The organism is Phenylobacterium sp., from assembly GCF_022402485.1.
GTDB lineage: Bacteria > Pseudomonadota > Alphaproteobacteria > Caulobacterales > Caulobacteraceae > Phenylobacterium.
The window spans coordinates 1-57671 of record NZ_JAKRSA010000018.1; the positions used below are offsets into that span (position 1 = coordinate 1).

The following is a 57671-nucleotide window of genomic DNA, read 5'->3' on the forward strand; positions in this document are numbered from 1 at the left end:
TCGTCAGGCTCATAACCTGAAGGTCACAGGTTCAAATCCTGTCCCCGCACCCAAACATCCAAAAAGCCGCCGTACGCGCCACGTCCGGCGGCTTTGCTGCGTCTGATACGCAGGTCCCCGCCCGCCAGTTAAGCATCAGCCTGGGCAGGGCGCTCGGCGCAACTGGGCTTCACCTATGTGATGTTTGAGGGGGTCTTGCCGGATCGGTTGAGGGCGTGGGGCAGGGCGCTCAGGGTCAAGGACCCGCCCCACGTCTGATCATACCGTTGAGTGCCCCATGTCCGTCGTCCCGCGTTCCCCCGGTCCCGTCCAGGCCTCCGACGCCATCGTCATCGGGGCGGGGTTTGGCGGCATGTACGCCGTCCACCGACTGCGGCAGGCCGGGTTCAGCGTGACCGGACTGGAGGCCGGGGGCGATGTCGGCGGCACCTGGTACTGGAACCGCTATCCCGGCGCCCGCTGTGACGTGATCAGCCTGGATTACAGCTACGCCTTCTCAGCAGATCTTGAACAGGCCTGGACTTGGACCGAAACCTTTGCCACCGGTTCGGAGATCCTGGCCTATGCCAATTTTGTGGCCGATCAGCTGGATCTGCGGCGGTCCTACAGGTTCGAGGCCCAGGTCTGTGCCATCGCCTATGATGACGCCCACAGGATCTGGTCGCTGGAGACCGCCTGCGGGCAGCGCTATACGGCGCGCTACCTGGTGATGGCCACCGGGCCGCTCTCCCTCCCCAAGCCCGTGGATATCCCAGGCGCGTCGCAGTTCAAGGGCGAGCTCTACCGTTCCTCGAAGTGGCCCCACGGTCCTGTCGTGCTGGCGGGCAAGCGGGTCGGACTGGTCGGGACAGGCTCGACGGGGATTCAGATCACCCCCGTGGTCGCAGCCGAAGCTGCCGAACTGCATGTGTTCCAGCGCACGCCCAGTTTCACCCTGCCCATGCGCAACACCGCGCTCAGCCCGGACTTTGTCGCCCAGCTCAAGGCCCACATGCCGGGCCTGCGGGCTGCGGCGCGGACCACCTTCGCTGGCGGCGTCCGGCCGGTCTCCACCCGTCCCCTGTTCAGCGTCAGTGTGGAGGAGCGGACCGCCCTGATGGAGGACGCCTGGCGCCACGGTGCCCTGGCCTTCCTGGGTCTGTTTTCCGACCTGCTGGTCAATCAGGCGGCCAATGACGTGGTGGCGGACTTTGTCCGGGACAAGATCAGCCAGGTGGTGCGTGACCCGGCCACCGCAGAGGCGCTGAAGCCCCGGGGCTATCCGATCTTCACCCGGCGCCCTTGCCTGGACACCCAGTACTATGAGGCCTTTAACCGGCCAAATGTCAGCCTGGTGGACTGTCTGGCCGACCCCATCACGGCCATCACCGAGACGGGCATTCAGACCCGCGAGCGGCACATTGACCTGGACGTGATCATCCTGGCCACCGGCTATGACGCCCTGACCGGGCCGATGCTGGCCATCGATATCCGCGGCCGCGAAGGGCTGCGGCTCAGCGACAAGTGGGCCGAGGGGCCCAAGTCCTATCTCGCCCTGCTGATGGCCGGATTCCCGAACCTGTTCGTGATCGGCGGCCCCAACGGCCCCTCGATCCTGGCCAATTACATCCGGCTGGATGAGCTGAATGTAGACTGGATGATGGACTGCATCGCCCATATGCAGGCCCAGGGGCTGGAGACCATCGAGGCGACGCCTGCGGCAGAGGACGGCTGGGTTCAGACCGTCAGGGACCTGGCTGAGCGCACCCTCTATGTGCAGGCCGACACCTGGTACACCGGCACCAACATCCCGGGCAAACCCCGGGGCTTCAATGTCTATGCCGGCGGTCTCAATCGCTATGCGGAGATCTGCGCCACGGAGGCGGCGTCCGGCTATGCCGGCTGCAGCTTCGAGCCCGCCCGAACGCCCGTCGCAGGCTAGGGGCCGCAAACCCCACCTGACGGAGCCCGCCAGGTGGGCAAGTCCGCTAGCGTTTCAGGTGCGCATAGATGAGGTCGTCGGGATAGCGGCCGCCCACCGGCTGCCGGGCACCGAAGCGTTCCGGATGGGGCCCTGGGGTCGGCGCATTCTCCTCCACCCAGTCATAGATCACGGTGCGATCGGCGATCCGCCATTCCCCATTGCGCTTCTCGAACCAGTCCAGATAGCGGCCGCACATGTGCAGGGCGACCAGCTCACCCTGCGCATTGGGTTGCCGATGCAGGGCGGTGAAGGACGACTCCACCGCCGCCCCGCCGGCCTGGAAGGCGATCATGATATTGTGCACCTGATGGACACTGCGTTCGATGCCAGGCAGCACCTTCAGCGCCCAGTCCACGAACTCCGACGCCGTACCTTCGAAGGCGCCATGCCGGTCTCGGCCCTCGGGCCAGGCCACCGACCGCAGGGCCGCCTCATCCATGCGGTCGATCCCCCGGCAATAGCGATAGAGGCATTCGCGGATCATCTCGCGGTCCCAGAGTTCCTGGAGCGAAGGGGTGTCATTCATGGCTGTGGTTCCTCTTGGCAATTGGTCTTCAGGCCCAGGTCAGCTGGCGTCGCCGGCGTCGCCAAAGGCGCTCCAGCCCCCATCGATGCTCAAGGTCGCCCCTGTGACATAGCTGGCCTCAGGTGAGGCCAGAAACAGGATCGCGCGAGCCACCTCCTCAGGGGTTCCCAGCCGTCCCATGGGGGTCCGACGGATGACCGCCTCGAACGATGCCCGTCCGGCGTCTCGCAGGGCGAGCACGGCGGGGGTCTCGATATAACCCGGGGCGACGGTGTTGACCCGCAGGCCCGCCGACGCCCACTCACAGGCAAGGTTCCGCGTCATCATCATCAGCGCAGCCTTGGCCGCGCCATAGGCGTTGCGCCGGGGTTGTCCGGCGAGGCCCGCGATGGAGCCCAGATTCACGATGGCGCCGCCGGGTGCCATGACCCGAGCTGCGGCCTGGGCGACGATCAGGGCGCTCAGGAAGTTGGCCTCGAACACCTGGTCGAAGGCCTCGGCGTCCTGCTCCAGGGTCGGCTTGAAGACATCGGCCGAGCCCGCATTGTTGACCAGCACATCCAGCCGGCCCCAGCGGGCGAGCGCCGCAGCAAACGCCCGGTCCACCGCCGGCGGATCGGTGACATCCACCTCAGCCACCAGGTGATCGGCCCCCAGCACTTTGCCCAGGTCGCGCACGGCTTCGGGATCGCGGTCCAGGACCAGCAGATGATCGCCCCCTTGGCGCAGCTGATCCACGACGGCCCTGCCAATACCCCGACCCCCGCCGGTGACCGCGATCACCCTGGCCCCGGTCGAGGCTGGCGCGGTTGGGGCTGGCGCGGCCGGGGCAGGATGGCGGGAGGCTGGCCCCAGGCCGCCATAGACCGCATAGCCCCCGTCCACCACCAGGTTCGCCCCGGTGATATAGCCCTCGTCCAGGGCCATGAAGGCGATCGCCGCAGCGATCTCCTCGGCTTCCCCAAGCCGCCCCCACGGAATCCGCGCCTCAATATGGGTCGGATCCAGGCGGCCGAGATCGATCTGGCGCTGGACCATGTCGGTGCGGGTATAGCCGGGCGAGACGGCGTTCACCCGTACCCCGTGACGGGCCCACTCACAGGCCAGGGTGCGGGTCAGGGACAGGACCGCAGCCTTGCTCGCCCCATAGGCGGTGCGCAGGGGCAGGGCCACCAGCCCGGCCCCTGAGGCCAGGTTGACGATCGTCCCCGACCCTTGCGCCTGCATCACCCGAAAGGCCTCACGGGACGCCAGGAAAACGCCGCGGACATTGACCGCCATCAGCGCCCGGACGGCCTCGATCGGCTGGTCCAGGGTGGGCCGGGCTTCGGCGTCAGTGATCCCGGCATTGTTGATCAGAATGTCCAGGCCGCCGAACTGTGCCACCGCCTGGGCCACCGCCGCCCGCAGGTCAGCTTCCTGGGAGACATCGGTGCGCAGGGCACCGTGGTCGGGGCCAAGGCTCCTGTGCCGCTCGGCCAGCAGCTCGGCATTTCGGTCGGTCAGCAGCACCCGATGCCCAGCTGCGGCAAGGTGCTGCGCCGTGGCCCAGCCGATACCATCGGCCGCGCCGGTCACCATGACGGCCCGGGGTTCAGAGGTCTGCAGCTGGGACATGAGGGGCTCGCGCGAGACGGGCGAGGCGCCCAAGGGCCTGCCCAGTCTCATCAGGCTAGGCCGCCATGGGCCGGGCCAGGAGGCCCAGGGACGTTCTCCGGAAATATCTCCTATGTGATTCCGCCGGCTGGCTCGGGCCGGGCGCGCAGGCCCTGCGTCGCACAGGCTACTTCGACGGCAATGGGACGGATGTCCGCTGGTCAGGGAGCTTGGTGATGTCGAGTTTGAAGGTTGAGGTCGAGGACTTCGTGGCAACGGTCACCCTCGACAGCCCGCCGGTGAATTCGGCTAGCGTCGAGATGATGCTGGAAATCACCAGCCTGTTTGATTCCTTCAATGAGCGCACCGATGTGCGTGCCGTCCTGCTGACTGGCGCGGGTAAGGTGTTCTGTGCCGGGGCCGATCTGAAGAACCGTCCTGGCCCCGACGCGCCGGCTGGAACCACCTTTGCCCGCCAGCGCATGGCGCGCGAGATGAGCTGGTCGATGATCGAGTGCAGCAAGCCGATCGTCGCGGCCATCAATGGCGCGGCCCTGGGGGCTGGCCTGGGCATTGCCGCCAGCGCCGACATCATTGTCGCCTCCGAGCGGGCGGTCTTCGGCCTGCCGGAGATCGATGTGGGGCTGGCCGGCGGGGCCAAGCACACCCTGCGTTTCATTCCCTATTCCCTGGCCCGGCGGATGGTTCTGACCGGCTATCGCGCTACCGCCGAGGAGCTCTATCGTCGCGGTGCTATCGAGGCCGCTCTGCCCCACGAGGAGTTCCTCGACTATGCCCGCAACATCGCCCGTGAGATCGCCAGCAAGAGCCCCATGGCCATTGCCGCCGCCAAGGACAGCCTGACGGTCATCGACAATCTCAGCCTCCGCGACGGCTACCGCTACGAGCAGGGCAATACGATCAAGCTGTCCAGGAGCGAGGACGCCAAGGAGGCCGTTCAGGCCTTTATCGAAAAGCGTCCGCCCGTGTTCAAAGGGCGATAGGGGCGATGCCCCACGCCCGGCACGGGGAGGTCGAGCTTTACTACACGACGGTGGGACGCCGGGGCGACCCGTTGATCCTGCTGATCAGCGGAGCTGGTCGCCAGTCCATCGACTTTGGGGAGACCTTCTGCGGTCCCTTGGTCCAGGCCGGTTACCGTCTGATCCGTTTCGACTCCCGGGACACCGGTCGCTCGACGGGCTTTGCCGGCCCTTCGCACCTGACCGCGGTCTATGATGCGGTGACGGCCGGCGAGCCGCCGCCCCTGGTCTATGGCCTTGCGGACCTGGCGGCCGACGCTCTGGCGGTGCTTCGGGCTGAAGGGGTCGACCAGTTTCACATCATCGGCCGCTCCCTGGGGACCAGCGTCGCCCAGGCCCTGGCCCTCTCCGAAGGCGCGCGGGTGCTGTCCCTCTCACTGATCATGGCCTTCAGCCGCAGCATCGCCAGCGCGGTCACCCGGGAACGGATGCAAGCCCTGGAGGGCGAGGTCATCGCCGACGAAGCTGCCTATGTGGCTCGCCAGGTGCGCGCCGCAACCCTGACCGGCAGCCCGGCCTATCTGGACACTTAGCGGGTCGCACTGGAGGCCACCGAGGCGTTTCTCCGCGGCATCCACCCTGGTGGCGTGGCCCGACATTATGCGGTTGGATTGGCTATGCCTGACCTCAGGCCGGCGCTAAGCGCCTGCTCAGCGCCAACACTTGTGATCCACGGGGCCCTCGACCAGGTGATTCCCCGCGCCTTTGCCGAGGAGACGGCGGAGGCCATTCCTGGTGCCCGGCTGGTGATCCTGGAGGACATGGCGCACGATGGCCCGCCCGAGCTTGAGCGCCAATGGACCGGGTTGATCCTCGATCATCTGGGACAGGGCGCGGCCTAGGGTGCGCCCCATCAGCGGGCCTGACGCCACGGCAAAATCGTCTGATCAGCCGCTCTGGGTCTGCTGAACGGCCAAGCGGCGCAGGAGGTCGGACGGGGCCCCCGCCGTGATGCGTTGTCTGGCCCAGGCATTCAAGGTGGCGACAGCATGTCCCCCGTCGGTGCGGGCCATGAACAGGGGGCCGCCCCGCCAACGGGGGAACCCCAAGTCCCGTAGCCAGATGGCGTCCAGCACTTCGGGGCTAAGATCGGGGCGGGCTTCCAAAAGATGAGCTGCGCCGTTCATGGCGGCATAGAGGCAGCGTTCGGTGACCAGATCATCGGACAACTGACGACGCTGCAACCGCTGGAAGGTCGCTGAGGCCTGCAAGAGATCCTCGACCTCCGGCTCAAAGCCCTTGCGCCCGTCTGGACCACAACGGAACCAGCCCGGCGTGCCCACCCCTCCGGTCCGACCAGCGTCAGCCAGGAGGTCCAGGGTCGGTGAGTAGCTGCACCAATCCTCGCTCGTGGCCAGGGCACCATGACGGCTGAATACGACGCCCAGTCCCCGGCGATCAGAGGCGGTGAAGGGCCCTTCGCGGAAGCCAAAGCGGAGGAACACCCGGTCCAGCTGGGCTGGAGTCGCGCCCTCGTCCAGCAGGTGGATGGCTTCCCGCATCAGCGGCCAGAGCAGCTCGCTGGCCACCTCCAACCCCGGCGATCGGCGTCGGAGCAGAACCTCACCTCGGGCGGCGTAGACCAGAGCCTTGGCCTCCAGGGACTGTCCATAGGTCGCCTGCAGCTGTTCCAGCTCCACCACCGCGCGGCGGGGAGGCATTTGCATGGCGCATTCCAGCGCCCGCAGGCGGATCAGCGGGGCATCCCGTTGAGGGGCTTCGCGGCGCAGACGCACCCGGAGTCCATAGAGCTGGGCGGCGATGACCTCAGGCTCCACAGACCGGGCCCGCCGCAGGCGCGCGGCCTCGCCGACCTTGTCGATCATGGCCGGGATGTTCCGTGGGCTCAGGGCGTCAATGAGACCAAAGGCCTTGGCCTGTTCGGCGTCCCAGGTGGCGTCAAACACGCAGAGCTCTGCGGCCTGTTCCAGGTCCACAAGGGCGGTCAGCCGCATCAGGGAATGATAGCTCGGCAGGCGCCCGCAGCCTGCCGCCAGGTCGCCAAAAGTGGCCGCCGGCGCGGCGAAGCGGGCGGCGCAGGCCAGGGCCAGATCGAGGCCCGAGCCGGTGCAGGGTCCGCTGATCACGGCGATCACCGGCACGCCTGCCTCGGCGACAGCGGCGTAAACCTCCGCCAGATCTTTCGGGGACAACAGGGGCGGGACGCCCGCCGGGTCAGAAAACAACCGGCGGCCCTTCAGGACGATGGCGCGCACCGTCGGATCTGCAGCCCGCTCTTGAATGGCGTTGATGAAAGCGTCCCGATGCTCGGCGTCCCAGCGGCTTGGCGCGGGGCAATCGAGCCTGAGATCCACGACCGGGGCGTTCAGGGACGCGCGCGGTCGCAGGCGACCGATCACAGATGGGACAGTATCAGCGCGAGCGCTGAACTCACTCATTGGCTTCCTCCCCACCGGTTTGCTTGATGCAGGCCGCGCGGGGGCGGCTCTCCGGTTGTTCTCACAAACTGTGCGCACCCCATACTCGCACGGGTACAAATTGATGAAAGACCCTGCATTCACCCTCGCTTGAGTATCGCGTACGTGAAAAAGCCGCGCCGTGGGGCGGCCGTTGGGCACCTCCCGCCCCCCCGCCCTAAGGTCGGTTCGCTTCAATCAGCGAGTACCACCACCATGCAGGGCCTTATGCAGGACGCGCCTCTGACGCTGTCCTCCCTCCTCGATCACGCCGCACGTTTCCATGGGGACCGGGAGATCGTCTCAAAGTCCGCTGAGGCAACCCTCCGGACAAACTACCGGGACGTGAATGGACGGGCGCGCCAGTTGGCGGGTGCCCTGCGTCGGCTGGAGGTGAAAACAGGAGATTGCGTGGCCAGTCTGGCCATGAACACCAGTCGCCATATCGAGCTTTATTATGGGGTCACAGGGGCGGGTGCAGTGCTCAACACCGTCAACCCCAAGCTGTTTCCAGAGCAGATCAAGTTCATCGTCAGCCATGCCGAGAACACCTACGTCTTCTTCGATCCGGCGTTCGGCCCCTTGCTGGAGGCGCTGGCACTCGAGCTGACCGGGGTTCGAGGCTATGTCTGCCTGGCCGACGCAGCGGGAACACCGGCGTTCAATCTGCCCAACCTGACCAATTATGAGGACCTCATCGGATCCGAGGACGTCGCCAGTCCCTGGACCGAGGTCGCTGAGTCGGCCGGGGCCATCCTCTGCTACACCTCAGGCACCACAGGCGATCCCAAGGGCGTTCTTTACAGCCATCGCTCCCTGGTCCTGCATGCCTTCACGGTCCTGTCGGCGGACGGCATGGCGCTGTCGACCCGCGATGGCGTCCTCCTGGTCACGCCGCTCTTTCATGTCAACGCCTGGGGCATTCCGTTTGCAGCGGCCATGTGTGGGGCACGGTTGATTCTGCCTGGCGCGGCTCTGGACGGCGAGAGCATCTTCAACCTGATGCGGGCAGAAAGATGCACCTTCAGCCTCGGCGTGCCGACGGTCTGGCTGGGCTTTCTGGACTTCATCGCCGCCCACAGGGAACGGCTTGATCTATCTGGGCTGGCTCTGGAGCGGGTGCTCGTCGGCGGCTCGGCGGCGCCGCGTAGCCTGATTGAGCGGTTCGACTACATGCTCGGCGTCTATGTGATCCACGCCTGGGGCATGACCGAGACCAGTCCGCTGGCCACCATTGGAACGCCCTTGCCCGAACACGCCCAACTGGATGCCCAGAGTCGTTACGATATCCAGATGCTACAGGGGCGCGCCATCTATGGAGTCGATCTGCGGATCGTCGACGGGGAGGGCACCGTGCTGGCCCATGACGGGATCGCCGCCGGCGACCTGCAGGTGCGGGGGCCTTGGGTGGTCCAGCGCTACTTCAAGGCACCTGCACCGGCCTGCGACGCCGACGGCTGGTTTCCCACCGGCGACGTGGCCAAGATCCATCCCAATGGCTATCTGCAACTGACCGACCGCTCCAAGGACATCATCAAGTCCGGCGGGGAGTGGATTTCTTCCGTCGATCTGGAGAACGCCGCCATTGCGCACCCCGATGTGCGCGAGGCGGCCGTGATCGGGGTTCCCCACCCCAAGTGGCAGGAGCGACCGATCCTGCTGGTGGTGGCGGCACCGGCGGCGACCCCGCAGCGGGACGACATTCTGGCGTTCCTGGCCGCACGCGTGGCCAGGTGGCAGGTGCCTGATGATGTGATCGTCGTGCCTGCTCTGCCGCATACGGCCACGGGCAAGCTGCTCAAGAGCGCCTTACGGGAAACCTACCGGGATCATCTCTCGAAGGACGACGGCGAGTCCTGACCCTGTCTGACCCCACGTCGGAGGGTCTCAATGATGGTCTTCGGCCTCTGACCAGGTCTCGGTGTTCAAGGCCTGCAGGCCACGCTCGTACGCCGCCACCCCGGCCCGCATCATTTCCAGGATCTCGGTCTTTTTGCGGGCGATGCGGCTGTTGAGGCCGCCCACGCCCAAGGTGAGCTGCACCCCCCGAGGGGTGGTGGGGAGGGGCATGGCTATGGCGGCGGCATTGGGGAAGGGGAAGGCCGCCAGCAGGCTGTAGCCTTCACGCCGGATCCAATCGAGCTGGGTCTGAAGCTGGGGGATATCAATCCGGTCGCTCGCGCCGCCCAGGTAGGCGTTGATATGGCGGCACAGCTTATCCACCGCCTTGGGCGGCATCTGGCTCATCAGAACCAGTCCAGCTGGGGAGTGGGGAAGCACCCGCATCGTGCCTTCGGTGATGGCAATCTTGTGCGGATGACTCGGCTGCAGGATCCGCAGGTGCTGGATGAAGATGTCATTCTGCGAGGAGATGACCACCGTCTCATTGGTCTGCTCAAAGATGGTGTTGAGCAGGCGGTCGATGTCCCCGGCACCAAACAGGTGGTGATTGACCCAGTCCCCCAGGGCGGCCACACGGGGGGTCGGAAAATAGGTTCGGCTGGCGCGGTCATAGTTGAGGTAGCCCAGCACCACCATGCTCTTGAGCAGGGTCGTGGTGCTGGACTGCGGATAGCCGAGCTTCTCAAAGATATAGGTCAGCCGTAGCGGCCGGCGCTGTTCTTGAAACAGTTCCAGGACTTCAAGGGTCCGGGCAGACGATTTGATTGGGTCTCGGCGCATCGCAGTTCCTGTCACAGGGCTGGCGGACTCTCTACGACAACCTGACCTAAGGCTGATTACAGACCCCTGTCGAGAGCGCCGGTCCACTGGGCTGGCAGCTTCCAGAGCTGAAAATGCCCGTCCTTGCCGCCCGCAGGAAGGCTCCACGTCCCTGCCTTGGCCCAACCTTTGTCTGTCGATGGAGGGAGGACCTGCCTTGCGTCCCACGGGCGGGGTTTATTCCAATTGAGATATTCGAGGTCGAGCGTGAGCTTGAGTGGGAGGTGGAGTGCAGATCGGCGAGTTGAGGAGTGCGGACGTCAATCTGGGCGCTCGCCTGAACCGCAAAACAGTCGCCGCTAAGAAGCCTCTGAGGGGGAAACATCATGTACACCGCGCCTAAGCTGCGCCGGGTCGCTCTCGCCGCCAGCGCCTCTACTCTAACGTTGCTCCTCGCCGTGCCTGCTGTGGCCCAGACGGCTGCGGCGAGTCCTGAGCCCGCCTTCCTCGAGGAACTGGTGGTCACCGCCCAGCGGCGTGAAGAACGCCTGCAGGATGTCCCGATCTCGGTCTCGGCCTTCTCGCAGGACACCCTGCAGGCCCAGGGGATCGTCGGTGGTCCGAGCCTGCAACTGGCCGTGCCCAACGTCACCTTCGCCAAGAGCTATTACAGCGGCTACAACTTCCAGATCCGCGGGATCGGCACCAAGCAGACCTCGGTGACCGGCGACAGCTCCACTGGCGTGCACTTCAATGGCGCACCGCTCACCGCCAACCGGCTGTTCGAAGCCGAGTTCTTCGACGTGGAACGGGTCGAAGTGTTGCGCGGTCCGCAGGGCACCCTTTACGGACGCAATGCCACGGGCGGTGTGGTCAATGTCATCAGCGCCCGTCCTACCGGCGAATTCGAGGGCATGCTTCGGGCCGAGGTGACCAACTTTGACGGTCGCAAGCTGGTCGGCATGGTCAATATCCCCCTGACCGAGCAGCTGGGTCTGCGCCTGGCAGGCACCACCCTCAACCGCGATGGCTTCGTCAAGAACCTCGGCACCAACCGCATGGTTGACGACCGTGATCTCTATTCCATCCGCGCCAGCCTGCGCTGGCAGCCGACCTCGACTCTGGATGTGAACCTGGCCTGGCAGCACTTCGAGGAAGAAGACAGCCGCCTGCGGACCGGCAAGGCCCTCTGCACCCGTGACAATGGCCCCAGCCGGGTTGGTGCCACCGCCGTCACAAACGCCGTGGTCCGCGGCTTCCTGAGCCAGGGCTGCGCTGATGCTTCGGTCTATACCGACGCGGCCTATGGCACCCCCAACTCCCTGGCCTCGCTCTATGGCATCATCGCCTTCGCCCGTGGCCTGACCACCGGCGATCTGTACGGCAATGTGCAGCCTCGGGATCTCAGCGTTATCGACTCCGCCGTCGACCCGACCTATCGGGCGCGGGAGGATGTCTTCACCCTCAACGCCGACTGGCAGCTGAACGACAATCTGCAGTTCAGCTCGCTGACCGCCTATTCCGAAGGCCGGCTCTATGCCGGTCAGGAAGAAAACCGTTTCAGCGCCGCCATTCCGTTCAACAGCACGCCGCTGGCGCCGGGCGGGGTGATCAATGACCCGCAGCTGGGTTCCACCAACCGTCTGATCATCGCCGACGAAATCCAGACCCCCTCGCGCCAGTGGAGCCAGGAATTCCGGCTTCAGTCGAGCTTCGAAGGGCCGCTGAACTTCAGCCTCGGTGCCCTGGCCCTGCGTTATGACGTGGTGCAGAACTTCTACATCTTCTCCAACGCCTTCACCTATGCGGCCCTGGCCGCCAACGGCGGCGCGCCCTGCGCCCTGAACAGCAGCTGCGTCTACATCAATCCCTCGCGGGAGCTGAACCTCGACGGGCGGGGCAACTATCTGAGCCATCAGCCCTACCACCTGGACTCCAATGCGGTGTTCGGTGAGGTCTATTATGAGCTCAGCCCCGACCTGAAGCTGACCGGGGGTCTGCGCTACACCGAGGACAAAAAGACCCTCGACAACTATCCCGTCCGGTTCCTGACGCCCGGCAGCGGCTTCCCCCGGGGGACGCCGCCGTCGATCACGGCGGAATTCAAGGAGATGACCGGGCGCGTGGGCTTCGACTGGAAGCCGCAGCTGGGCTTCACCAACGACACCCTGCTCTATGCCTTCTATTCCCGCGGCTATAAGGGCGGTGGTCCGAACAATATCGGCCAGGTCGCCACCCTGCGGGCCACCTACGACCCGGAGTTCGTCAACGCCTGGGAAGTCGGCACCAAGAACACCCTGCTGGATGGTCGAATGACCTTCAACGCGGCGGCGTTCTACTATGATTACAAGGGCTATCAGGTCTCGAAGTTCGTGAACCGCATCTCCGTGACGGAGAACATCGACGCCGAGATCTTCGGGGCCGAGTTCGAGGTGATGTGGGAGCCCATCGATAACCTCCGCCTGAATGGCTCCCTGGGTCTGCTTGAGACCAAGATCCTCAACGGCGAGTCCATCGATCCCTTCAACCGGACAAGCCGGAACCCCAATCTCACCTTCGTGAAGACCTCCGGGGCGGCCGGCTGCACCGTGCCGACCACGGCCCTGGCCAATCTGGTCAACGTCATCCAGCAGGGGCCAGGTGCCCCCACGGTGGCCGGGGTCTCAGGCAATGCCGCGGCCATGCTGGGCGTCTGCTCGGGGGCCTTCGCCACCTCGTTCGGGGTCACCCCCACCGATGGCATTCCAGCCCAGCTGGCGGGCAACGAACTCCCGGGCTCGCCGCCCTGGACTGTCTCCCTCGGCGCTCAGTACACCATGGCGCTGCCCGGCGGCTGGGAAGCCACTGCGCGCGGGGACTACTTCCGCCAGGGCGACTCTCATTCGCGGGTGTTCAACACGCCTCTGGATGAACTGCGCGGCTGGGAAAACGCCAACATCTCCTTGCGTGTGGTGAGCGAAGACCGCGGCCTGGAGTTCGAGGCCTTTGTCCGCAACGTCTTCAACGACCGCTCGATCACCGATGTGTTCCCCGTGGACGAGGCCCTGGCCTTGATGCCCAACGCGGTGTTCACCGAGCCCCGCATCATCGGGGTGGCGATCCAGCAAGCCTTCTGACCGACCTCCCTTGGTCTTCCCACTTCGCGCGGCGATCCCTGATCGCCGCGCTTTTCTTTGGGCGGTATGCCGGAGGCCCCACGGACCATCACATCGGTGATGTTGGCGGGGCGACCATGCCCAATCGGCGCCCGCTGACCAGCCTCGGTACGATCACCGCCATCAGCATTCGCAAGGGGGAGACAATCATGGTCGGTCGACTGCAAGGGCGCTCAGCCGTCATCACGGGGGCCTCCCGGGGGCTTGGCAAGGCTGCGGCCGATCTCCTGGCGTCCGAGGGCTGCGCGGTGGCGCTGATCGACCTCAAGGCCCATTGGGCCCAGGCCGCTGCCGACGAGATCACCGCGGCGGGCGGTCGCGCCATCGGCCTCGGCTGCGATGTCTCTGACCGCGACGCCTTCAAAGGCGCGGTGGATGAAGCCGTGCAGGCCTTCGGGCGCCTGGACGTGCTGGTCAACAACGCCATGTGGAACCTCTATGAGGCCGTGCCGGACATCAAACCGGAGACTGTGGACCGCATGGTCTCCGTGGGCTTCTCAGGGGTGATCTGGGGCATCCAGGCCGCCGCCGAGCACATGAAGGCTGGCGGCGGTGGCTCCATCGTCAACATTGCCTCGGTCAGCGCCCTGCTCGGCATGCCCAATGGCCTGGTCTATTGCGGGGTCAAGGCAGGCGTCACCGGCATCACCCGCGCCGCCGCCGCCGAGCTTGGGCCCCACAAGATCCGCGTCAATGCGGTGGCACCTTCTACGGTCGACACCGAGGGCGTCCGCCGGGTGGTCTCGGCCGAGCGCATCCAGGACCGCATTCTGCAGACCCCCCTGGGCCGCCTCGGCTCCACAGAGGATATCGCCAAGGCCGTGCGCTACCTGGCCTGTGATGACAGCGATTTCGTCACCGGCCAATTGCTCACCGTCGACGGCGGTCTGGCCAATTCCCTCTCATAGGGAAAGCCGCAGCAGGGCGTCAGGCGGGGCCCAGGTCGTGGCCCCGCCTGCCCCTCACGCTTGCGCTCAGGCCGCCTGGCGGCTCAGCTCGGCCAGGCGCGTGCGGTGGTGGTCGGCATTGCCAAAGGCCATGTCGATCATGATCAGGCGTTTCAGGTAGTGGCCGATGGCCAGTTCCTCGGTAAAGCCCACCCCCCCGTGCAACTGGATGGCCTGGCGGCCGACGAACAGGCTGGTCTGGCTGACCCGGGCCTTGGCCGCAGCGATGGTCCGGCTGCGTGCGGGCTCCGCCCCCGATAGGGACAGGGTGGCCAGATAGGTCATCGAGCGGGCTTCCTCGCAGGCGATGGCCATGTCGACGATACGGTGCTGCAGCGCCTGGAAGGCACCGATCGGCTGGCCAAACTGCGAGCGGGTGCGCAGGTAGGACAGCGTCATGTCATAGGCCGCCTCCATGGCCCCCAGGGCCTCGGCCAACCGGGCCACGACGCCCGCATCAATGGCCTGGGCCAGTCTCGCTGACCCCTGGCCGATCTCGCCCAGCAGGGCGTCCTGCCCCAGGGTGACGCCCTCCAGCCGCAGGCGGGCATTGACCCGGTTGTCCATGGCGCGGCTGGGCTCCACCACCAGACCGGGCGTGTCGGCCGAGGCCAGGAACAGGCTCACCCCATCGGCGTCTCCCACGGCGCCCGAGGTGCGGGCCGGGATGACGAACCCGTCGGCCACGCCCCCGTCGAGGACATGGCTCTTGACGCCGTCCAGACGGAAGCCGCCAGGGGTGGCCTCGGCCCGGGTGGCCACATGGTTGAGGTTGAAGCGGCCGTCCGGCTCGGCGTCGGCCACCGAGACCATGGCCTCGCCGGCCCCGATCGCTGCCAGGAGCTCTGACGCCCGAGGACCAGCCTCTCGCAGCAGCTGCGGGGCGATGACACAGCTGGAGACAAAGGGCTCCAGCATCAGATGACGGCCCAGGGCCTCGCAGATCACCATGGTCTCCACCGGGGTGGCGTCCAGTCCGCCCAGATCCTCCGGCACATTGAGCGCCAGCCAGCCGAGCTCGGCCATATTGGCCCAGCTCTTTCGCTCGAAGGCCTCCCCCCGGGCGATTCTGGCGCGCCAGGCGGTGAAGACGTGGTGTTCGGCCCCATAGCGACGGGCGCTGTCCTGCAGCATCTGCTGCTCAACGGTGAGATTGAAGTCCATGTTTGGCCTCAGAGTCCCAGGGCGCGCCGGGCGATGATGTTGCGTTGAATCTCGTTGGAGCCGCCGTAGATGCTGGTGACCCGTGAATAGAGCATGCCCTTGGCCGCCCAGGGGTCCGGACCCGGCAGGGGGGCGTTGTTCACCGCGCCGAAATGCATGGCGTCATAGCCCTGCAACTCGGTCCAGAACTCGGTGACCTCCTGCAAAAGCTCAGACCAGCGGACCTTGATCATCGAGGCGCGGGGGCCTGAATCCTGACCCGAGGCGGCTTCAGCCATGGTGCGCATGACCATGCCTTCCAGGGCCATGACCTCAAGCTCCAGCTGGGCCAGCCGGTCGGCGATGCGGGGATCGTCCAGCAGGCAGCCTTCGCCGACCCTGGCGGTGGCCGCCGCAGCCCTCGCACCGCGCAGCTGTTGGGCCAGCCGGGTGGTGGTGGCCGCTGTGACCCCGCGCTCGCGGTCCAGCAGGACCTTGCCATAGCCCCAGCCCTTGCCCTCTTCCCCCAGCAGGGCTGTCACCGGCAGGCGGACCGCGTCGAGGAAGACCTCGTTGGTGTGGTGGATCTCGTCCATGGTCACCACCGGGCGGACGGTGATGCCCGGGGTGTCCATGTCCACCAGAAACAGGGAGATTCCCGCCTGTTTGCGGGCGTCCGGATCGGTGCGCGCCAGCAGGAACATCCGGTTGGCCACATGGGCGTAGCTGGTCCAGGCCTTCTGGCCGGAAATGACATAGTGATCCCCGTCGCGGACGGCCCGGGTCGACAGGGAGGCGAGGTCCGAGCCAGCGCCGGGCTCGGAATAGCCCTGACACCACCAGTCGTCCCCGGTGATGATGGCCGGCAGGTACTTGGCCTTCTGAGCCTCGCTGCCGAAGGTGAAGATGATCGGGCCGATCAGCTCCAGCCCCTGGTGGAACTGCACCGGGGCATCGGCCTTGGAGGCCTCGGTCTCGAAGATATAGAGCTGGGTCGGATCCCAGCCGGTGCCGCCATACATCTTCGGCCAGGATGGGGCCCCCCAGCCCCGCGCATGGAGCAGCTTCTGCCAGGTCACAAACTCGGCCGGCTCCAGGCGCATGCCGGCCCGCACCCGGGCCTTGAATGACTGTGGGGTGTTTTCCACGAAGAAGGCGCGAACCTCGTCGCGGAACGCCTGCTGCTCGGGGGTCAGATCTAGGTTCATGATGTCCAGGGGGTCAAAGATGGCAGCGGGTTTCAGCAATCCCGCCTACCCCAAGGCCGGAATAGGCCATGAGGCGTCCGGCCCCGTCGTCGGCGCTTACGAGCCGTCCGCCGCTGTCGGAGATGGAGGTCACAAAGAGCGTCTTGAGGTCCTCGCCGCCGAAGGCCGGGCAGGAGGGAAAGGGGACGGGGGAGTCCAGAATCTGGTCCAGCTGTCCGTCGGGGGCAAAGCGGGCGATCTTCTGTGCCTGGACCAGGGCGACCCATAGGAAGCCCTCGGCGTCGACCGTGGCCCCGTCTGGGGCACTTCCCAGGCCGCTGGTGTCGATCAGGTCGCGGCGGGTGCCCAAGGCACCGGTCTCTTGGTCATATTCATAGGACCAGACCAGGTTGCGCAGGCTGTCGGCGAAATAGAGCACATCGCCGGCCGGGCTGAAGCAGATGCTGTTGGAGATCGCCACAGGGTCGGTGGGCAGAACCTGATAGGTCTCGCCGCCGCTGAAGCTGAACAGCTTTCCAATCGGGTTATCGTGGCCCATCACCAGGGACCCGGTGATGTAGCGGCCCCGGCGGTCGGTCTTGCCGTCGTTCAGCCGCTCTCCGTCCACCAGTTCGACGGGCCTGACGATCACCTGGCAGGTGCCGGTGGCGAGGTTCAGCCGGTAGACGCCGTCGGCCAGCCCCGCCAATAGCTCGCCCGGCTGACCCAGGACAATGCTGCCCACCCGGTCAGGCATCGGGATGGCCCGCTGGTCTCCCGTGGCGGGGTCATAGCGCCAGACACAAGGGGCGACGGAATCGACCCAATAGAGGAGCTTGGCCTGGGGGTCCCAAAGGGGGGACTCCCCCAGCTTGCATCGGCTGTGGCCGATGATGGTCGCGGTGGGGCTCATTGGGCCACCTCCTTTGGCGTCCGGTTGCGGGCTTCGCGCGGCCGCAGGCTGGCCCCCCGGTTGGCCAGGAAAAGCTCACCGCTGACAGCACCCGCAGCGGGCGAAAGCAGGAACAGGGTCAGGTCGGCCACCTGAGCCAGATGGATTTCAGGCGGGATGCGGCTCTGGTCATCGGCAAGGTCTGTGGCCACCACATTGGCCCGCAGGCCTCGCCCCATGGTCTCCAGGGCCAGGGCGCGCATCAGGCCGGCGACTGCCCCGGAGAAGGCCGCCTCATGGGTGCCGCCCCAGGTCCCCAGGTGTCCGCGATGGCCCACATAGACCACCGCCCCGCCGTCGATTACCGCGGGCGACAGGACCCCCAGGGCATCGAACAGGTCGAGGAATGGCCCAAGGCCAGCTTCCAGATCGGCGTCATCAATCTGCAGGAAATCTGCCCTCGCCTGCGGCGGGGGGGCCACCACCACCAGGCCCGCCAGGGGCGACTGGGCGACCTGCGCCACGGCCTCAGGATCAGCAAGGCTGATCTGGGCGCTAACCTGGCCAGAGGCCGCCAGGGCCTGCAGGATCGCCAAGGCTACGGGGCCTTCGCCGGCCACGATGATCTGCGGCTGATCCGGGGTCATAGGGGGGGAACTCCCAGGGCCTTGCCCCCGTCGGCGAGCAGCACCTGGCCATTCAGAAAGGCGGTGTCTGGCCCCACCAGGGCGGCGACCAGCGCGGCAATGTCTGTTGGGCTGGCCGCATCTCCGGTGGGCTCCAGGCGCTTCAGCGCTCCGAGCATGTCGCCGAAGTCTTCGATCATCCGGGTGCCCACCAGCCCCGGCGCGACCGCATTGACCCGGATGCCCCGCCAGCGAAGCTCCACCGCCATGGCCCGGGTCATGGCCACCACCCCGGCCTTTGAGGCGACATAGTGCGCCGCGCCAGCTCCCCCCAGATAGCCCCGCGAGGCCAGGTTCACGACCCGGCCGCCGGCCGTCATCTTACGCACCGCCTCCTGGGCAACCTTGAAGGCGCCCAGCAGATTGATCTCCATCACCCGGGCGCACTCGGCGCGGTCCACCTCAGGAATGGGATCTAGGACCCCGCTGACGCCGGCATTGTTGACCAGCACGTCCAGGGCATCGACGCCGTCGAGCACGGCGCGGATGGCTGTCCGGTCCCGGCAGTCGAGCACTTTTGCGTCCACCGGCAGTCCCGCCGCGCGCCAGGCCTGCGCGGTCTGCGCCAGGGTGGCGGCGTCGGCGTCGACGGCCAGCACATAGAACCCGTCAGCGGCCAGCCGCTCGACGATGGCGCGGCCGATGCCCTGGGCCGCACCGGTGACAAATGCGAGTTCTGGAGCGAGTTCGGGGGCGAGTTCGGGCAAGTCCCGGTCCTCTTCTGTGGTCGTCCCACAAGAGCGGGAATCCCCATCCCTGCGGACTCTCCCCTGGCTCAGGGCACGCTAATCACAGTTGTGATGTGGCTTATGAAAGGGTCTGCAGGGCTGCCCGGGAAAAGCCCACCAGCTGGTCATTCTGGCCGTTCTGCACCTTGGCCACCCATTGCGGATCAGCCAGCAGCGCCCGGCCGATGCCCACCAGATCAAAGTCTCCCCGGGCCAGCAGGGTTTCCAGCCGGTCCAGGGCGCTGGCTTCGGAAATGTCCTGACCCTCCCGCAGGGAGGCGACCACGTCCGAGCCCAGACCCACAGAGCCCACGGTCATCACCGGGCGTCCGCCGAGCTTTCGGGTCCAGCCGGCCAGGTTCAGGTCAGAGCCCCCGAACTCCGCATCCCAGAACCGCCGCTGAGAGCAGTCAAAGATATCAACCCCGGCATCCACCAGCGGCTCCAGGAACGCGGCCAGATCCTCCGGCGTGGCAAACAGCCGGGCGCTGTAGTCCACCTGCTTGAACTGAGAGAACCGGAACAGGATCGGGAAGCTCGCGGTGGTGGCCCTCCGACAGGCCCGCACCACCTCGGTGGCGAAGGTCAGCCTGCGCTGGAAGTCGCCCCCATACCGGTCGGTCCGGGCATTGGTCGGTGCCCAAAGGAACTGGTCGATCAGATAACCGTGGGCGCCGTGGATCTCGATCCCGTCAGCGCCGATCTCCAGGGCGGCCCGGGCTGAGCGGGCATAGGCGGCGATGATGTCGGCGATCTGGCGCTCGGTGGCCGGCTCACCGAACGGGGCACCGGGCTGGTAAATTCCGGACGGCGAGACCGAGGGCAGATCCGGCGAAGGCGGAGTCTCCGTCAGGCTGCGATGGCCGCCCACATGCCAGAGTTGCGGAATAAACGCGGCCCCGGCGGCCTTTACCTGGGCGGCGATGTCCCGCCAGACGGGCAAGGCGTCCCCGTAGAAGATCGGGATATCGGCATGGTCCACCGCCACCGGATGGTCGATGGCCACGCCCTCGGTGATGATGGCGCCGACCCCGGCCTCTGCCCGGCGGACATAATAGGCCGCGACTTCGGCTGTGGGGATGCCCCCTGGCGAGAAGCGCCGGGTCATGGGCGACATCACGGTCCGGTTGCGCAGCGCCAGGCCAGCGACGGTGACGGGATCAAAGAGGGTCGCGGCCACAGGCATTCCTTTCGTTGCGGACGCGCCACCTTGGCGCCCCCGCCCTGGCCGTGGCCCTGCCCCAGACGGGGCCCCGGCAAAATCATGTGCGTGATGACGCTGCGCCTATCACCCACGTGATTTCTCGTTGCTGCGGAGGTGGTGGGCCGGGGGCGCCCGAGGGGTCCGGTAGAACGGACTGACGATCCTCGGAGCCTGATATGGACTGGAATTACGGAGACATCCTGGACGCCGTCGCACGGGTTGTGCCGCCGGACCGTCCCGCCCTGATCTGGGGCGATGACATCGTCACCTGGGCGGACTTCGACCGGCGCACCAATAATGTCGCCGCCAAGCTGGTCGACCTGGACTTCAAGCCAGACGATCGCATTGCGATCCTCTGCCGCAACCACCCGGCCTATATGGAATTCCTGGTGGCCGGGGTGAAGGCGCGGCTGCTGACGGTCAATCTGAACTACCGCTACACCGCCGAGGAGATCGCCTACGTCCTCAAGGATTGCGGGGCCACCGGCCTTTTCTACCAGGACTCCTATGAGCCGCTGCTGCCGGCCCTGCGCGCGTTGCTGCCCTCGGTGGCGACCTGGGTGCGTATCGAGTCTGACCGCAAGTCCGCTCCGGCGGGTGACGGGGTGTTGAGCTATGAGGCCATGGCCACGGCCGGTGAGGGTGCCCCTCTGACGATCAAGCGCTCCTGGCAGGACGGCTACCTGCTCTACACGGGGGGCACCACGGGCAAGCCCAAGGGGGTGCACTGGCCCCTGGGCCAGGCCCGCCGGGTTCAGCTGGAATCCCCGCTGATCCTCAAGGTGCCGACCTCCATGGAGGAGCACGCCGAGATGGTGCGCGCCAATCCTGCGCCCAGCCGGATCATTCCGGCCTGTCCGCTGATGCATGGCTCCGGCAGCAATGCGGCCATGGGCGATCTTCTCAATGGCGGCACGGCCATCATCCTCACCCAGGATCGTTTCGATGCCGATGAGCTCTGGCGGGCTGCCGAGCGCCATGGTGCCACCCGGGTGGCCATTGTCGGCGACGTGTTTGCCAAGCCGATGCTGAAAGCCCTGGAGGACAATCCCGGCGGCTATGATCTGTCGACCATGAAGGCGATCAGTTCCGCCGGCCTGACCTGGACCAAGGAGGTCAAGGAAGGCCTGGTGCGCCAGCTGCCCCAACTGAGCCTCGTGGACATCCTGGGCGCCTCGGAAGCCTCTGGCCTGGGCTACTCGGTGGCCAAGGCCGGTCATGTGCCCGAGACCGGTATCTTTGACGCCGCCCCCAGCACTGTCCTGATCGACGCCGACAGCGGAACCGTTTTGCCCAAGGACCAGCCGGTGGAGGGCTTCCTGGCGCGCAGCGGTCCCATGGCCCTGGGCTATTATGGGGATCCCGACAAGACGGCGGCCACCTATCGGGTGATTGATGGCGTCCGTTACGCCGTGCCCGGGGACTTCGCCCGCTGGCTGCCGCCCAATCAGTTCATGCTCATCGGGCGGGGCAACCTCTCCATCAACACCGGCGGCGAGAAGGTCTTCCCTGAGGAGGTCGAAGAGGCGCTGAAGCTGCAGCCCGGAGTCATCGACGCCCTGGTGGTGGGTCGGCCTGACGAGAAGTGGGGCAAGATCGTCGTGGCCATCGTCAAGGCCGATGCCGCCTTCAACGAGGCCGAGGTCCGGCGGGGCCTGTCCCAGTCGCTCTCCAGCTACAAGCATCCCAAGACGTTCATCTTCGTCGACGAGGTGCCCCGGCACGAGAGCGGCAAGGCCGACTACCGATCCGCCAACGCTCTGGCGGTGGTCTGACCCTGGAGAGGGGCAGGGCCAGGCGCCGGTCGCCTGGCCCGGTTCCTCACATGCGTGATGTTTGGTCTGGCCGGCCTGCTGGCTTGGACCCCTGGGGACCCACCCCGGAAACTGCCTGGGAACCACTTCGCGGAGACCCCCGATGACCACGGCCACCCCTTCCAGCATCCTTGATCAAAAGCGCTACGACGTGATCGTGGTCGGCGCCGGATTTGGCGGGATGTACGCCGTTCACCGCTTCCGGGAGATGGGACTCTCCGTCCTGGGGGTTGAGGCTGGCGGCGATGTGGGCGGGGTCTGGTACTGGAACCGCTATCCGGGCGCCCGCTGCGACCTCATGAGCCTGGACTATTCCTATTCCTTCTCGCCGGAGATCGAGCAGGCCTGGACCTGGACAGAACAGTTCGCCGCCCAGCCGGAAATCCTGGCCTATGCCAACTTTGTGGCCGACCGTCTGGCCCTGCGCGATCTCTATGCCTTCAATACCCGGGTGGTCCGCGCCGACTTCATTAAAGCGCGCAATCTCTGGCGCCTGGAACTGGACCAGGGTCAGGTTCTGGAGACGACCTACTGCGTGATGGCCACCGGCCCCCTGTCCATCCCCAAGGGTGTGCCCTTTGAAGGTGCCGCGGATTTCCAGGGCGAGATCTATCTGGCCGCCAAGTGGCCCCAAGAGGAGGTCAGCTTCGCCGGCAAGCGGGTCGGTCTGGTGGGCACCGGCTCCACTGGCATCCAGATCGTCCCAGAGGTCGCCAAGACCGCCGCCGAACTGGTGGTCTTCCAGCGCACCCCCAGCTTCACCATGCCCATGCGCAATGTGCCCATCGATCCGGACTACGCCGCCGAGATCAAGCGCAACTATGCCGGCATGCGCCAGGGCGCGCGCAACAGCGCCATTGGTGGGGTGCGTCCCCAGTCCACGCGGCCGTTCTTCAGCGTGGCCCCGGCCCAGCGTCTGGCCTTGATGGAAGACGCCTGGAAGCAGGGTGGGCTGGCCTTCCTCGGTACCTTCGCCGATCTGCTGACCAATGCTGAGGCCAATGAACAGGTAGCTGAGTTTGTGCGCGGCAAGATCAGCGAGGTGGTCAAGGACCCCGAGACCGCCGAGAAGCTCAAGCCCCGCGGCTACCCGATCTTCGCCCGCCGGCCGTGCCTGGACACCGGCTATTACGAGGCCTTCAACGCCCCCCATGTGCGGCTGCACGACTGCCTGAGCGATCCCATTGATCGCCTGTCGCCAGCGGGGATCAAGACGGCGGCCGGGGAGGTGGAACTGGACGTGCTGATCTTCGCCACCGGCTATGACGGGCTGACCGGCGCTCTTCTGAACCTGGAGGTCACCGGCCGCGAGGGGCTGAGGTTGCGCGATGTCTGGCAGGACGGTCCGGTTTCGCACCTGGGCCTGATGGTCGCGGGCTTCCCCAACTTCTTCACCGTCGCAGGTCCTAATGGACCCGCCGCCCTGGCCAATCTGATCCTGCTCGACCAGCAGAATGTGGACTGGATCGTCGAGGCGATCGAACACATGCGCCGCCACCAGCTGACGGCCATGGAGCCCAGCCCCGCGGCTCAGGAGGCCTGGCTGGAGACCATTCAGGCCCTGGCCCAGCTGACCCTCGTGAGCAAGGCCAACACCTGGTACACCGGCGGCAACATCGCCGGGAAGCCCCGGGGCCTCAGCATGTATACCGGCGGGTATCTGCGCTATGCCGAGGCCTGTCGCCTGGCGGCGGAAACCTACGACGCCTTCCAGTTCCAGAGCCTGGCGAAGCCGGCCGAAAAGCGGGCGTCGGAATTGGCTCAATAGGGCCCTTTCGACGCCGAAATGCGCACATAACAGCTCGAAATACCCCCCCCGTTTCAGGGGCCTTGACGGGTCAGGTGGGCATAGAGCGGGTCGTCTGGGAACCGTCCACCGTTCAGGAGCGGGCTCCGGCCAGGGGTCGGCACCCTCCGCTCGAACCAGTCATAGACCACCAGTCGCCGGGCGATCCGCCACTCACCATTGCGGGCCTCGAACAGGTCGAGATAGCGGCCGCACAGATGGTCCACCACCAGCCCCGCCTCAGGATCGCGCCGTCGCTGCAGGGAGGTGAACAGGGCCTCTGTCACCGCCTGGTCCCCCCGCAGGTCGATCATGACATTGCTGATCTGGTGGGCGCAGGCCTCGAAGCTGTCGCGCAGCTTCAACCCCCATTCGACAAAGGCGTCTGCGGTGCCATCGAAGCTGGCATGACGCTCGGTGGCGTCGGGCCAGTAGACCGAGCGCAGCAGGGCCTCATCGGCCCGGTCCACTGCCCGGTGATAGCGAGCAAGGCAGGCCCGGATGGCGACCCGGTCCGCGAGGCCTTGGGCGTCGGGACCTGTGGGCATCATGCTCCCTTGTACTCGTCCTGCCCGATGGAGCGGCCGGCGAGGTAGAAGCAGCCACCGGCGATGAACAGGCCAAGGGTGCTGCACGCCATGGCGTATTGCAGGCCTGCGGCGGGGCCATGGGCGACGGCAAAGACGTCGCTCAGCAGACCCACGACCAGGGGGCCAAGGCCCAGGCCGATGACGGTGGTGACGAACAGATGCACTGCAGATGCGGTGGCGCGGACCCCCGGGCTGACCAGGGACTGCACCGAGGCAAAGATCGGCCCATAGGCCAGGGCGAAGGCGAAGCTGGCCGGCACCACGCAGGCCAGCGCCAGGATTGCGCCTGGCGCCAGGTTCAGACCCATATAGAACGGGCTTGAGGCCAGCAGGACGATCATGGGCACCAGGGTATAGCCCTTGATGCCGATCTTGGCCGCGCGGTCGGCGATCTGCCCGCCCATATAGGTGCCAAGACCGGAGCTGAGGCCCAGCAGCAGCCCGAGCGCCAGACCCAGGAAGCCAGCCGGGCCCAGGCCCATGGACTGACCAAGCGCAGCGATCTCTTCCCCATGGGCCCGCATGAACAGGGAGCCGTAGAAGGCGCTCTGGCTGTAGAACACCAGGGAGCCAAAGGCCGTGCCCAGGGAGATCCACCAGAAGGACCGCTTGGTGCGCAGCTCTCGCATCGCCACGGCGAGCGGGATGGTGGACTCCGTCCGCTCATCGCGGCGCAGCAGCCGGCGGGGCTCCTTGAGGGTCATCACGGCCAGAACCGCGACCAGCAGTCCTGGCGCGCCAGCAATGAAGAACGCCACGCGCCAGCCAAAAGCATCGGCCACCAGCCCGCCCATGGTCAGGCCAATGAGTGAGCCCAGGGGAATGCCCAGGGAATAGAAGGCCAGGGCAGACGCAAGTTTGGGCCGGGGTGTCATTTCGCTGATCAGCGAATGGGCGGCGGGCGAACAGCCGGCTTCACCAAAGCCAACCCCGAGCCGGGCGATCAACAGGTGCGGAAAGCTCTTGGCCAGGCCGCAGACCATGGTGAATGCGCTCCAGATGGCCAGGGAGGCGCTGATCAGCCAGACCCGGTCCCCACGGTCGGCCAGCCGCGCAATGGGCAGACCCATGCCGGTGTAGAAGACCGCAAAGGCCAGACCGGTAATGGCCCCCAGCTGCCAGTCAGCCAGGCCCAGGTCCTGCTTGATCGGCTCAGCCAGGATGGTCAGGATCTGACGATCGAGGATGTTGAGGGTGTAGATGACCATCAGCAGGGCCAGGGCGTAGCGCATATAGCCCGAGCTGAAGGAGGCCTTGACCGGCGGCGCGATCGTGGCGTCTGGCGTGGTGTCGGTCATCTGTGAGCCTTCCCCGTGGGCCTGTTGCCCAGCTTGAGGCACCATAGGTCCTCCCCGCCGGGCCGAAGGTTGGGCGGAGGGGGGATCGCAAATATCCCCTATGTGATGATAGCCTGGGCCCCGAACCTGCTGTGGGGTCCGGCAGCCCGTCGACCTGGTCTAAATGAAGTAGACGGGCGCGAAGCCGCCGCCGGGGGTCCGGAAGTTGGTGGTCTGGCCCTGATAGAGCCGGGCAGCCGCCAGCAGCGGTTCGCCCCCATAGGTGAACAGGCGCACGTCCATCTTGCGGGCCTGGGGCAAGCCATCGATCATCACCTGGCGTTCGCCGGGCGGAGCCAGGGCCTGGGCGACATAGTCGGCCGCCAGAATGTCATTCCATACCGAGCGGGTCAGCTTGTCGCCGCGATAAACGGCCTTGCCGCCATAGCCGCTGACGGGCTTGAAGAACAACGACTTGCGGCCAGCCCATAGCCCCTCGGCATTGGCAGATGTGACGGGTTCAGTGCGGGGCAGGACCGCCAGCGCCGCGATCATCCCGGGACTGGCCCCACAGGCGGCCAGGGCGTGGGGGTCGCTGAGCAGGACCAGGTTGCGCTTGTCGGCCATCAGGGCGTGATGAAAGGGGTTGGGGGTCACCACCACCGACCCCTGCGCCCAGGCGGCCTTCAAGGACGCGCTCTGCGGTGCCGCCAGGGTGAAATCCACCAGGCGGTTATAGACAAGGTCGATGGCCAAGCCTCCATGGCGCAGGCGATCATCCTCAAAGGTCAGTTCAGCCGGATCACAGATCACCACGTCATAGCCGTGGGCTTCGAGAAGGCTGCGGGCCAGGATGAACTCCGGATAGAGATACTGGTCCTGCGGCCGATCATCGACGATGGCGATGCGATGCAGGCGCGCCGCCGGATCTGACCTCTGCAGGCGATGCTCAGCCTCGAACATCGCGATCACGGCCGCATCGAAGCCGGCGAGATAGGATCCCCTCATCAGCGGCTCCACCGCCTCGCAGCAGGCGGCCTGGGCCCGAGCGCTGAAGGCGTTCAGAAAGGCACCGCCGGCATTGGTATTGATCTCGATCAGCCGGGGAGGCTCGCCATCGACCAGATGAAAGTCATATCCCATGAAGACACCGGCCGGGCCAAGGTCCCCCGCAGCTGCAACGGGATCGCGGGCGGCGACTGTGGCCCGGTAACCCGGCAGGGCGGTGACAGCCTCGATGGCCTGGACGATGGCCAGCATGCCGGCGCGATCGGCCCCTGACAGAAAGACGGCGACGCTGGAGAACAGGTGAGGCCTCGTCTCCACTTGCTCTGCGAAGAAGCGGTCGTCGCCACTGGCCAGGACCATCGCCTTGGCCAGGCGCGCGGTATCCAGGCCAATACAAAAGCAGGACTGGTTTAGGGTGCTGGCCGTGACGGATGGGGCCGCAGGCGTCCTGCTGTGTTTCATAATTTCCAGATATAACGAAATGATGTCCCGTCAAGGGCGTGATCGGAGATCCCGGCGCCCACATGCTGGTGTGAGGCGAAAGACCATGGCCGGCGGTGGGGCGCGGCGCTTGCCGGGGCCGGGCGGCATATGGTCTTAAGGGCCATGGACCCCACTGGCGCCAATCTACCTTCCATGAACCTTCGGCACATCGAGGTGTTCCATGCCGTCTATCGGGCGGGTTCGATCAGCGCGGCCGCCCGGGCGCTCTATGTGTCTCAGCCCTCGGTCAGCAAGGTGCTCAAGCATGCTGAGGGCCGGCTGGGCTTTCCCCTATTCCGCCTGGTCAAGGGCCGCCTGACCCCCACAGACGAGGCGCACGCCCTGTTCCGGGATGTGGATGAGATCTATTCCCGGATCGAGTCCCTCAAGGAGACCACCCGCAACCTGCTGAAGGGGGGCACAGCCCACATCGGCCTGGCGGTACTGCCCTCCCTTGGCCTGGGCGTCGCCCCAAGGACAGTCGCCCAGTTTCGACAGAAACATCCCGGCGTCACCTTCACCCTGCAGACCCTGCATGATGAGGATGTCCTGCGGGCGCTCTATGAGCGAAAAGCTGACCTGGCCGTGGCCTATGACGCGCCGCGCCATCCCCGGCTGGCCCACACCCGTATCGGCACCGGCGAACTCGTGCTGCTCTATCGGCGGGACTATATGCCAGACGCCCCGCTGCGGCTGGCCATCGACAGCTTCAGTGGCCATGAGCTGATTAGCTTGGCCGGCAGCGGGCCCGTGGGTGCGCTCTATGCCAGCGAGGTGGTGCAAGGCAGTCTGAGCCGTGCCGAAGGCATCGTAGTCCAGACCTATTATGTCGCGGCCGCCCTGGTGCGGCACGGGGCGGGCGTGGCCATTGTCGATGAGTTCACGGCCCGAGAGCACCGTGGGCCTGATCTGGACTTCAGGCCTTTGATCCAGCCTGCCAATTTCGGCGTCTATTGCATCTATCTGGAAGATCGCCCGCTCTCGAAGATGTCCCGGGCGTTTGTCAATGCTTTGAAGGCTGACATCCAAGACCAGCAGCAGGCGCATAACCCAGGGCTATAACTGACCTCTTTCTTTCGAGCTTCGCGCGCGCTGCGGTTTGGCGATGATCAGGGGTCAGTATCGCCCCGGCTCGAAGTGAGAGATGATGATCCCCCCGCCCTACCTGCTCTATCTTGGCGACTCCCAGAACGAGCTGTCTGTGAAGACCTCCCGCGGGGTCGCCTATTGGCGTCCGGAATGGACTCTCGGCGAGCACAGGGGGCCTGACTGCACGGTCACCCTCAATATCCCCCATCTGAGCTTTGATGAGGCCGTCGCCCAGGGTGCCAAGACCCTGATCGTTGGCGTGGCCAACGCCGGTGGGGTTCTGGGTCCGCGCATTGTCGCCGATGTGGTCAAGGCCCTGGAGGCTGGCCTGCATGTGGCCTCCGGGCTCCACGAACGCCTCACCGAGCATCCAGAGATCGTCGCCGCCGCCGCCCGCAAAGGCCTGTCGCTGTTTGACGTGCGCGAGCCGCCGAAGAAGATGGCTGTGGGCAATGGTCGCCCCCGGGCGGGTCACCGACTGCTGACGGTCGGCACCGACTGTTCGGTGGGCAAGATGTACACGACCCTGGCCATTGAGCGCGAAATGCGCGGTCGCGGGCTGCTGGCGGACTTTCGCGCCACGGGCCAGACCGGCATTTTCATTGCCCAGTCGGGGGTGCCCATCGATGCGGTGATCGCCGACTTCATCTCTGGCGGCATCGAGGAGATCAGCCCGGCCCGTCACGACGGAGGTTGGGATCTGATCGAGGGCCAGGGCTCGCTGTTCCACCCGTCCTATGCCGGTGTGTCACTTGGCCTGCTGCACGGGGCGCAGCCCGACGCCATCGTGCTGTGCCATGAACCGGGGCGTCCGCATATGCGTGGCGTGCCTGGGCGTGATCTGCCGGACCTCAAGGCCTGCCTGGAGGCCAATCTCACCGCCGCCGTCCTCACCAATCCTGGTGTGACTCCGGTGGGAATCGCCTTCAACACCTCAGGTCTAGCCCCCGATGAAGCGCGCCGGCTTTGCGATGAAACCGCGGCGCGTTTCAACCTTCCTTGCCAGGATCCCGTCTCCATGGGCGTGGACCAGATTGTCGACAGGTTAGTTGAATGCTTCGCACCCTCTCAGTCCGTCCAGAACATTGGCCGCTGAGCACACCTTTCCGCATTTCCCGGGGTGTGAAGACCGCCGCTGACGTGGTTGCGGTCACCCTGGTTCAGGACGGCCATACCGGGCGAGGGGAGGGGGTGCCCTATGCTCGCTACGGCGAGACTCTTGAGACCGTCCTGGCCCAGGTGAATGCCCTGGCTGGGGCGCTCGCCCAGGGCATGACCCGCCAAGACCTCGCCGCCCAGCTGGGCCCTGGTGCGGCCCGTAACGCCATCGACTGCGCCCTGTGGGACCTCGAAGCCCGCCTGGCCGGCCGTGCGGTCGCCGAAACCCTTGGTCAGCCGCCGCTTGATCCCTTGGTGAGCGCGCTGACCGTCAGCCTGGACACACCCCAGGCCATGGGTGAGGCGACCGCACGGATGACCGGCACCACCCTGATCAAGGTCAAGGTAGATCGGAACGAACCCGCCGCCTGTCTGGCTGCGGTGCGCGCTGCGGCCCCTGACGCGGCCCTGATCGTCGATCCCAACGAGAGCTGGACCATCGAGATCCTGGCGGCTCTGCAGCCGGTGCTCGCCGATCTTAAGGTGGCGCTGATCGAACAGCCCTTGCCAGCCGGCGAGGACAATGATCTGGCCGGGTTCCAGAGCTGCGCCCCGATCTGCGCCGATGAGTCCTGTCATGTGGCGGAAGATCTGGCAGGTCTGAAGGACCGCTATCAGGTGGTGAACATCAAGCTCGACAAGAGCGGCGGTCTTACCGAGGCTCTGGATCTTCTGACCCAGGCCAGAACCCTGGGTTTCGGCGTCATGGTCGGCTGCATGGTGTCGTCCTCCATGTCGATCGCGCCGGCCTTTCATGTGGCCCGGCATGCGGACTTCGTAGACCTCGACGGCCCGATCTGGCTGGCGAATGACTATCCCGGCGGCGCGGTCCAGCGTGGTGCCGTCCTTATGCCGCCCAAAGGACTTTGGGGCGTGCCGAGCTCGCCACAGGTCTGACCGGCTCCGGCGACGGCGACCGAGATTGGCTTGATCCTATGCCCTGGAGATAAAGCTGATGACCGAGCTCGCGCCAGATCCCGCGCCGCCCCTCATGCCTTCGCGTCAGGGCGGGGCCAGGGGCTTCATCCGGCGCTATTGGCTGGAGGTCACCCTGTGGAAGCGGATCCTGCTGGGTCTAATCCTGGGGGTGGCCTTTGGCCTGGCCGTCGGCGAGCAGGCCATGGCAGTCAAGTGGATCGGTGACCTCTTTGTGCGGCTTATCCGCATGATCGTCACGCCCCTGGTCTTCTTCTCCATCGTCTCCGGTATCGCCGGCATGGGAGATGTGAAGCGCCTCGGCTCCATCGGTGCCCGCACGCTGTTGATGTATCTCGCCCTGACGGCGGTGGCGGTGTCGGTGGGCCTGGGCCTTGGAACGCTCTTCCAGCCCGGGGCGGGCATGGATTTCGTCGGGACGACGCCGCAGGTGCTCGGAGAAGCGCCGACGCTCGGCACCTATCTCATGAGCATTGTCCCACTCAACCCCTTCGCCGCCCTGAGTCAGGGCGACATCCCGGCCATCATCTTCTTCGCCATCCTCATCGGTCTGGGCATTCTGATCATCGGCGAGCCGGCCGCGCCGGTCGCACGGCTGTTCCAGATCGGCTCAGACATCATGCTGGTCCTGGTCAGGGTGATCATGGAGCTGGCCCCCTTCGGCGTCTTCGCCCTGGTGGCCTGGGTCATGGGCACCTCGGGGCCCAGCACCTTTGTCCACGTCTTCCTGCTGGCCTGCGCCCTGGTCCTGGGCTGTCTGTTCCAGACCCTGGTGGTGCACGGGAGCGTCATCCGGCTGGTGGCGGGTCTGCCGGTCATCCCGTTCTTCCGTGACATCGCCGATGCGGTCATCGTGGCCTTTTCCACCTCGTCCAGCGCCGCTGTCCTGCCGGTCGCCATGCGGGTGGCGGAGAAGAACCTGGGGGTCAGCCACACGGTGGCGTCCACCACGTTACCCCTGGGGACCACCCTGAGCATGGATGGCACCGCCCTCTATGTGGCGCTGCTGGCGATGTTCTCGGCCCAGGCCTTTGGCGTTGAGTTGACCCTGGCCCAGTACCTGATGGTCGGGCTTGTTTGCATCATCGTGGCCGTGGGGACGGCACCGGTGCCCTCGGCCTCGCTGTTCATGCTGGCCGCCGTGCTGCAGGTGATCGGCCTGAGCGCTGAACAGACGGCCCTGGTGGTGGGCTTTATTCTGCCCTTCGACCGCATTCTCGACATGACCCGCACGGTGCCCAACGCCACCAGCGACCTTGTGGTGGCCGTCACGGTGGCCAAGTGGGAAGGCGAGCTGGACGAGGTCGCCTATCGCGCCAAGCCTGTGGAATAGGGGCTTTTCCAAACCCAGAGCAGGTTTTCTTCCCGCGTCCAACCGGTGCGGCCATCTCCCAGCCGCACCCGTCGCCAGCCGAGATAGGCCTGCTCCACCCGACCGACGCTGCCGCCGGCCAGCTGGATGGCCGCGGCTTCGACCGGGGTGTCGACGGGAAGATCGCGCAGGGCACCTGCGCCCCAGATCACCACCGCCCGGTGGCTTGCAAGCGGGCCATAGGCGTTCAGCGCAAGGGCGCTGATCAGGCCGCCTGCCATTGCCAGACCTGCCAAGGACAGACCGACCTGCGTCACATAGGGCCTAGGCCGGTAGCGGGCATAAAGTGCGCCCGCCAGGCCCAGGGCCGCCAGCCAGGCAAACCCGATCGCCGACCATCTCCACACCGCGGGTGAGGCCAAGGCGATGGCGTGTCCGCGCCAGTCCCGGGGGCGGGGCACGCTGGCGCGAGGCTCCAGGCTGTAGCCAGCCTTGGCGCTGGTCATCAGCCACAGGCGGCGCAGCTGGGGATCAGAGGGATGCTGGACCCAGGCGATGGCCGCATGACCGGCGGCCTCCTCCCAGCGATCCTGGGCGGCCAGGGCGACGGCCAGGTTGTGGCGGGCACGCCAGTCCTGGGGGGCGTCCGCGACCGCCTCGCGCAGGGCCTTTGCGGTCATCTCCTGGGCGCTGGCCTGGCCGTGCGGCAGCACAAGGATCAGGCTCACCAGGGCTGCGGCCACCGGCACCAGGTGCGATCTCTGCAGGGCCGTGCGGGGCTTGAAGGGCGGCGGGGGGCCGATCTCCGTCAGCAGCTGGCGGGCGCGGTCGGCCCAGTCGGCCGGATGTTCTCCCTGGCGGCCATAGAGGGTGTGGTCGGCCTCGGCCCAGAGCTGGCCCCAGCGGGGGTCGGTGAAGGCGTCGGGCACCGGGGCGGCGAGGCCCAGGCGCAGGCGCAGGGCCGCGTTGTGTTGCCAATCCCGGATCAGGCTGCGGGACTGGGCGGGATCGGGGTCCTGTAGCAGCCGTGTGAGGATGAGCTCCATCTGGCGATGGGCGCGCCGTGCCAGACGATAGGGGTCGGCGAGATAGGCCCGCCAAAGGGCCAGGGCCATCCACAGCCCGCCCAGGCTGAGGGGCACCCCCAGCAGGGCCAGACGCCAGAGGACATCGGCGGGCGGGGCCAGGGCCCGACTGCGCCCGACCATCATGGGGGGCAAGGTGTCCGCATCCTCCGGGGCCAGTCCAGCTTCGCCTTCTGCGGGCAGGAGGTCACCCTGCGGGCCGGGCAGGACCTCCAGGGTGATCGGCGGGGCGGTCAACTGGACGTAACGGCCCGACCGTGGATCAAAAGTCACCACTTCAAATGCGCTGAGGACATAGCGCCCGGCCCGCTGAGGGATCAGGGTCACCGCCTCGCTGACGGAGCGCTCGAACAGGGTGGCGTCTTCGCCTTCGACCTGTTCAGGCTCGCCAATGACCTGGAAGTCCCGGGACACTTGGCGGGCGGGCAGTCCGGTGATGGCCGGCCAGTTGCCCGTCCCCGACAGGGTCACCCGCCAGGTCAGGGTTTCGCCCACGCGCACCTCCTTGGCCTCGATCCGGGAGTCGACCGCAAACTGGCCGACCACGCCCGTAAAGCCCTCGGGCGCAGGGGGCAGGGGACGGATTCGGAACAGGCCCGGGTCGCTGACCACCTCCCGGGTTTCGGTGATGGCGCGCTGGTACTCTTCCATGTCGATGACGCCGGTCTGCAGGCGCATGACCTGCCTGGCGGGGGAAAGGGGCGTGAAGCCAGGGGTCAGGGCCATGGCCCTCGTCTTGAACTCGATCACGGCCCGGGACGCGCCCGGCGCGGGGGGCGCACGCAGGGCCGGGGCCCCCCAGGGCTCTGCCGCCAGGGGTTCTGAAGCCCATTCCAGCTCGCCCTCCAGATTGCCGAAGGTGTTCCAGTTGACGCTCCAGGCCAGGGTCAGGTCGAAGACCTCACCCGCCCAGAGAGGCTTGGCGGGCGCCTCGAAGCTGCCGGTGACGTCCTGAGCCAGGCTGGGCTGGGCGAGGCAGAGGGCCGCCGACAGGCTGGCCAGGACCAGGCGAACCGGGCTCACCATGTCTGAGTTCCGGCCGGCCGCGGCGGGGTCTGGGCGGTCTGGCGGCGCAGGAACAGCGCGCCGGGGGAGTCGGCCGCCCGCAGCCGGCGCAGGGTGTCCAGGGGCTGGACCAGCGCCGGATTGCCCCACTCGGTGGGGTCATAGGTGTCGGCCTTGGAGCCGCCGACATTTTGCAGGCCCTGTTCGCCGGCCGTGGGATCTTCGGCGTCCTCCTCGGCCGGGGGTTCGCCCTCGCCCGGGGCAGCGTCCTCTCCGGCCACAGGTTGCTGGCCGGTGGCCTCCATGGGCTCATTGGCAGGATCTGCGGGGCCAGGGTCTTCCAGCGGCACAGGGGGCGGCGGGGTGAGCAGCCACGTCAGCCGGGCCTCGGCGGCCGCCCAGTCCATCTGGTCGGGGTCCAGGCGCGCGCCCAGGGCGATGGCGGCGAGCCCGTCGCGCATGACGCCCTCCTCAAGGGGATGGCCATGACCCCGATGGATTTCCCCGTAGCGGATGGCGACCTCGGTGACCCGCTGATAGTCGGCGGCGGTCAGTCGCCGGCGGGCGACCATCTCCTTTGCCAGGGTGCGCATCTTTAGCAGGGGGTCTTCCTCCCCCTGCAGGTCGGTCTCCGTCATCAGGGGGCCCTGGGCGAAGGACGCCCCCGCGGGGGTCAGGATGAGCGCTGCGACGGCGGCCAGGACCGCCTGGGCCAGCAGGGTTCCCTTGGCCGGCCGGAGGCGCGGATGGGCCGGGACCTCGACGGCTGCGCTCCACAACAGCAGGATCAAGGCTGCGGCAGCGAACCAGGCGAACTGGTCTGCGCCGCCGACCTGGCGTCCCTGGGTCTGGCCCGCCGACTCCGGGGCCGTGGCGCTGGCCGCTCGCACCAGGGCAGTGAGCTCTCCTGCCCGGGCGAGATCGAGGCTCTGCCCCCCCGGTGCCCCGCCGTCGGCGAGGGTGCTCAGCACCGCTGGCGACAGTCTGGACACCACCACGGCACCGTTGGGGCCCTGCAGCGGCTGACCGCCGGGCCCTACGGGTGAGGCGCCGGCCTCGGTGCCGAGACCGAGGGCAATGACCTTGATCCCCTGGGCGCGCAGGGCCGCCAGCGGCTCGGCCCACGGGCCGGGCTCGGCCTCGCCGTCGGTCAGGATCACCAGCACCCGCCCCTGGGGGGTGTCACTGAAGCTGTTCAGGGCCAGGGTCAGCAGGGCGCTGAAATTGCTGCCGGGGCTTGGCATGTGCTCGGGCGCGATGTCGGGCAGATAGGTCCGCAGGATGGCCTGATCTTCACTGACGGGGGCGAGCAGGTGGGCCTCGCCGGCAAAGCCGATCAGGCCGATCCGGCGCTCGGGCAGCTCATCGGCCAGGGTCAGGGCCAGGGCCCGGGCCCGGATGAGCCGCGAGGGGGACACATCACTGGCCAGCATGCTGCGCGACAGGTCCAGGGCGATGATCACCTCGCCCGGCGCGCTGTCGTCGGGGGCCACGGGCACCTGACCCCACTGCGGTCGGGCCAGGGCCAGCACCATGAGCAGGGCGGCGAGCCAAAACCGCCAGGGCCTGGCCATGGGGCGTCCAGCCCGGGGGTCGAACCGAACCCAGCCCCCGATGACCGCGCCGCGCCGGATTTTTCCGCCTGGCCCGTCGGCATCAGAGACCGCGCCGCGCGCCTGCCGCCGCAGCAGCCCTTCCACCCCGATCAGCAGCGGGATCAGGGCGCAGAGCCAGAGGGCCTGAGGCCATAACAGGGTCATGGCCGCGCCCCTGCAACCGGCCGCTCCGAAATCCGCCGAAGCGCGATCCCCCAGGCCGGTGCGGCCGCCAGCAGCAGCAGGAGGGCACCGCCCAGCGGCCACGGGAACAGGGGGGTGGTCACCCGACGGGTCTTGACCTGGAAGGCGGTCTTCTGGGCGGCGTCGATGGCGGCGAAAGCGCTGTTCAGGGCGGCGGTGTCGCCGGCCTGGACGAACCGGCCGTCGGTATCCCGGGCCATGCGCTGCAAGGCCTCGACATCCAGGGCCGAGGGGAACTGACGGGTTCCGACCCGTCGACCCTGATCATCGAAGATCGGAAAGGGAACCATGCCGTTGCGTCCGGCGCCGATGGTGTAGACCGGCACGCCCCGGTGACGGGCCAGGGCGGTGGACTGCGGCGGGGTGAGGCTGCCGCTGGTGTTGGCCCCATCGGTGAGCAGGATCACGAAGCGGCCGACGGCCTGGTCCTCGGCCTCCCGGGGACGCTCCAGCCCAGCCAGGGCGATCCCCAGGCCATCGCCGATGGCGGTGCCGTCCTCCAGCAGCCCGATCTGCACCCCGGCCAGCTGCTCGGCCAGCCAGGCATGGTCGGTGGTCAGGGGGGCCAGGGTATAGGCCTGGGCCGCGAACAGAACGACGCCGATCCTGTCATTGGGGCGCTCGGTGACGAAGGCCTGGAGCGCAGGCCGGATGGCCTCCAGACGGTTGATGGGCCCGTCGGGGCCCACATAGTCCTCAGCCAGCATGGAGCTCGACAGGTCGATGGCCAGCATCAGGTCATAGCCCCGGGAGACCACCTCCTGCTGCTGGTCGGTGCGCTCCGGCTTGGCCAGGGCGACAGCGAGGAGGGCCATCACGCCATAGAGGCAGACCATGCGCCAAGGGGTCACTGGCAAGGTGCGGGCCGGGTTCCAGGCTGTCACATAGGGGGCGAGCCACACTGGCGCGCGCCCGCGCCATCGTCGCCAACCGGCGACGGCGGGGATCAGCAGCAAGAGCGCCAGGGCCCACGGGCTGGCGAACTGGAAGGTGCTCATGGGGCCCCTCGGGCCGAACCCGAGCGCCGGGCGCGCAGGAAGCCCACCAGGGCGGCCAAGGGATCCTCGGCAGTGTCCACCACAAGTCGGTCCAGGGGATCGGGCCACCAGGCCCGCCAGGTCTCCTCTCGCGCGGCGCGCCATTCCGCATGGGCCTCGCGGCTGGCCGGGGTGTTCTCAACCCAGGTCAAAGCCCCTGCGGCGGGATCAAAAGCAGTGAAGCTCGCAGATGGCGGCGGTGCCCGCTCCCAGGGGTCTTCGACCCGCACGCCGACCACCGGATGTCGACGGCGGAAGGCCGCCCATTCCGGCGGGGGTGGTCCAGGGGGAATCTCTCCAAACCACACCACCAACGCCCCTTGAGGCACAGGACTGGTCAGCAGCGGCGAGGGGCGAAACGGCTGACGCGGGGCCGGATCCGGCGGATCGGCGGCGAACAGGGCGGCGAGGGAAGACAGCAGGCGGGCTCGCCGGCGTGTGGGGTTGTGCCGGGTTTCCCCGTCCGGCAGCTGGTGCAGCAGTCCAGCCCGTTCCCGGTTCACCACCGCCAGCATCAGGGTCAGAGCGGCCAGCTGCAGCAGGATCTCGCGCTTGCTCGCAACGCCTGAGCCGAACTGCAGGGCAGGGTCATCGCTGACCACCGCCCAGATGGTCAGTTCCCGTTCCTCGACAAAGACCTTGCGATAGAGGTCGCCCAGGCGGGCGGTGACGTTCCAGTCCACATCACGGATGTCGTCGCCATAGGCGTAGCGAACCACCTGGTCGAATTCCATGCCTCGGCCCCGGAAGACCGAGCGGTGCGCGCCGCCCAGCAGGGTCTGGACCGAACGGCGGCGCAATTGCCACTCAAGCCGGCGCAGGGCGCTCTGGGCTCGCGGGTCGATCACCGGCGAGGGGGCGTTCATCGGCGGGGGCTCAGCCCGGCACGGCGACGGCGGCCAGGGTCTGGCTGACGATGGTGTCCGCGCTCAGTCCTCCGGCCTCCGCCTCATAGGTCAGGCCGATCCGATGGCGCAGGACATCGGGGGCCACCTCCTGAACCAGGCTCGGGGTCACATGCTCAAGGCCCCGCAGGAAGGCCAGGGCGCGGCTGGCCTGGTAGAGGGCCAGGGTCGCGCGCGGCGATGCGCCAAACGCCAGCGGCCTTGGGCCGCCACTGGGGGCAGCGGCCAGGCTACGGGTGTGGCGCACCAGGGCCAGCAGATAGGCTTGAATTTCGGGGGCCACGAACACCCCATCCACAGCTTCGCGCAGAGCCAGGAGCTCAGGCCCGTTGGAGGCGGCCTCGACCACAGGGGAGCGGGTCGCTGAGCCCCATCGCCGGAGCATTTCCAGCTCGTCGTCGCTGGAGGGATAATCCAGGAGGAGCTTGAACAGGAAGCGGTCGGTCTGAGCCTCAGGCAGGGGATAGGTGCCCTCATGTTCCACCGGGTTCTGGGTGGCCAGGACCAGGAACGGATTGGGCAGGGGATGGCGGGTGCCGCCAATGGTCACCTGCCGCTCCTGCATGGCCTCCAGCAGAGCGCTCTGGACCTTGGCGGGTGAGCGATTGATCTCGTCAGCCAGCACGATATTGGCGAAAACCGGCCCCAGATGGGGGGTGAAGCTGCCGTCATGGGGGGAATAGACCAGGGTCCCCACCACGTCGCTGGGCAGCAGGTCTGGGGTGAACTGGATGCGCTCGAAGTCCAGCCCCATGGCCTGACCGAGCGACTTGACCAGCAGGGTCTTGGCGAGGCCCGGCATCCCCTCCAGCAGCACGTGACCGCCTACCAGCAGGGCAATCTGCAGCCGCTCCACCACGCTGGCCTGACCCAGGACCGCCTTGCCGATTTCGCCGGACAGGCGCTCGGCCCAGGCTGGTCCAGACGAGGTCAGCGATGGGGCGGTGTCGGTAAGGCTCATCTGGGTCATCCACTCAAATTCACACGTCGCCGTCTGGCGCGCCCCATGCCGGACGCGCCAGACCAAGCCAGACCCTCAACGGTCGCTACTGGCCGCGACGAAGCACTCTGCCGTGACGCTGTTCGGTCACCTTGCCCTGGCTGAGCGCGGTCTGGCCGTTGACGAAGATGTACTCCATCCCCTCCGAATAGGCGTGGGGCTCCTGATAGGTGGCCACGTCGCGGATGGTCTCAGGGTTGAAGACCAGCACATCGGCAAAAGCGCCCGGTGCGATGACCCCACGATCGGTAATGCCGAACACCTGGGCCGGCAGTCCGGTGGAAGCATGGATCGCCTGGGCCATGCTGAGCACTTCCCGTTCGATCACATAGCGCCGGAACTTGCGGGGATAGGCGCCGTAGGCCCGGGGGTGCTCGCCGCCCTCGCCAAAGGCCACCAGGGCCCCGTCCGAAGAGGTCATCATCCACGGCTGCTTCATCAGCAGTTCCACGTCCTTCTCGTTCATGTTGAACGAGACGATGCTGGAGCCCCCCTTGATCAGCATGTCGATCGCCGTATCGAGGGGATCTTGCAGGTTCCGCCGGGCGATCTCGTCCAGCCGCATGCCGTTCAGCGAAGGATCAGCACGGAAATTGCGGATCATGATGGCGTTGGCGCCGGCCCGCCGCTCCAGATTGGCCACCATCTCCTGACGGATCAGGGCGCGCTGCTCTGGATTTTGCAGACGCTTGGCGATGGCGTCCTGGCCGCCTTCCTGCGCCCAGCCTGGCACCAGGGAGGCCTGCAGGGACGAGCCGGAAGCGGCGTAGGGATACTGATCGCCCCAGATGGAGAGGCCCTCAGCCCGGGCAGCGTTGATCATCGCCACCGCCTGTTCCGACTGACCCCAGACGCTGGGGCCGAGCATCTTCATGTGGGTGACAATCCCGGGGATGCCGGTCTGACGGGAGACCTCAATCAGTTCCTCGACAGCCCCCAGCACCCCCACATCATAGCTGGACTCGTCGCGGATATGGCTGATGTGGAAGGCCCCCGGATAGGCATTGGCAACCTTGGCCAGGGCCACCAGTTCGGAGGTCTCGGAATACTTGCCGGGGATGTAGAAGGGGCCGCTGGAGAAGCCGAAGGCCCCCAGGTCCATGGCCTTCTTGACCAGGGCCTCCATGCCCGCCAGCTCGGCGGCGGTGGGCTTGCGATTTTCCAGTCCCATAATGTCGCGGCGCACGCCGTTGTGGCCGATCATCGGCACGACGTTGACGCCCGGGGTCTGGGTTTCAATGTCGGCGATCTGTGGTGCGAGGTCGCCCGGCCCGCCGCCATCAGGGTTGATCATCACCGTGGTGATGCCCTGGTAAAGGACTGGGATGGCCGCAGCCAGTTCTTGCGTCTCGATGGCCGGGGCGGCGTGGGAGTGGGGATCAATGAACCCCGGAGAGACATACTTGCCCGTGGCGTCCACCACAGTCGTGGCGGTGGCCGTCGCCGGGATCGTGCCCACCTCGACGATCCGCTCACCCTTGATCGCCACGTCGGCGGCCTTGCCCTCCGCGCCCGTGCCGTCAAACACCAGGCCGCCACGGATGAGGACGTCATAGTCCTGGGCCAAAGCGGTCGCCGACACCCCCGACATCAGGCTGAGGGCAAATCCAGCCGCCAGGAGTCGGCGGCGGATAGGGTTGGGCGGGCTGGCGCTGCGGCGGTCAGGTATCATGGGGCTCTCCGTGATCTGGGGCGAGGGCGCGACGCCTCGGCTTTGGGACCTGTTTGGCCAGGGGCCAGTCGTCCAGTTGGATCGCGTAGGCGTCTGGCGCGAGGCCCGGGGTCAATCGACCGGGCCTCGCGCCGACGGGGTCAGTACTCGAAGCGCACGCCCACCCGGAACACGCGGCCAAGGATGTCGAAGACCCCCTGGGCAGTGGACGGGTTGCCATAGGCGGTGCCGGCCGGCCCGTAGGCCACGATCTCGGGATCGCGGTTGAACAGGTTGGTGACGTTGACGAAGGCCTCGGTCTTCTGAAGCAGCTTCAGGTCATAGGTCATGGCCAGGTCGACATAGAAGGCACCGTCGATCTTGTTGTTGTTGATCGTCCGGTTGGCGATGGTCGAGGCGGGGCAAGCGGTGGTGCACTCGACAAAGGCATTGTCATAGGTGCTTTCGCTGACGCCGCGGCCGGTGACCTGGATGGTCCAGGGATCGGCCGTGTAGGTTGCCGACGCCCGATAGATAAACTCCGGCAGGGCGATCGAGCCGGCATTATCGGTGGGCACGTCGATGCCGTTGTCCTCGAAGTTCTCCAGGTAGTAGGTACCCACCGCCCGCAAAGCCATGGCACCGGGGCCGAGGTCGAAGCGGTAGGTCGCTTCCAGATCCACCCCACGAGACTTCTGGACCGCGAAGTTGAAGGGGCTGACTGACACTCGGCTGATCTGATTGCCGGACCGCGTAATGGCTGCGCAGAACGCCTGATTGCCTTGGAAGCAGCGGTCGACGATGGTGCTGGCGGTCACGGAGCCAATGGAACTGTCAATCTCGATCTGGAAGTAATCGATAGCGGCGGCGAAGCCAGGCAGGAAGCTGGGCTGCACCACCACGCCCAGACCCCAGGTGTCGGCGAGTTCAGGCGTGAGCGCCAGGTTGCCGGTGGTCACCTCCAGGAACTGAGTGGCCTGATTGTTGTTGAACGGATCCAGCAGGGTGTTGGTGCGGCTGGTGCCGGCGGCAAACAATTCATTCAGGTTCGGTGCCCGGATGTCCCGCGAGCGGGTGACCCGGAAGCGCAGGTCAGGGATGGGCGAATAGACGGCACCCACCTTCCAGGTCGTGACATAGCCCGAGGTGCTGTAGTCCGTGCCACGCACCGCAGCATTCAGGTCCAAGCCCTCGGCCAGGGGAACGACCGCTTCCACATAGGCTTCAGTCACCGTGTATGAGCCGAAGGTCGGCCGGTAGTTGCCCACAAACCAGCCTGACTGGAACTCCGTCGGTACGAAGCCGGAGACCTCTTCCTTGCGGTGCTCGATGCCGGCGGCCATGGAGACCGGGCCGGCCCAGGTGGAGAAGGGGTCGCCGGAAATGTTGGCGGCCGCCACCTGCTGGGTGAAGAACTGCTCGCGTTGGGGATTGCCCAGGATGTAGTCGAGGGCCGCCTGAGAGTTGACGCCGATACCCATCCGATTGAACGGAATGCAGCCATTGGTGGGGTTGGTCAGTGTGGAGCGACAGACGATTTGGCCATTGGGGGCGAACACGGCATCTTGGGCCAGGGCCAGACGGGCATTGTTGGTGATGTCTCGGGCAATCTCGAGGGTCTCGGTCTCGCCGCGCTGATAATAGGCATCCCAACGCCATTCGCGGTCAAAAGCGGTGAAGTCGCCCTCGGCGCCGACCACGTATCGGGTGACGCTGCGCTCATTGTCGGTTTTGCGGATCGGCAGGCCGAGATTAGAGGTTCCGAACCGGAAGCTGGGGATATTCAGAGCGGCCAGTTGCTGTCGGATGCTGGCAGGCAGGAAGGCGTTGTCCGAGCGGATCGTGACATTGCCCTGGTTGAACTGGACGCCGGTCCAGCCGAGGGAGGCATGGGTGTTGTAGGACACCTGACCAAAGACCTCGACATTGTCGGTCAGATCGTAGCTGACCCGGCCGAAGAAGCCTTTGCGGCGGTCGTCAGCATTGAGGGACTGCAGGTTGTTGACCTGCACTGAGCGCCAGTCGCCACCGATCATCCACGGGTCACGGGTCACCCCGAAGGCCAGTTGGCCGACGGTGCCACCAACCCCAAAGGTGGTTCCGCGCAACGGCGTGTCGACGATGATGCCGCCAGGGCTCGCATTGGACAGGCCCACGCTGCTGGCCACCAGGCGCTCAGGCTGACCATTGCCGGGGACATAGGCCGGGTTGGTGATGATGTACCAGCCGTCGTTGTTCCAATCGCGCGGCACGCCATAGATGCCCTCGCGGTCGGCGACCTCGGCGTTCAGAAGCAGATGACCGCGTCCCCCGGCGAATTCCGTGCCAAAGGTCAGGTTGATACGGTACTCATCGTCGTCGCCATAGGTGGTCTGACCCGCCTCGATGGAGCCCTTGAAGCCTTGGTAGTCGGTGTTGAGGATGAAGTTCACCACGCCGCTGACGGCGTCAGAGCCATAGGCCGCTGAGGCACCGCCAGTGACGATCTGCACGCCGCTGATCAGGCCCTGGGGGAAGGTGTTGACGTCCACCGCTCCAGTGATGGTCGAGCCCACTGAACGTTGCCCGTTCAACAGCACCAGGGTGCGCGTGGCACCCAGGCCGCGCAGGTTCAGGGCGTTGACCCCAGCGGTGCCAGCGCTGATCGAGGCGTTGGAGGTCTGCGGGGTGGCGCTGCCGACGATGGAGGGAATGTCGTTGACGAAGTCGGCGACGTTTGAGGGGGCCGCGGCGAGAATTTCGGTTTCGCTGATCACGGTGAGGGGGGTCGGGGCCTGGTAGCCGTCACGCACCACCCGGGTGCCGGTGACCACCACCTCTTCGACGCTCACCTGAGCCGTCTGGGCCTGGGCCTGACCGCCCGTCGCTGCGGCGATAGCCAGGGCGATGACGGACGCCCCACTGGCAAGGCCCAATTTTTGGGCGTTTTTCCAGCCCGAAGTCTGCGCTGTGCGCATTTGAACATTTCTTGACATGACTAGCCCCCTCGGAATTGACGATAAGCAGATTGTTATTTTCGCAACCCGATTTATTGTGGAGAGCCGGAATAGCGATAATCTGCACTCGTATTCGATATGAGGTTGTCGGCCCCTCGCGCGAGTGTCAACGCCGAGGCCCCTTCGGAATATTGTGGCGCCCATAACCCTCAGTCATGGGTAGGGCGGCGACGGTTTGGGACTGCAGCCCGTCAGGCCTTATCGGGCCTTGGATTGCGGGGCCTTGATTTTGAACGCAGCGACGGGGCTTCGCGCGTCTCTGGATGCCCAGAGGGGCAAATGATCTTGCCAGATGGAACGGTCAACCCGGGAAAAACGGGGGCTGCATGCGTTTACCAGGCGCACCGATCGGGCCCATGTCTCTGGGCTATTGTTGGCGCAATATTCGGAAGGGCTGGCTTTGTTGACACTAGAGTCGACAGGCTGAAAGGCTGTTAGCCTGACAGGAAAGTCCTCTGCCTGAGTAGGGGAAGGGCGAAAAGATTCGTGCGCGCCTAATGTCAATATAGTGGCCTGCCCCTTTGCCGGGGGCGAGGCGGCCCTGATCGGACGAGGAACCCAGATGCCGACATCACCCAGAACCTTCCGCCGCCGGTTGCTCGCGGCCGGCCTCGCTTTTGGGCTGATGTCGGGGGGCTCCGGTCACGCCCTGGCTGCGGACTATGACGTGCTTATCCGTGGCGGATTGGTGTTTGACGGCACGGGTGCGGAGGGTCGTGCGGCTGACGTGGCGATCCAGGGCGACCGTATCGTCGTGGTCGGCGAGATCCCTGAGAGCGCTACGGCTGCGATGGTGGTCGACGCGGCAGGAAAATATGTCTCGCCAGGGTTCATCGACACCCATTCCCATGCCGCGCCCGGGATCGAGACGCCGGAGCTGGCACCGGCAATCTCCGTGCTGACGCAGGGGATCACCACGGCGATGATCAATCCGGACGGCGGGGGGCCTGCCGACCTGCGCCCTCAGGTCGCGGCCATTGAGGCCAACCGTCCTGGCGTCAATGTCATTCCGATGATCGGCCATAACGGCGTGCGTCAGGCGGTGATGGGCCTGGAGAACCGCAAGCCCACCGCCACCGAACTGGCGGAGATGCAGGGGCTGGTGCGTCAGGCCATGACGTTTGGTGCCCTGGGGATGTCCAGTGGCCCGTTCTATGTCCCGGGCAAGTATGCCGACACCGCCGAGATCGTCGCCCTGGCGAAGGTGGCTGCGGAGTTTCCGAACGCCTTCCACACCAGCCACATCCGCGATGAGTCCAGCTATGACATTGGCGTCCTGGCCTCGGTGGCTGAACTGATCGAGGTTTCCCGCCAGACCGGGATCACCGGCGTGGTCAGTCATATGAAGATGCTGGGTCCGATGGTCTGGGGGCTTTCGGACGATGCGGTGAAGATGATCGACGCCGCCCGCGCCGAAGGGTTGTCGATCTGGGCCGACCAGTATCCCTATGCCGCGTCAAGCACAGGCCTGTCGGCAGCCCTGGTGCCGGGCTGGGCGCAGGAGGGCGGCCGCGAGGCCCTGGCCAAGCGTCTGCAGAACCCCGAACAGCGGGCCTTGATCCGAGAGGGCATGGTGGAGAACCTCGCCCGCCGGGCCGGGGCAAACGCCGTGATGATCTCCAGCCACAGCGCCGATCCGAGCCTGGAGGGTATGCGTCTGGATGATATCGCGCGGCGCAAGCTGCAGGATCCCCTCGACACCGCCATCGATATCCTGATCCAGGGCGGGGCAGGGATCGTGTCGTTCAACATGAACGAAAAGGACGTGGAGCTGCTGATGCAGCAGCCCTGGATGATGACGTCATCGGACGGCGCCCTGGTGACCTTCGGCGAAGGGGCGGAACATCCTCGGGCCTATGGGGCCTATCCCCGCAAGCTGCGGCGCTATGTGATCGAGCGCCAGGTGGTGAGCATGGCCCAGGCGATCCACTCCTCCAGCGGTCTTCCGGCCCAGGTGTTCGCCATCGCCGATCGCGGCGTGCTCAAGCCCGGTGCCTTTGCCGACGTCCTGGTTTTCAATCCTGAGACGGTCCGGGACGTGGCCACCTACCCTAAGCCCCATGCCTATTCCGAGGGCATGGACTTCGTGTTCGTGAACGGCAAGGCGGCCATCGTTGACGGGCAGGTGACCACCGAACGCCACGGCCGGGTGATCCTGCGGGGCAAGTAAGGCTCAGGCGGGGGACTTGGCCTGAAAATGGGCCAGGACGGCCAGGCGGCAGGCTGAGGCCAGGCCCTGGTCGTCCCGGGCCAGGTCAATCTCGGTGACCAGGGCTGCAAGGCTCAGCCCACGATCAGCGGCCACCTGTTCCAGGGCCGTCCAGAAGGCCGGCTCCAGGGCCACCGAGGTGGCGTGTCCGGCCAGCAGGACCGATCTCTTTTTCAGACGTGCCATGGGGGTTCTTTGCGCAGCTGAAACGTCACGGCAAGGCTTGGGTGGCATTGATCAGAGCTGACGCCTGCGTCATCTTTGCGATCCTTGACCGGAGACGACCATGAGCCTGGCCACTGACAGCTACGCGCCGCCGATGTCCAAGGCGCCTGCGCCGCAACGTTTGCCCAAGCCGCGCCTGCAATGGGGGGCCGCCCTCAAGGCCCTGCGCCGGCTGCTGGCGGACAAGGAAGACACCTTCCAGGTCTTCGAGATCATGCGCGCCTTGAACGGCAAATCCTCGGCCTGGGGCTATCACCGCCTGCTGGAAACCCCGCAGGGGGGGCGCATCGCCTATGAGCGGGTGGAGCTGGAACCCCGGCTGATGGACGACGCCTGGCTCGACAGCTTGCCTTTGGGCTCGGTGGGTCATGCCTATCGGGACTTTATCCGCAGTGAACAACTGACGGCGCAGGGTCTGGCGCAGATCAGCCAGGAGGGCGCGAAGGTTGTGACCGTGGCCCACCCCTACGCCTGGTTTGGTCGCCGCACCCGCGATGTGCACGACATCTGGCACGTGCTCAGCGGCTATCATCGGGACGGTCTGGGAGAGGCCTGTCTGGTGGCGTTCTCCTATGCCCAGACCCGGGGTCTCGGCTGGGCTCTGATCGCGGTGGGCGGTGCCCTGCGCGGCCGCAAGGCCCGGCACCCCTACGCCCGAGCCATCTGGCAGGGCTATCAGCGGGGCAAGGCGGCCGCCTGGCTGCTGGGGGAGGACTATGAGCGGCTACTGGCCGAGCCCCTGGACGCCGCGCGCCGGCGGCTGAACATCACCCCGCCGACGATCTATGACAGCATTCCGCTCGAGGCGCGGAACGAGGCCAAGGCCTGAGCCGACAGCGGCGGTCTAGTCGTCGTCCAGCCGGGCCTGGTCGAGCTTACGACGCTGGCGTTCGGCCTCCAGCTGTTCGGTCAGGGTCTGGCCCTTTGGGCGACCGTGGCTGACCCGGTTGACCTTGGCCTGGGTGCTGGCGGCGGCCTTGAGCCTCGCCTTGCGCGCCTTGTTCAGATTGACGATCTCGCCCATGGGAAATCCTGCCAGCTGAGGGACCTGCGGCCTATTTCACCGCCGCGCAGAACCGCTGAATGCGGCTGCAGGCGTCTTCCAGCACCGCATTGCTGGTGGCGTAGGAGATGCGGAAGAAGGGCGACAGGCCAAAGGCCTCGCCGAACACCACCGCCACGCCTTCGCTGTCCAGCAGCTCGTTGGCGAAGTCCTTGTCGCAGGCGATGACATTTCCGCTCGGCGCGGTCTTGCCGATCAGCCCTTCGCAGGACGGATAGACATAGAAGGCGCCTTCCGGCGTTGGGCACTTCAGGCCGGTGGCCTGGTTCAGCATCGAGACCACCAGGTCCCGGCGGCCCTGGAACAGCCTGGCGTTGGGCTTGATGAAATCCTGCGGGCCGCTAAGGGCCTCCACCGCCGCCCATTGCGAGATCGAGCAGGGGTTGGAGGTGGACTGGCTCATGACCTTGGCCATCAGCTTGATCAGCGGCTCAGGGCCCGCCGCATAGCCGATGCGCCAGCCGGTCATGGCATAGGCCTTGGAGACCCCGTTCATGGTGAGCGTGCGCTCATAGAGGGCCGGCTCCACCTGGGCGATGGTGGTGAACTCCATGTCGTCGAACAGCAGGTGCTCGTACATGTCGTCGGTGAGGATCCACACCTGGGGATGGCGCATCAGCACCTCCGCCAGGGCCTTGAGCTCGTCACGGGTATAGGCCGCGCCCGACGGGTTGGAGGGCGAGTTCAGCAGCACCCAGCGGGTCTTGGCCGTGATCGCCCTGTCCAGGTCTTCAGGCCGCAGCTTGAAGCCGGTCTCCGCCGTGGTCGGGGCAAACACCGGCGTGCCGCCGGCCAGCAGCACCATGTCGGGATAGCTGACCCAGTAGGGGGTCGGGACCACAACCTCGTCGCCGGGGTTGAGGGTGGCCATCATGGCGTTGAAGATCACCGGCTTGCCGCCGGGGGAGACGTTCACCTGGCTGGCCTTGTAGGTCAGGCCGTTTTCCCGGGCGAACTTGGCGACAATGGCCTCCTTCAGCTCAGGCACGCCATCGACGGTGGTGTACTTGGTCTTGCCGTCCTGAATGGCCTTGATGGCCGCGTCCTTGATATTCTGCGGCGTATCGAAGTCGGGCTCCCCGGCGCCTAGGCTGATGATGTCGCGGCCCTGGGCTTTCAGTTCACGCGCCTTCTGGTCGGTCGCCATGGTGGCGGACGGCTTGACGCGGGCGAGCGTGGACGATTGCAGCGACATGGGCGCAGACTCCCTTTGGAGCGGGTGGGGACGGAGTGCGGGGTTTAACTGGAAGGCCCCTGCGCCGCAAACCCGCGTGGCCTGGAGAGTGACAGATTGGCCCGCGTTTTTGCACCGGAGCCACAGGACGGGCCGACATGATCCGAACGAGGCCAGGGCGGTCGCGCAGCTTGACCCACGCCTGCGGATCGGCGAGGCCATGCGCCATGGGCCGCCTGATCAGCTTTGTGACCAATATGGACGCCCGCGCCTGGCGGGGCGTGGCGGTGTCCTTTGTGCTGTTTGGCGGGGTGGGGCTGGTCTTCCTGTTCGGCGCTCAGGTCCTGGGGTTCAATGGCGAGGCGACCGTCGAGCAGTGGCTGGGCATGGCCGCCCACAGTCCCTGGGCTCTGCCGAGTGCTGTGGCGGCGTTCGCCATCTTGGCTTTTGTGGGGGTGCCGCAGTTCGTGCTGATCGCCGCCGCGGTGGTAGCCTTTGGCGGTTGGACGGGCTTTGCCTACAGCTGGATCGGGACCATGGTCTCGGCCCTGGTGGGGTTCTATCTGGGGCGTCTGGCCGGGGCCCGCACCCTGGATGCCTTTGCCGGGGAAGGGGTGCGCCAGTTCATGCGGCTGGTGGGCCGCAACGGGTTCTGGGCCAGCCTGATCGTGCGCCTAGTGCCGTCGGCCCCGTTCATCGTGGTGAATATGGCCGCCGGCGTCACGCCCATGCGCCTCCGCCACTTCGCGGCGGGCACGGCGCTCGGCATCATTCCCAAGATCGGGGTCACGGCCTTTGCCGGCAATTCCATCGCCCAGGCCATGCGCGGCGGAGGGCCTGGCCATATCGCCATGCTGGTGGCCATCGTCATCGGCTGGATTCTGATCGGCTGGTTCGCCAGAAAGTGGCTGAAGTCCCGGGAAGCTGAGGCGGCCGGGGGCGGGCCGCTTCCCTGAGGCCTGCGCAAGCTTATTGCTTGAAAAGCAGTTTTGCCGAGGGTTTGACGCAATCCTGTTGCGCGGGGACGCCGGACTGGCTAGAAAACACCCATGACTACGAGAATCCGCAGCCTGCTTCTTGGCCTTCCCCTGGGGCTTAGCCGCCCCTGGGCGCCCCTGTAGGCCTGCGCGAAACTTTGCGGGGCCGGGCGCTCAGGGGATGACCCCGCCGCCCGACCTTTCTAGAATGCGCTCCCGCGAAGAGATCCTGACATGACTTCCCAAGCTGCCAACACCGCGTCCGACCGTGACCGCGTAATCATTTTCGACACCACCATGCGTGACGGGGAGCAGTCTCCCGGCGCCTCCATGTCCCTGGAGGAGAAGCTGGAACTGGCCAAGATCCTCGAGGAGATGCGGGTCGACGTCATCGAGGCCGGCTTCCCCATCGCCTCCAATGGCGACTTCGAGGCGGTGCGCCAGATTTCCGAGATCGTCACCGAGAGCACGGTCTGTGGCCTGGCGAGGGCAGCGGCCATCGACATCGAGCGCTGCGCCGAGGCGATCCGGCCAGCCAAGCGCGGCCGCATCCACACCTTCCTGTCCACCAGCCCTTCGCACCGGGACCACATTCTGAAGATGAGCCAGGAGGATATCCTGGAAGCCATCACCCGGTCGGTGACCCACGCCCGCAACCTGTGCGACGACGTGGAATGGTCGGCCCAGGACGCCACCCGCACCGAGCAGGACTTCCTGCGCCGCTGCGTGGAGGCGGCCATCAAGGCGGGCGCCAAGACGGTGAATATCCCCGACACTGTCGGCTATTCCTATCCGTCAGAATACGAGGCGATCTTCCGCGACCTGGTGGAGAATGTGCCCGGGATCGACACCGTGATCCTGTCCACCCACTGCCACAACGATCTGGGCCTGGCCGTGGCCAACAGCCTGGCCGGCGTCCAGGGCGGCGCCCGGCAGGTCGAAGTCGCGGTCAACGGCATCGGCGAGCGGGCCGGCAATGCGGCCCTGGAAGAGGTGGTCATGGCCCTGAAGGTGCGCGGCGACCGGCTGCCCTACTTCACCGGCGCTGAGACCCAGCACATCACCCGGGCCAGCCGCTATGTGTCGGCCATCACCGGCTTCCCGGTACAGTTCAACAAGGCCATCGTCGGCAAGAACGCCTTTGCCCACGAGAGCGGCATCCACCAGGACGGGATGCTGAAGGACCGCGGCACCTACGAGATCATGACGCCGGAAAGCGTCGGGCAGGGCGGCTCCAACCTGGTCATGGGCAAGCATTCGGGCCGCCACGCCTTCCGCGAGAAGCTGAAGGCCCTGGGCTACGAGCTGGGCCAGAACGCCTTGAACGAGGCGTTCCAGCGGTTCAAGGACCTGGCCGACAAGAAGAAGCACGTCTTTGACGACGACATCATCGCCCTGGTGGACGACGCCCTGGCCTCGGGTGCCGACCGTATTCAGGTCAAGCACCTGCGGGTGATCGCCGGCACAGAAGGCCCGCAGGAAGCCCAGTTGACCGTGTCTGTGGAAGGTGCCGAACGCTCGGCGTCGGCCACTGGCGATGGTCCGGTCGACGCGGTGTTCAACGCCATTCACAAGGTGGTGCCGCACACCGCCATCCTGCGCCTGTTCCAGGTCCATGCGGTGACCGAGGGCACCGATGCCCAGGCCCAGGTCTCGGTCCGTCTGGAGGAGGATGGCCGGATCGCCACCGGTCAGGCCGCCGACACCGACACTTTGACGGCCTCGGCCAAGGCCTATGTGAACGCCCTGAACAACCTTTTCGCGCGTAAGGAAAAGACCGCCCCTGACGCTATCGCCAGCGGGTTCTAGGGGGCTGGCCGGCTTGGTCCGGCGCCCCTGACGTCCGATGCTCTGGATCGCTCTGACGGTGGCGGCGGCACCCTTGCAGGTGGCGCGCAACGCTCTGCAGCGGGGCCTGATGGCCGAGGCTGGGCCGTGGGGTGCCACGCTTGTGCGCTTCCTGTTTGGCTTGCCGTTCGCCCTGGTCATCTTCGCGGTGGTCGCCAGCCTGACCCCGCTGGCTGAGCCCAGCTTCACGCTCCGCTTCTGGATTACTGTCAGCGCCGGTGCCCTGGGCCAGGTGCTGGCCACGGCGGCGCTCTTGGGGGCCATGCGCCGGTCGGGCTTTGGGGTGGCGACCTTCATGCAGCAGGCCTCCCTGCCGCTGGCGGCGGTCATGGGGCTTGTGCTGTTTGACGATCGTCTGGGGCTGCAGGCCTGGGCCGGGGTGGCACTGACCACGGCGGGGCTGGCAGCCCTGTCCTGGCCAGGTCGGGGGGCGAGCGCCGGGGCTTTGACAGGGGCTGTCATGGGCCTGGCCTCAGGGGCGGCCTTCGCTGTCGCCCTCAACGGGTATCGCCAGGCGGGCCTGGCCCTTAAACCCGACTATCCGATCTATGCGGCCACGGCGGCCCTGTGCGTCGCCCAGACTCTGCAGAGCCTTTGCCTGGTGACGTGGCTCGCCGTGGTCAGACCTCAGGCGCTGAGGGCGGTGGCGAAGGCCTGGAAGCCCTCCCTCGGGGCCGGTTTTTTCGGAGCAGCGGCCTCGGCCTGCTGGTTCTCGGCCCTGGCCCTGGCGCCGGCTGGCATGGTCCGGGCCGTAGGGGTCATCGAGGCCCCCATCGCTGCGGCGGCCGGTCGGCGGCTCTTTCAGGAACAGATGAGCCTGCGCCAGATCCTGGCCGGCGCCGCCACCGCGGCCGGTGTGGTGATGACCGCCCTGGGCTGACGGAAATCTCAGCCTGACAGGTCGGCGCAGGCCGCAGACCGGACGAGAGAATCAAGGGTGCGTCGATCCGTCCTCGGAGGGGCTTTAGGGCTGAGGCGACGGAGGACACCCCAGGCAGGCCGGCCCAAGCGCCAAGCGGGACGACCCATGCGCCGATCCCCTGCCGGTTGAATTATCAACCCTGTCTGGCGCTGCTGAACGCTGGTCTCCGGGCGTTAAGTGAATAAGCCTTGAAATCGACAAAGCGGCGGGGCACACGAACCACAAGTCCTTATCGCGACAACTTGTTCCGACCGTTCGCCACGCGCGCGCGTACGGAGTCGGTTTTCGTCCAAGACGCACATTAAGCCCCCAATCCACCAGGGCCCTGCATGATCTCGTCCCTCTTCGGCGCCATCTCCAACGATATCGCCATCGACCTCGGCACCGCCAACACCCTCATCTACATGAAGGGCAAGGGGATCGTGCTGAATGAACCGTCTGTGGTGGCGCTTCGGAACATCGGCGGGCGCAAGGTGGTGCACGCGGTGGGCATAGAGGCCAAGCAGATGCTGGGCCGGACGCCGGGCCATATGGAAGCCATCCGTCCCATGCGCGACGGGGTCATCGCCGACTTTGAAGTCGCCGAGGAGATGATCAAGTACTTCATCCGCAAGGTTCACAACCGCAAGGGCTTCGTGAATCCCAAGGTCATCGTCTGCGTGCCGTCAGGTGCCACCGCCGTTGAGCGCCGCGCTATCAACGATTCCTGCCTGAACGCCGGCGGCCGCCGCGTCGGTCTGATCGACGAGCCTATGGCCGCAGCCATCGGCGCCGGCCTGCCGATCCATGAGCCCACCGGCTCCATGGTCGTCGACATTGGCGGCGGCACCACCGAGGTGGCGGTTCTGTCCCTGTCGGGCATCGTCTATTCCCGCTCGGTCCGGGTTGGCGGCGACAAGATGGACGAGGCGATCATCTCCTATATGCGCCGCAACCATAACCTGCTGATCGGCGAGACCACGGCGGAGCGGATCAAGAAGGAGATCGGCACCGCCCGTGCCCCGGCCGACGGTGAGGGCCTGTCCATCGAGGTCAAGGGCCGCGACCTGATGCAGGGCGTGCCGCGGGAAGTGCGTATCAGCGAAAAGCAGGCGTCGGACGCCCTGTCTGAGCCCGTCGGGCAGATCGTTGATGCGGTGAAGATGGCCCTGGAGGCCACGCCGCCGGAACTGGCCTCCGACATCGCCGACAAGGGCATCATGCTCACCGGCGGCGGTGCCCTGCTCCGGGGCCTGGACGCCGAGATCCGCGACCATACCGGCCTGCCGGTGACGGTGGCCGATGATCCCCTGTCCTGCGTGGCGCTGGGCTGTGGCAAGGTGCTCGAACATCCCAAGTGGATGAAGGGCGTCCTGGAATCCACCTTGGCCTAGGACTTGCTTAACCGACGAGGGTAGGGCCGTGACTCGGCTGCGTCTGGCGGGGAGACGATCTTAGGTGTCCTTCCGGGACAATCCTCTGGGTGAAATTCGGGTGCCGCTGGTCTGGACGGCCGCGGTCGCCCTGATCGTGGCTGTGATCGTCGCGGTCACCCTGCTGCTGGGCGACCGGCGGGAAACCCTGCGCACCGAGGCCTATGGGGTGACCCGCGAGGTCAGTGACGCAGTGTCAGCGCCGGTCTCCGGGGTGGTCTCGGCTCCGGTCCACTGGATGGGGGCTCTGTCCCAGGGGATCAGCCAGTATTTCTTCGCCGTGTCGGAGAATCGGCGACTGCGCGCCGAGCTGGAGGAGGTAGCCGACCTTCGCCAGGAGGTGACGCGGCTTCAGGACATCAATGCACGCTATGTGGACCTGCTGGGCCTGAGGACCGATCCGCCGATCCCGATGGTCTCAGCCCGGGTGGTGAGCGATTCCCGCGGCCCCTTCGCCAATACCCGCCTGGCCAATGCCGGCCGCGAGCGCCAGGTCCAGGTGGGCAATCCGGTGATGACCGAATACGGCCTGGTGGGCCGGGTGGTCGGCGTGACCCGGGGTGCCAGCCGCATCCTGATGCTCACCGACATCGCCTCGCGGACCCCGGTGATGGTCGACCGAACCAATGCCCGCGCCATTCTGGCCGGCGACGGCGGACCCAACCCCAAGCTGGAATATCTGCGCGGCCATGATCCGGTGAAGGCCGGCGACCGCATCGTCACCTCCGGCGACGGGGGGCTCATGCCCAGAGGCCTGCCCGTGGGGGTGGCCGTCAAGGGCATCGACGGCGCCTGGCGGGTGGTGCTGGCCTCGGAGGCCGGGGCCATCGACTTTGTGCGCATCCTGCTGTTTGAGGATTTCTCGCAGCTGGTGGACCAGGATGAGCTGAATACCCCAGGCGAACCCCCGGTCAGTGGCGATCTGCCCAGCGTCGGGGTGAGCGCGCCGCCGCCGCCGCCGGCGGCAGCAACGACGCCGCCTGCGGACGTCAGGGCACCAGCGACACGGCCCCCGGCCCGAACTCCAACCCCCAAGGCACCGGCGGCGAAGGCACCGCCACGCCCAGCGCCGGCTCAATCCGACCCGGTACAGTCCCCGGCCCCAGACCCCGCGCCTCCGGCGATTGAGGAGCCGGTGTTTTGAGCCTGATGGCCACCCGGCTTGATCCGTGGCGCTGGCTCGGCGCGCCGATCCTGCAGTGCATGGTCGCCACCCTGTTGTTCAGTCTGCCGGTGCGTTTCTTTGGCTGGGGCCTGCCTGAGCCGATCTTTTGCATGGCCCCCGCCTTTGCCTGGGCCATGATCCGCCCCTCGATCGCAGCCCCCTTCGGGGTGCTGATCATGGGACTGTTCTTGGACATCTTCTGGGGGGGACCCATGGGCCTTTGGGCCCTGTCGTTGCTGACAGCCTATGGGGTGGTGCTGGCGGCCCGGAACATGATGGTGGGCCAGAGCCGCTCGATGATGTGGATGTGGTTTGCCGCCGCCTGCGCCATGGCTCAGACCGTGGGCTTTCTGGTCACCCAACTGGATGTCCGCTCGACCCCGAACTTGCTGGCGATGTTCTGGCAATTTCTTGCAACAATCCTGCTCTATCCTTTTGCCCATCGGTTGATCGACAGGTTCGATGACGCCGATGTCCGGTTCCGTTAAGGTCGCGGGGATGAGCGAACCGTCCATCTTCTTTACCGAGGTCAATGAACGGCAGGGAGCCTTCCATCGCCGGAGCTTCCTGCTGGGTGGGTTCGCCGGAGCGGGCCTGCTGGCCCTGGGTGGGCGGTTGGCGCACCTGCAGCTGCTGGAAGCCCAGCGCTATGAAAAGCTCTCGGCCTCCAACCAGTTCAATTTCCGGCTGGTGCCGCCACCTCGCGGATTGATCGTTGACCGCAATGGCCAGGTTCTGGCCACCAACCGCCCCAACTTCCGTCTGCTGGTGGTCAAGGATGGCGAGCATGAGCCTGCTCCGACCCTGAAGACCCTGGCCCACTTCGTGCCCCTGGATGAGGCCCGCCAGGCGCGGTTGCTCAAGGAGTTTGAGCGGACTCCCAACCGTGTCCCGGTCTCGGTCATGGAGGACATGACCTGGGAGCAGTTCTCGGCGATCAATATCCGCGCCCCGGAAATGCCCAATGTCACGGCCGACATGGGGGAGGTGCGGGTCTATCCCCACGGTGGCGCGTTTGCCCATGTGATTGGCTATGTGGCCAAGGTGAACCGAGAGGACCTCACCGAGACGGGCCCCAATTCCGAGGCGATCCTGCTGCATCCGGGTTTCCGGATCGGTCGTCAGGGGGTGGAGAAGGCCTTCGACCTGGATCTGCGGGGGCGCACGGGTGCCCGAAAGGTTGAGGTGGACGCCCGTGGGCGGGAGGTCCGAAACGATCCCGGCGGCGATATTCAGGCCGTCTCTGGCAAGACGGTCGAGCTGACCCTGGATGTGGATATCCAGAAGCGCGCCCTGGAGGTGATGGACGACGAGAGCGGCGCGATCGTGGTCATGGACTGCCGGTCGGGTGACCTGCTGTGCATGGTGTCGGCGCCGAGCTTCGACGCCAATCGCTTTGTCCGTGGCCTCTCGGTGGCCGAGTACCGGGCCCTGGCGGACTATGAGCGTCGTCCGCTGCTGGACAAGGCCATGAGCGGCACCTATCCGCCGGGCTCGACCTTCAAAATGACCACCGCCCTGGCTGCCCTGGGCGCAGGCATTGATCCAGAGGAGCGGGTCTTCTGCTCCGGCGGCTGGCGTTTCGGCGGGCGGACCTGGCGTTGCTGGCGCCATAGCGGTCATGGCTCGCAGAACATGCATGAGGCCATCAAGAACTCCTGCGATGTGTATTTCTACCAGGTGGCCCTGCGGATGGGGCCCGACCATATTGCCCGGGCGGCCAAGGCCCTGGGCTTTGGTCAGGCCTTCGATATTGGCATTCCTGGCCAGCGCACCGGGGTGGTCGGCTCGACTGAATGGAAGCGGACCCGGGTCAAGCGCGACCCCACCTGGCATCCGGGGGATTCGGTCAGCTACGGCATCGGTCAGGGTTATATCACCGCCAATGGCCTGCAGCTGGCGGTGATGACCGCCCGGCTGGCCAATGGTCGAAAACAGCTTAATCCCCGGCTGATCAAGTCGGTGGGCGGGGTGGAGATGCCCCCCGGCGACGAGGTGCCGAGCCTGCCCTTCTCGCAGGAGCATCTGGACTATGTCCGGGCCGGCATGATTGCGGTGGCCAACGACGCCCGGGGCACGGCCTTCCGCCAGAGCCAGCTTGGCCTCGGCGATGTGTTGATGGCCGGCAAGACCGGCACGGCCCAGGTGCGCAGCTATGACGGGGTGGCCGACCGTGACAGCCGCAGCGTCCGCTGGGGCCTGAAGGATCACAACCTCTATGTGGCCTTCGCCCCGATTGATCAGCCGCGCTATGCGATCTCCGTGATCATCCAGCACGGGGGCCTTGGCGGTGCCACGGCAGCCGCCCCCCGGGCGCGGGAGGTCATGCGGGTGGCCCTGCTCAAGGACCCGGAGATCCGCGCCCGGATCACCCAGCCCTTGCCCATGCCCGATGTCAGTGACCTACCCCCCACGGGGATGGCACCGGATGGATCGGTGATCGCTCCACCGCCTGAAACCGGTGACCCCGTATGACCATGAGCGCCCTGCGCCGGCCTGGTGAACGCGATCGCCTGGTGGTGAAATTCACCCAGATCGACTGGACCTTCTGCATCGCGCTCTGTCTGTTGGCCGGCGTCGGCTCGCTGATGATGTTCTCGGTGGCTGGCAGCTCCTGGGAACCGTGGGCCGGTCCTCATCTATTCCGGTTCGGCATTTGCTTTGCCCTGATGATCGCCCTGGCCATGTTTGATGTGCGGGTCTGGTTTGCCCTGGCCTATCCCATCTATGGCATTGGCCTGGCGCTGCTGGTGGCGGTAGAGCTGGTGGGCGACACCCGGATGGGGGCAACCCGCTGGCTCGACATTGGCTTCATGAGCTTCCAGCCCTCTGAGGTCATGAAGGTGGGCATCGTCCTGGCCCTGGCACGGTTCTATCACGGCATTTCCGCCGATGACGCCCGACTGTCCTGGTGGCTGCTGATCCCGGCGGCCATGATCGCCGCCCCCGTGCTCCTGGTCGCGCACCAGCCAGACCTTGGCACCGCCATGCTGATCGCCATGACCGGTGCGGCCGTGGTGGTCCTGGCGGGGCTGTCGTGGAAGATCATCGGCGCGGCCGTGATCTCCTTCGCGGCGGCTGTGCCGATCATGGTGATCTTCGTGATGCACGAGTATCAGCGCAAACGGGTCATGACCTTCCTCAATCCTGAGAACGATCCCTCGGGCTCCGGCTACCACATCCTGCAGTCCAAGATCGCCCTGGGCTCCGGGGGCTTCTTCGGCAAGGGGTATGGGCTGGGCTCACAGAGCCAGCTCAATTTCCTGCCCGAAAAACATACCGACTTCATCTTCGCCACCCTGGCCGAGGAGTTCGGCTTCCTGGGCTGTGCTTTGGTTCTGGCCCTGTTTGCGGCAGTGATCTTCATGGCCCTGCGTACGGCTTCCCTGGCCCACAGCCACTTTGGGCGACTGGCCGCAGCGGGCGTCACGGCGACCTTCACCCTCTATGTGCTGATCAATGGGGCCATGGTCATGGGCCTGGCGCCGGTGGTGGGGGTGCCTATGCCGCTGCTCTCCTATGGCGGTACGGTGATGCTGACGGTGATGATCGGCTGGGGACTGGTGCAGTCGGTGCGGGTCCACCGCTATAGCGAGG

General features: G+C 66.5%; 46 protein-coding genes (1 of these 46 running past the window's edge). 23 read left to right on the forward strand and 23 right to left on the reverse strand.

Annotated features, from left to right (window positions below):
* Positions 1 to 277: 277 nt before the first annotated feature.
* Positions 278 to 1921, forward strand: a complete 1644-nt coding sequence (locus tag MH112_RS06040) for an NAD(P)/FAD-dependent oxidoreductase (protein ID WP_296565233.1) — start codon at positions 278 to 280, stop codon at positions 1919 to 1921.
* Between the two features lie 46 nt (positions 1922 to 1967).
* Here MH112_RS06040 and MH112_RS06045 read toward each other — a convergent pair whose 3' ends face one another.
* Positions 1968 to 2489 carry a nuclear transport factor 2 family protein gene (locus MH112_RS06045; RefSeq protein WP_296565236.1) on the reverse strand — a complete coding sequence of 174 codons (522 nt, stop codon included), beginning with the start codon at positions 2487 to 2489 and terminating at the stop codon, positions 1968 to 1970.
* Between the two features lie 39 nt (positions 2490 to 2528).
* Entirely contained in the window at positions 2529 to 4106 is a 1578-nt protein-coding gene (locus MH112_RS06050; protein WP_296565238.1) for an SDR family oxidoreductase, read from the reverse strand.
* A 215-nt stretch (positions 4107 to 4321) separates the two neighbouring features.
* On the opposite strand from MH112_RS06050, the gene MH112_RS06055 reads away from it, so the two are divergent.
* From MH112_RS06055 to MH112_RS06065, 3 genes are all read left to right on the forward strand, one after another.
* On the forward strand, positions 4322 to 5089 hold the full coding sequence (locus tag MH112_RS06055; protein ID WP_296565239.1) for an enoyl-CoA hydratase/isomerase family protein: 768 nt from the start codon (positions 4322 to 4324) through the stop codon (positions 5087 to 5089).
* 5 nt (positions 5090 to 5094) lie between these two features.
* Positions 5095 to 5661, forward strand: a complete 567-nt coding sequence (locus tag MH112_RS06060; protein WP_296565241.1) for an alpha/beta hydrolase — start codon at positions 5095 to 5097, stop codon at positions 5659 to 5661.
* Between the two features lie 84 nt (positions 5662 to 5745).
* Complete coding sequence (locus MH112_RS06065; protein ID WP_296565243.1) at positions 5746 to 5970, forward strand: alpha/beta hydrolase; 225 nt, start codon at positions 5746 to 5748, stop codon at positions 5968 to 5970.
* A gap of 45 nt (positions 5971 to 6015) precedes the next feature.
* Here the strand turns inward: MH112_RS06065 and MH112_RS06070 are convergent, their stop codons facing one another.
* Positions 6016 to 7527 (reverse strand): 3-hydroxyacyl-CoA dehydrogenase family protein, encoded by a 1512-nt coding sequence (locus MH112_RS06070; protein ID WP_296565245.1) that lies wholly within the window; start codon positions 7525 to 7527, stop codon positions 6016 to 6018.
* A 234-nt stretch (positions 7528 to 7761) separates the two neighbouring features.
* On the opposite strand from MH112_RS06070, the gene MH112_RS06075 reads away from it, so the two are divergent.
* A complete protein-coding gene (locus MH112_RS06075) occupies positions 7762 to 9405 on the forward strand; it encodes a long-chain fatty acid--CoA ligase (protein WP_296565248.1) in 1644 nt (547 codons plus the stop codon).
* 27 nt (positions 9406 to 9432) lie between these two features.
* Here the strand turns inward: MH112_RS06075 and MH112_RS06080 are convergent, their stop codons facing one another.
* Positions 9433 to 10227, reverse strand: a complete 795-nt coding sequence (locus tag MH112_RS06080) for an IclR family transcriptional regulator (RefSeq protein ID WP_296565251.1) — start codon at positions 10225 to 10227, stop codon at positions 9433 to 9435.
* Between the two features lie 365 nt (positions 10228 to 10592).
* Here MH112_RS06080 and MH112_RS06085 point away from each other — a divergent pair, with 365 nt between their 5' ends.
* A complete protein-coding gene (locus MH112_RS06085; protein ID WP_296565254.1) occupies positions 10593 to 13322 on the forward strand; it encodes a TonB-dependent receptor in 2730 nt (909 codons plus the stop codon).
* 188 nt (positions 13323 to 13510) lie between these two features.
* The gene (locus tag MH112_RS06090; protein ID WP_296565747.1) at positions 13511 to 14269 is read left to right on the forward strand and encodes an SDR family NAD(P)-dependent oxidoreductase; all 759 of its coding nucleotides are present in this window, start codon (positions 13511 to 13513) and stop codon (positions 14267 to 14269) included.
* 66 nt (positions 14270 to 14335) lie between these two features.
* Here MH112_RS06090 and MH112_RS06095 read toward each other — a convergent pair whose 3' ends face one another.
* The 6 genes from MH112_RS06095 to MH112_RS06120 form a co-directional block, all read right to left on the reverse strand.
* Positions 14336 to 15472 carry an acyl-CoA dehydrogenase family protein gene (locus MH112_RS06095; RefSeq protein WP_296565256.1) on the reverse strand — a complete coding sequence of 379 codons (1137 nt, stop codon included), beginning with the start codon at positions 15470 to 15472 and terminating at the stop codon, positions 14336 to 14338.
* Positions 15473 to 15480: 8 nt separating this feature from the next.
* Complete coding sequence (locus tag MH112_RS06100) at positions 15481 to 16659, reverse strand: acyl-CoA dehydrogenase family protein (RefSeq protein WP_296565259.1); 1179 nt, start codon at positions 16657 to 16659, stop codon at positions 15481 to 15483.
* A gap of 13 nt (positions 16660 to 16672) precedes the next feature.
* Positions 16673 to 17551, reverse strand: coding sequence for an SMP-30/gluconolactonase/LRE family protein (locus MH112_RS06105; protein WP_296565266.1), 879 nt, complete (start codon positions 17549 to 17551; stop codon positions 16673 to 16675).
* Positions 17548 to 18177: an SDR family NAD(P)-dependent oxidoreductase gene (locus MH112_RS06110; protein ID WP_296565268.1), complete on the reverse strand. Its 630-nt coding sequence runs from the start codon at positions 18175 to 18177 to the stop codon at positions 17548 to 17550. Before MH112_RS06110 ends, MH112_RS06105 begins: the two co-directional genes overlap by 4 nt.
* Positions 18174 to 18923 carry an SDR family oxidoreductase gene (locus tag MH112_RS06115; protein ID WP_296565271.1) on the reverse strand — a complete coding sequence of 250 codons (750 nt, stop codon included), beginning with the start codon at positions 18921 to 18923 and terminating at the stop codon, positions 18174 to 18176. The genes MH112_RS06110 and MH112_RS06115 overlap by 4 nt, the downstream gene beginning before the upstream one ends.
* 100 nt (positions 18924 to 19023) lie before the next feature.
* Entirely contained in the window at positions 19024 to 20130 is a 1107-nt protein-coding gene (locus tag MH112_RS06120) for an NADH:flavin oxidoreductase (RefSeq protein WP_296565273.1), read from the reverse strand.
* Positions 20131 to 20324: 194 nt separating this feature from the next.
* Here MH112_RS06120 and MH112_RS06125 point away from each other — a divergent pair, with 194 nt between their 5' ends.
* Both MH112_RS06125 and MH112_RS06130 read left to right on the forward strand, forming a co-directional pair.
* Positions 20325 to 21923 (forward strand): acyl-CoA synthetase, encoded by a 1599-nt coding sequence (locus MH112_RS06125; RefSeq protein WP_296565275.1) that lies wholly within the window; start codon positions 20325 to 20327, stop codon positions 21921 to 21923.
* A 142-nt stretch (positions 21924 to 22065) separates the two neighbouring features.
* Positions 22066 to 23730: an NAD(P)/FAD-dependent oxidoreductase gene (locus tag MH112_RS06130; protein WP_296565278.1), complete on the forward strand. Its 1665-nt coding sequence runs from the start codon at positions 22066 to 22068 to the stop codon at positions 23728 to 23730.
* A 53-nt stretch (positions 23731 to 23783) separates the two neighbouring features.
* On the opposite strand, the gene MH112_RS06135 is transcribed toward MH112_RS06130, so the two are convergent.
* The 3 genes from MH112_RS06135 to MH112_RS06145 form a co-directional block, all read right to left on the reverse strand.
* Positions 23784 to 24299 carry a nuclear transport factor 2 family protein gene (locus MH112_RS06135; protein WP_296565281.1) on the reverse strand — a complete coding sequence of 172 codons (516 nt, stop codon included), beginning with the start codon at positions 24297 to 24299 and terminating at the stop codon, positions 23784 to 23786.
* Entirely contained in the window at positions 24296 to 25636 is a 1341-nt protein-coding gene (locus tag MH112_RS06140; protein WP_296565283.1) for an MFS transporter, read from the reverse strand. The genes MH112_RS06135 and MH112_RS06140 overlap by 4 nt, the downstream gene beginning before the upstream one ends.
* A gap of 159 nt (positions 25637 to 25795) precedes the next feature.
* Positions 25796 to 27085 carry a hypothetical protein gene (locus MH112_RS06145; RefSeq protein WP_296565287.1) on the reverse strand — a complete coding sequence of 430 codons (1290 nt, stop codon included), beginning with the start codon at positions 27083 to 27085 and terminating at the stop codon, positions 25796 to 25798.
* 174 nt (positions 27086 to 27259) lie between these two features.
* On the opposite strand from MH112_RS06145, the gene MH112_RS06150 reads away from it, so the two are divergent.
* From MH112_RS06150 to MH112_RS06165, 4 genes are all read left to right on the forward strand, one after another.
* On the forward strand, positions 27260 to 28168 hold the full coding sequence (locus MH112_RS06150; protein ID WP_296565290.1) for a LysR family transcriptional regulator: 909 nt from the start codon (positions 27260 to 27262) through the stop codon (positions 28166 to 28168).
* An 82-nt stretch (positions 28169 to 28250) separates the two neighbouring features.
* Positions 28251 to 29291: an N-acetyltransferase DgcN gene (gene dgcN, locus MH112_RS06155; RefSeq protein ID WP_296565293.1), complete on the forward strand. Its 1041-nt coding sequence runs from the start codon at positions 28251 to 28253 to the stop codon at positions 29289 to 29291.
* Positions 29249 to 30250 carry an N-acetyl-D-Glu racemase DgcA gene (dgcA, locus tag MH112_RS06160; protein ID WP_296565295.1) on the forward strand — a complete coding sequence of 334 codons (1002 nt, stop codon included), beginning with the start codon at positions 29249 to 29251 and terminating at the stop codon, positions 30248 to 30250. The genes dgcN and dgcA overlap by 43 nt, the downstream gene beginning before the upstream one ends.
* Before the next feature lie 58 nt (positions 30251 to 30308).
* Complete coding sequence (locus MH112_RS06165; RefSeq protein ID WP_296565297.1) at positions 30309 to 31622, forward strand: dicarboxylate/amino acid:cation symporter; 1314 nt, start codon at positions 30309 to 30311, stop codon at positions 31620 to 31622.
* Here MH112_RS06165 and MH112_RS06170 read toward each other — a convergent pair.
* The 7 genes from MH112_RS06170 to MH112_RS06200 all read right to left on the reverse strand — a co-directional run bounded on the left by MH112_RS06170 (position 31598) and on the right by MH112_RS06200 (position 42998).
* Entirely contained in the window at positions 31598 to 33712 is a 2115-nt protein-coding gene (locus MH112_RS06170; protein WP_296565300.1) for a BatD family protein, read from the reverse strand. The genes MH112_RS06165 and MH112_RS06170 overlap by 25 nt on opposite strands.
* Positions 33706 to 35451, reverse strand: coding sequence for a VWA domain-containing protein (locus MH112_RS06175; RefSeq protein ID WP_296565302.1), 1746 nt, complete (start codon positions 35449 to 35451; stop codon positions 33706 to 33708). Before MH112_RS06175 ends, MH112_RS06170 begins: the two co-directional genes overlap by 7 nt.
* A complete protein-coding gene (locus MH112_RS06180) occupies positions 35448 to 36488 on the reverse strand; it encodes a VWA domain-containing protein (RefSeq protein ID WP_296565305.1) in 1041 nt (346 codons plus the stop codon). Before MH112_RS06180 ends, MH112_RS06175 begins: the two co-directional genes overlap by 4 nt.
* On the reverse strand, positions 36485 to 37393 hold the full coding sequence (locus MH112_RS06185; protein ID WP_296565308.1) for a DUF58 domain-containing protein: 909 nt from the start codon (positions 37391 to 37393) through the stop codon (positions 36485 to 36487). The genes MH112_RS06180 and MH112_RS06185 overlap by 4 nt, the downstream gene beginning before the upstream one ends.
* Before the next feature lie 10 nt (positions 37394 to 37403).
* The gene (locus MH112_RS06190; protein ID WP_296565311.1) at positions 37404 to 38393 is read right to left on the reverse strand and encodes a MoxR family ATPase; all 990 of its coding nucleotides are present in this window, start codon (positions 38391 to 38393) and stop codon (positions 37404 to 37406) included.
* 85 nt (positions 38394 to 38478) lie between these two features.
* On the reverse strand, positions 38479 to 40104 hold the full coding sequence (locus MH112_RS06195) for an amidohydrolase family protein (protein ID WP_296565314.1): 1626 nt from the start codon (positions 40102 to 40104) through the stop codon (positions 38479 to 38481).
* A 140-nt stretch (positions 40105 to 40244) separates the two neighbouring features.
* On the reverse strand, positions 40245 to 42998 hold the full coding sequence (locus MH112_RS06200) for a TonB-dependent receptor (protein ID WP_296565319.1): 2754 nt from the start codon (positions 42996 to 42998) through the stop codon (positions 40245 to 40247).
* A gap of 643 nt (positions 42999 to 43641) precedes the next feature.
* Between MH112_RS06200 and MH112_RS06205 the strand changes: the two genes are divergently transcribed.
* Positions 43642 to 45249: an amidohydrolase family protein gene (locus tag MH112_RS06205; RefSeq protein ID WP_296565322.1), complete on the forward strand. Its 1608-nt coding sequence runs from the start codon at positions 43642 to 43644 to the stop codon at positions 45247 to 45249.
* A gap of 3 nt (positions 45250 to 45252) precedes the next feature.
* On the opposite strand, the gene MH112_RS06210 is transcribed toward MH112_RS06205, so the two are convergent.
* The gene (locus MH112_RS06210; RefSeq protein WP_296565324.1) at positions 45253 to 45474 is read right to left on the reverse strand and encodes a ribbon-helix-helix domain-containing protein; all 222 of its coding nucleotides are present in this window, start codon (positions 45472 to 45474) and stop codon (positions 45253 to 45255) included.
* A 100-nt stretch (positions 45475 to 45574) separates the two neighbouring features.
* Here MH112_RS06210 and MH112_RS06215 point away from each other — a divergent pair, with 100 nt between their 5' ends.
* Positions 45575 to 46342, forward strand: coding sequence for a Coq4 family protein (locus MH112_RS06215; RefSeq protein ID WP_296565325.1), 768 nt, complete (start codon positions 45575 to 45577; stop codon positions 46340 to 46342).
* 15 nt (positions 46343 to 46357) lie between these two features.
* Here MH112_RS06215 and MH112_RS06220 read toward each other — a convergent pair whose 3' ends face one another.
* The gene (locus tag MH112_RS06220; RefSeq protein ID WP_296565328.1) at positions 46358 to 46537 is read right to left on the reverse strand and encodes a DUF4169 family protein; all 180 of its coding nucleotides are present in this window, start codon (positions 46535 to 46537) and stop codon (positions 46358 to 46360) included.
* Between the two features lie 31 nt (positions 46538 to 46568).
* Positions 46569 to 47771, reverse strand: coding sequence for a pyridoxal phosphate-dependent aminotransferase (locus MH112_RS06225; RefSeq protein WP_296565330.1), 1203 nt, complete (start codon positions 47769 to 47771; stop codon positions 46569 to 46571).
* 206 nt (positions 47772 to 47977) lie between these two features.
* On the opposite strand from MH112_RS06225, the gene MH112_RS06230 reads away from it, so the two are divergent.
* From MH112_RS06230 to rodA, 8 genes are all read left to right on the forward strand, one after another.
* On the forward strand, positions 47978 to 48706 hold the full coding sequence (locus tag MH112_RS06230) for a TVP38/TMEM64 family protein (protein WP_296565333.1): 729 nt from the start codon (positions 47978 to 47980) through the stop codon (positions 48704 to 48706).
* 255 nt (positions 48707 to 48961) lie between these two features.
* The gene (locus MH112_RS06235) at positions 48962 to 50536 is read left to right on the forward strand and encodes a 2-isopropylmalate synthase (protein WP_296565336.1); all 1575 of its coding nucleotides are present in this window, start codon (positions 48962 to 48964) and stop codon (positions 50534 to 50536) included.
* Positions 50537 to 50573: 37 nt separating this feature from the next.
* Positions 50574 to 51455, forward strand: a complete 882-nt coding sequence (locus MH112_RS06240; protein WP_296565338.1) for a DMT family transporter — start codon at positions 50574 to 50576, stop codon at positions 51453 to 51455.
* Positions 51456 to 51826: 371 nt separating this feature from the next.
* On the forward strand, positions 51827 to 52870 hold the full coding sequence (locus tag MH112_RS06245; protein WP_293319783.1) for a rod shape-determining protein: 1044 nt from the start codon (positions 51827 to 51829) through the stop codon (positions 52868 to 52870).
* Between the two features lie 64 nt (positions 52871 to 52934).
* Positions 52935 to 54053 (forward strand): rod shape-determining protein MreC, encoded by a 1119-nt coding sequence (gene mreC / locus MH112_RS06250; protein WP_365786408.1) that lies wholly within the window; start codon positions 52935 to 52937, stop codon positions 54051 to 54053.
* Positions 54050 to 54562 carry a hypothetical protein gene (locus MH112_RS06255; RefSeq protein ID WP_296565346.1) on the forward strand — a complete coding sequence of 171 codons (513 nt, stop codon included), beginning with the start codon at positions 54050 to 54052 and terminating at the stop codon, positions 54560 to 54562. The genes mreC and MH112_RS06255 overlap by 4 nt, the downstream gene beginning before the upstream one ends.
* A 10-nt stretch (positions 54563 to 54572) precedes the next feature.
* Complete coding sequence (mrdA, locus tag MH112_RS06260; protein ID WP_296565349.1) at positions 54573 to 56549, forward strand: penicillin-binding protein 2; 1977 nt, start codon at positions 54573 to 54575, stop codon at positions 56547 to 56549.
* Positions 56546 to 57671: the 5' portion of a rod shape-determining protein RodA gene (gene rodA, locus MH112_RS06265; protein WP_296565354.1), read on the forward strand. 29 nt of this gene lie beyond the right edge of the window; the window shows 1126 of its 1155 coding nt (coding positions 1-1126); its start codon is at positions 56546 to 56548; its stop codon lies off the right edge, out of view. Before mrdA ends, rodA begins: the two co-directional genes overlap by 4 nt.

Excerpts from the sequence above, each read along its gene's own strand:
- MH112_RS06210 (WP_296565324.1), bottom strand. The coding sequence starts at position 45,474 with ATGGCACGTCTGAAAAAGAGATCGGTCCTGCTGGCCGGACACGCCACC.
- MH112_RS06100 (WP_296565259.1), bottom strand. The coding sequence starts at position 16,659 with ATGAACCTAGATCTGACCCCCGAGCAGCAGGCGTTCCGCGACGAGGTT.
- MH112_RS06185 (WP_296565308.1), bottom strand. The coding sequence starts at position 37,393 with ATGAACGCCCCCTCGCCGGTGATCGACCCGCGAGCCCAGAGCGCCCTG.
- MH112_RS06110 (WP_296565268.1), bottom strand. The coding sequence starts at position 18,177 with ATGACCCCGGATCAGCCGCAGATCATCGTGGCCGGCGAAGGCCCCGTA.
- MH112_RS06045 (WP_296565236.1), bottom strand. The coding sequence starts at position 2,489 with ATGAATGACACCCCTTCGCTCCAGGAACTCTGGGACCGCGAGATGATC.
- MH112_RS06040 (WP_296565233.1), top strand. The coding sequence starts at position 278 with ATGTCCGTCGTCCCGCGTTCCCCCGGTCCCGTCCAGGCCTCCGACGCC.
- MH112_RS06055 (WP_296565239.1), top strand. The coding sequence starts at position 4,322 with ATGTCGAGTTTGAAGGTTGAGGTCGAGGACTTCGTGGCAACGGTCACC.
- MH112_RS06140 (WP_296565283.1), bottom strand. The coding sequence starts at position 25,636 with ATGACCGACACCACGCCAGACGCCACGATCGCGCCGCCGGTCAAGGCC.
- MH112_RS06075 (WP_296565248.1), top strand. The coding sequence starts at position 7,762 with ATGCAGGGCCTTATGCAGGACGCGCCTCTGACGCTGTCCTCCCTCCTC.
- MH112_RS06225 (WP_296565330.1), bottom strand. The coding sequence starts at position 47,771 with ATGTCGCTGCAATCGTCCACGCTCGCCCGCGTCAAGCCGTCCGCCACC.
- MH112_RS06095 (WP_296565256.1), bottom strand. The coding sequence starts at position 15,472 with ATGGACTTCAATCTCACCGTTGAGCAGCAGATGCTGCAGGACAGCGCC.
- MH112_RS06150 (WP_296565290.1), top strand. The coding sequence starts at position 27,260 with ATGAACCTTCGGCACATCGAGGTGTTCCATGCCGTCTATCGGGCGGGT.
- MH112_RS06050 (WP_296565238.1), bottom strand. The coding sequence starts at position 4,106 with ATGTCCCAGCTGCAGACCTCTGAACCCCGGGCCGTCATGGTGACCGGC.
- MH112_RS06215 (WP_296565325.1), top strand. The coding sequence starts at position 45,575 with ATGAGCCTGGCCACTGACAGCTACGCGCCGCCGATGTCCAAGGCGCCT.
- MH112_RS06130 (WP_296565278.1), top strand. The coding sequence starts at position 22,066 with ATGACCACGGCCACCCCTTCCAGCATCCTTGATCAAAAGCGCTACGAC.
- dgcA (WP_296565295.1), top strand. The coding sequence starts at position 29,249 with ATGCTTCGCACCCTCTCAGTCCGTCCAGAACATTGGCCGCTGAGCACA.
- MH112_RS06070 (WP_296565245.1), bottom strand. The coding sequence starts at position 7,527 with ATGAGTGAGTTCAGCGCTCGCGCTGATACTGTCCCATCTGTGATCGGT.
- MH112_RS06145 (WP_296565287.1), bottom strand. The coding sequence starts at position 27,085 with ATGAAACACAGCAGGACGCCTGCGGCCCCATCCGTCACGGCCAGCACC.
- MH112_RS06180 (WP_296565305.1), bottom strand. The coding sequence starts at position 36,488 with ATGAGCACCTTCCAGTTCGCCAGCCCGTGGGCCCTGGCGCTCTTGCTG.
- MH112_RS06120 (WP_296565273.1), bottom strand. The coding sequence starts at position 20,130 with ATGCCTGTGGCCGCGACCCTCTTTGATCCCGTCACCGTCGCTGGCCTG.
- MH112_RS06240 (WP_296565338.1), top strand. The coding sequence starts at position 50,574 with ATGCTCTGGATCGCTCTGACGGTGGCGGCGGCACCCTTGCAGGTGGCG.
- MH112_RS06175 (WP_296565302.1), bottom strand. The coding sequence starts at position 35,451 with ATGACCCTGTTATGGCCTCAGGCCCTCTGGCTCTGCGCCCTGATCCCG.
- mrdA (WP_296565349.1), top strand. The coding sequence starts at position 54,573 with ATGAGCGAACCGTCCATCTTCTTTACCGAGGTCAATGAACGGCAGGGA.
- MH112_RS06060 (WP_296565241.1), top strand. The coding sequence starts at position 5,095 with ATGCCCCACGCCCGGCACGGGGAGGTCGAGCTTTACTACACGACGGTG.
- MH112_RS06195 (WP_296565314.1), bottom strand. The coding sequence starts at position 40,104 with ATGATACCTGACCGCCGCAGCGCCAGCCCGCCCAACCCTATCCGCCGC.
- MH112_RS06170 (WP_296565300.1), bottom strand. The coding sequence starts at position 33,712 with ATGGTGAGCCCGGTTCGCCTGGTCCTGGCCAGCCTGTCGGCGGCCCTC.
- MH112_RS06065 (WP_296565243.1), top strand. The coding sequence starts at position 5,746 with ATGCCTGACCTCAGGCCGGCGCTAAGCGCCTGCTCAGCGCCAACACTT.
- MH112_RS06090 (WP_296565747.1), top strand. The coding sequence starts at position 13,511 with ATGGTCGGTCGACTGCAAGGGCGCTCAGCCGTCATCACGGGGGCCTCC.
- MH112_RS06235 (WP_296565336.1), top strand. The coding sequence starts at position 48,962 with ATGACTTCCCAAGCTGCCAACACCGCGTCCGACCGTGACCGCGTAATC.
- MH112_RS06085 (WP_296565254.1), top strand. The coding sequence starts at position 10,593 with ATGTACACCGCGCCTAAGCTGCGCCGGGTCGCTCTCGCCGCCAGCGCC.
- MH112_RS06125 (WP_296565275.1), top strand. The coding sequence starts at position 20,325 with ATGGACTGGAATTACGGAGACATCCTGGACGCCGTCGCACGGGTTGTG.
- MH112_RS06230 (WP_296565333.1), top strand. The coding sequence starts at position 47,978 with ATGGGCCGCCTGATCAGCTTTGTGACCAATATGGACGCCCGCGCCTGG.
- MH112_RS06190 (WP_296565311.1), bottom strand. The coding sequence starts at position 38,393 with ATGAGCCTTACCGACACCGCCCCATCGCTGACCTCGTCTGGACCAGCC.
- MH112_RS06135 (WP_296565281.1), bottom strand. The coding sequence starts at position 24,299 with ATGATGCCCACAGGTCCCGACGCCCAAGGCCTCGCGGACCGGGTCGCC.
- MH112_RS06165 (WP_296565297.1), top strand. The coding sequence starts at position 30,309 with ATGACCGAGCTCGCGCCAGATCCCGCGCCGCCCCTCATGCCTTCGCGT.
- MH112_RS06245 (WP_293319783.1), top strand. The coding sequence starts at position 51,827 with ATGATCTCGTCCCTCTTCGGCGCCATCTCCAACGATATCGCCATCGAC.
- MH112_RS06105 (WP_296565266.1), bottom strand. The coding sequence starts at position 17,551 with ATGAGCCCCACCGCGACCATCATCGGCCACAGCCGATGCAAGCTGGGG.
- MH112_RS06220 (WP_296565328.1), bottom strand. The coding sequence starts at position 46,537 with ATGGGCGAGATCGTCAATCTGAACAAGGCGCGCAAGGCGAGGCTCAAG.
- MH112_RS06080 (WP_296565251.1), bottom strand. The coding sequence starts at position 10,227 with ATGCGCCGAGACCCAATCAAATCGTCTGCCCGGACCCTTGAAGTCCTG.
- MH112_RS06205 (WP_296565322.1), top strand. The coding sequence starts at position 43,642 with ATGCCGACATCACCCAGAACCTTCCGCCGCCGGTTGCTCGCGGCCGGC.
- dgcN (WP_296565293.1), top strand. The coding sequence starts at position 28,251 with ATGATGATCCCCCCGCCCTACCTGCTCTATCTTGGCGACTCCCAGAAC.